Origin of the sequence: Pseudomonas sp. NFACC51 (assembly GCF_900103575.1) — a bacterium.
GTDB lineage: Bacteria > Pseudomonadota > Gammaproteobacteria > Pseudomonadales > Pseudomonadaceae > Aquipseudomonas > Aquipseudomonas fluorescens_Q.
The window spans coordinates 191,174-246,693 of record NZ_FMXH01000009.1 but is presented as its reverse complement, the minus strand read 5'-3'; the positions used below and the strand labels follow the sequence as shown (position 1 = coordinate 246,693).

At 59.6% G+C, this 55,520-nt stretch carries 52 protein-coding genes (1 of these 52 cut by a window edge); 30 read left to right on the top strand and 22 right to left on the bottom strand.

Annotated features, from left to right (window positions below):
• The 3 genes from BLT00_RS19560 to BLT00_RS19550 form a co-directional block, all read right to left on the bottom strand.
• On the bottom strand, positions 1–871 hold the 5' portion of the coding sequence (locus BLT00_RS19560) for a 5-(carboxyamino)imidazole ribonucleotide synthase (protein WP_063323554.1). Its footprint begins 215 nt before the window's first position; only the first 871 of its 1,086 coding nucleotides appear in the window; the start codon lies at positions 869–871; its stop codon lies off the left edge, out of view.
• A gap of 12 nt (positions 872–883) precedes the next feature.
• Positions 884–1,375, bottom strand: a complete 492-nt coding sequence (purE, locus tag BLT00_RS19555) for a 5-(carboxyamino)imidazole ribonucleotide mutase (protein WP_003196369.1) — start codon at positions 1,373–1,375, stop codon at positions 884–886.
• A gap of 526 nt (positions 1,376–1,901) precedes the next feature.
• Positions 1,902–2,819: a LysR substrate-binding domain-containing protein gene (locus tag BLT00_RS19550; RefSeq protein WP_072347566.1), complete on the bottom strand. Its 918-nt coding sequence runs from the start codon at positions 2,817–2,819 to the stop codon at positions 1,902–1,904.
• A gap of 179 nt (positions 2,820–2,998) precedes the next feature.
• Between BLT00_RS19550 and aspA the strand changes: the two genes are divergently transcribed.
• From aspA to BLT00_RS19530, 4 genes are all read left to right on the top strand, one after another.
• Positions 2,999–4,423 carry an aspartate ammonia-lyase gene (gene aspA, locus BLT00_RS19545; RefSeq protein WP_003196363.1) on the top strand — a complete coding sequence of 475 codons (1,425 nt, stop codon included), beginning with the start codon at positions 2,999–3,001 and terminating at the stop codon, positions 4,421–4,423.
• Positions 4,424–4,911: 488 nt separating this feature from the next.
• Positions 4,912–6,363: an alanine/glycine:cation symporter family protein gene (locus tag BLT00_RS19540; protein ID WP_063323556.1), complete on the top strand. Its 1,452-nt coding sequence runs from the start codon at positions 4,912–4,914 to the stop codon at positions 6,361–6,363.
• Between the two features lie 135 nt (positions 6,364–6,498).
• A complete protein-coding gene (locus tag BLT00_RS19535; RefSeq protein ID WP_092148750.1) occupies positions 6,499–7,503 on the top strand; it encodes an asparaginase in 1,005 nt (334 codons plus the stop codon).
• Between the two features lie 187 nt (positions 7,504–7,690).
• Complete coding sequence (locus tag BLT00_RS19530) at positions 7,691–8,683, top strand: AraC family transcriptional regulator (protein WP_092148753.1); 993 nt, start codon at positions 7,691–7,693, stop codon at positions 8,681–8,683.
• A 203-nt stretch (positions 8,684–8,886) separates the two neighbouring features.
• On the opposite strand, the gene BLT00_RS19525 is transcribed toward BLT00_RS19530, so the two are convergent.
• Both BLT00_RS19525 and BLT00_RS19520 read right to left on the bottom strand, forming a co-directional pair.
• Entirely contained in the window at positions 8,887–9,537 is a 651-nt protein-coding gene (locus BLT00_RS19525; RefSeq protein ID WP_092148756.1) for an HAD family hydrolase, read from the bottom strand.
• A gap of 88 nt (positions 9,538–9,625) precedes the next feature.
• Entirely contained in the window at positions 9,626–10,171 is a 546-nt protein-coding gene (locus tag BLT00_RS19520) for a gamma carbonic anhydrase family protein (protein ID WP_092148759.1), read from the bottom strand.
• Between the two features lie 99 nt (positions 10,172–10,270).
• Here BLT00_RS19520 and prlC point away from each other — a divergent pair, with 99 nt between their 5' ends.
• From prlC to BLT00_RS19505, 3 genes are all read left to right on the top strand, one after another.
• Positions 10,271–12,322: an oligopeptidase A gene (gene prlC / locus BLT00_RS19515; protein WP_092148956.1), complete on the top strand. Its 2,052-nt coding sequence runs from the start codon at positions 10,271–10,273 to the stop codon at positions 12,320–12,322.
• Complete coding sequence (locus BLT00_RS19510) at positions 12,319–12,597, top strand: YheV family putative zinc ribbon protein (protein WP_092148762.1); 279 nt, start codon at positions 12,319–12,321, stop codon at positions 12,595–12,597. Before prlC ends, BLT00_RS19510 begins: the two co-directional genes overlap by 4 nt.
• A gap of 115 nt (positions 12,598–12,712) precedes the next feature.
• Positions 12,713–14,764, top strand: a complete 2,052-nt coding sequence (locus BLT00_RS19505; protein ID WP_092148765.1) for a M3 family metallopeptidase — start codon at positions 12,713–12,715, stop codon at positions 14,762–14,764.
• Here the strand turns inward: BLT00_RS19505 and BLT00_RS19500 are convergent.
• Positions 14,706–15,386 carry a phosphatase domain-containing protein gene (locus BLT00_RS19500; protein WP_092148768.1) on the bottom strand — a complete coding sequence of 227 codons (681 nt, stop codon included), beginning with the start codon at positions 15,384–15,386 and terminating at the stop codon, positions 14,706–14,708. The genes BLT00_RS19505 and BLT00_RS19500 overlap by 59 nt on opposite strands.
• Positions 15,387–15,572: 186 nt before the next feature.
• Between BLT00_RS19500 and BLT00_RS19495 the strand changes: the two genes are divergently transcribed.
• The 3 genes from BLT00_RS19495 to BLT00_RS19485 all read left to right on the top strand — a co-directional run bounded on the left by BLT00_RS19495 (position 15,573) and on the right by BLT00_RS19485 (position 19,171).
• Complete coding sequence (locus BLT00_RS19495; RefSeq protein ID WP_063323563.1) at positions 15,573–16,631, top strand: PA0069 family radical SAM protein; 1,059 nt, start codon at positions 15,573–15,575, stop codon at positions 16,629–16,631.
• A 193-nt stretch (positions 16,632–16,824) separates the two neighbouring features.
• The gene (locus BLT00_RS19490; RefSeq protein WP_063323564.1) at positions 16,825–17,556 is read left to right on the top strand and encodes a carbonic anhydrase; all 732 of its coding nucleotides are present in this window, start codon (positions 16,825–16,827) and stop codon (positions 17,554–17,556) included.
• Positions 17,557–17,644: 88 nt separating this feature from the next.
• The gene (locus tag BLT00_RS19485) at positions 17,645–19,171 is read left to right on the top strand and encodes a SulP family inorganic anion transporter (RefSeq protein WP_063323565.1); all 1,527 of its coding nucleotides are present in this window, start codon (positions 17,645–17,647) and stop codon (positions 19,169–19,171) included.
• 162 nt (positions 19,172–19,333) lie between these two features.
• Here BLT00_RS19485 and BLT00_RS19480 read toward each other — a convergent pair whose 3' ends face one another.
• Positions 19,334–19,984 carry a hypothetical protein gene (locus BLT00_RS19480; protein WP_092148771.1) on the bottom strand — a complete coding sequence of 217 codons (651 nt, stop codon included), beginning with the start codon at positions 19,982–19,984 and terminating at the stop codon, positions 19,334–19,336.
• Between the two features lie 373 nt (positions 19,985–20,357).
• On the opposite strand from BLT00_RS19480, the gene coxB reads away from it, so the two are divergent.
• The 4 genes from coxB (at position 20,358) to BLT00_RS19460 (ending at position 24,741) form a co-directional block, all read left to right on the top strand.
• A complete protein-coding gene (coxB, locus tag BLT00_RS19475; RefSeq protein WP_053126998.1) occupies positions 20,358–21,485 on the top strand; it encodes a cytochrome c oxidase subunit II in 1,128 nt (375 codons plus the stop codon).
• Between the two features lie 82 nt (positions 21,486–21,567).
• Positions 21,568–23,160: a cytochrome c oxidase subunit I gene (gene ctaD / locus BLT00_RS19470; RefSeq protein WP_063323567.1), complete on the top strand. Its 1,593-nt coding sequence runs from the start codon at positions 21,568–21,570 to the stop codon at positions 23,158–23,160.
• 117 nt (positions 23,161–23,277) lie between these two features.
• Positions 23,278–23,829 carry a cytochrome c oxidase assembly protein gene (locus tag BLT00_RS19465; RefSeq protein ID WP_092148774.1) on the top strand — a complete coding sequence of 184 codons (552 nt, stop codon included), beginning with the start codon at positions 23,278–23,280 and terminating at the stop codon, positions 23,827–23,829.
• A gap of 24 nt (positions 23,830–23,853) precedes the next feature.
• Positions 23,854–24,741 carry a cytochrome c oxidase subunit 3 gene (locus tag BLT00_RS19460; RefSeq protein WP_063323569.1) on the top strand — a complete coding sequence of 296 codons (888 nt, stop codon included), beginning with the start codon at positions 23,854–23,856 and terminating at the stop codon, positions 24,739–24,741.
• Between the two features lie 8 nt (positions 24,742–24,749).
• Here the strand turns inward: BLT00_RS19460 and BLT00_RS19455 are convergent, their stop codons facing one another.
• Positions 24,750–24,953, bottom strand: coding sequence for a twin transmembrane helix small protein (locus BLT00_RS19455; RefSeq protein WP_014335867.1), 204 nt, complete (start codon positions 24,951–24,953; stop codon positions 24,750–24,752).
• 70 nt (positions 24,954–25,023) lie between these two features.
• Between BLT00_RS19455 and BLT00_RS19450 the strand changes: the two genes are divergently transcribed.
• The 7 genes from BLT00_RS19450 (at position 25,024) to BLT00_RS19420 (ending at position 31,373) form a co-directional block, all read left to right on the top strand.
• A complete protein-coding gene (locus BLT00_RS19450) occupies positions 25,024–25,761 on the top strand; it encodes an SURF1 family protein (protein WP_092148777.1) in 738 nt (245 codons plus the stop codon).
• A complete protein-coding gene (locus tag BLT00_RS19445) occupies positions 25,727–26,320 on the top strand; it encodes a hypothetical protein (RefSeq protein WP_063325192.1) in 594 nt (197 codons plus the stop codon). Before BLT00_RS19450 ends, BLT00_RS19445 begins: the two co-directional genes overlap by 35 nt.
• Positions 26,321–26,330: 10 nt before the next feature.
• Entirely contained in the window at positions 26,331–27,410 is a 1,080-nt protein-coding gene (locus BLT00_RS19440) for a COX15/CtaA family protein (RefSeq protein ID WP_092148780.1), read from the top strand.
• Positions 27,398–28,297 carry a heme o synthase gene (gene cyoE, locus BLT00_RS19435; RefSeq protein ID WP_092148783.1) on the top strand — a complete coding sequence of 300 codons (900 nt, stop codon included), beginning with the start codon at positions 27,398–27,400 and terminating at the stop codon, positions 28,295–28,297. The genes BLT00_RS19440 and cyoE overlap by 13 nt, the downstream gene beginning before the upstream one ends.
• Complete coding sequence (locus BLT00_RS19430) at positions 28,294–28,929, top strand: SCO family protein (RefSeq protein ID WP_063323573.1); 636 nt, start codon at positions 28,294–28,296, stop codon at positions 28,927–28,929. Before cyoE ends, BLT00_RS19430 begins: the two co-directional genes overlap by 4 nt.
• A gap of 1,107 nt (positions 28,930–30,036) precedes the next feature.
• Entirely contained in the window at positions 30,037–30,399 is a 363-nt protein-coding gene (locus BLT00_RS19425; protein ID WP_092148786.1) for a DUF6124 family protein, read from the top strand.
• A 65-nt stretch (positions 30,400–30,464) separates the two neighbouring features.
• Positions 30,465–31,373 carry a hypothetical protein gene (locus BLT00_RS19420; protein WP_092148789.1) on the top strand — a complete coding sequence of 303 codons (909 nt, stop codon included), beginning with the start codon at positions 30,465–30,467 and terminating at the stop codon, positions 31,371–31,373.
• A gap of 77 nt (positions 31,374–31,450) precedes the next feature.
• Here BLT00_RS19420 and BLT00_RS19415 read toward each other — a convergent pair whose 3' ends face one another.
• Both BLT00_RS19415 and BLT00_RS31915 read right to left on the bottom strand, forming a co-directional pair.
• Entirely contained in the window at positions 31,451–33,700 is a 2,250-nt protein-coding gene (locus tag BLT00_RS19415; protein ID WP_092148792.1) for a KAP family NTPase, read from the bottom strand.
• 127 nt (positions 33,701–33,827) lie between these two features.
• The gene (locus BLT00_RS31915; RefSeq protein ID WP_175456250.1) at positions 33,828–35,915 is read right to left on the bottom strand and encodes an nSTAND1 domain-containing NTPase; all 2,088 of its coding nucleotides are present in this window, start codon (positions 35,913–35,915) and stop codon (positions 33,828–33,830) included.
• Positions 35,916–36,619: 704 nt separating this feature from the next.
• Between BLT00_RS31915 and BLT00_RS19405 the strand changes: the two genes are divergently transcribed.
• Both BLT00_RS19405 and BLT00_RS19400 read left to right on the top strand, forming a co-directional pair.
• Complete coding sequence (locus tag BLT00_RS19405; RefSeq protein WP_092148798.1) at positions 36,620–36,829, top strand: hypothetical protein; 210 nt, start codon at positions 36,620–36,622, stop codon at positions 36,827–36,829.
• Positions 36,826–37,455 (top strand): Fic family protein, encoded by a 630-nt coding sequence (locus BLT00_RS19400; protein ID WP_092148801.1) that lies wholly within the window; start codon positions 36,826–36,828, stop codon positions 37,453–37,455. Before BLT00_RS19405 ends, BLT00_RS19400 begins: the two co-directional genes overlap by 4 nt.
• Positions 37,456–37,573: 118 nt before the next feature.
• Here the strand turns inward: BLT00_RS19400 and BLT00_RS19395 are convergent, their stop codons facing one another.
• Complete coding sequence (locus BLT00_RS19395; RefSeq protein ID WP_092148804.1) at positions 37,574–38,413, bottom strand: SDR family oxidoreductase; 840 nt, start codon at positions 38,411–38,413, stop codon at positions 37,574–37,576.
• An 86-nt stretch (positions 38,414–38,499) separates the two neighbouring features.
• On the opposite strand from BLT00_RS19395, the gene BLT00_RS19390 reads away from it, so the two are divergent.
• From BLT00_RS19390 to BLT00_RS19380, 3 genes are all read left to right on the top strand, one after another.
• A complete protein-coding gene (locus tag BLT00_RS19390; protein WP_256572781.1) occupies positions 38,500–38,910 on the top strand; it encodes a winged helix-turn-helix transcriptional regulator in 411 nt (136 codons plus the stop codon).
• 358 nt (positions 38,911–39,268) lie between these two features.
• The gene (locus BLT00_RS19385; protein WP_092148807.1) at positions 39,269–40,417 is read left to right on the top strand and encodes a helix-turn-helix domain-containing protein; all 1,149 of its coding nucleotides are present in this window, start codon (positions 39,269–39,271) and stop codon (positions 40,415–40,417) included.
• On the top strand, positions 40,404–40,883 hold the full coding sequence (locus tag BLT00_RS19380; RefSeq protein ID WP_092148810.1) for a DUF4411 family protein: 480 nt from the start codon (positions 40,404–40,406) through the stop codon (positions 40,881–40,883). The genes BLT00_RS19385 and BLT00_RS19380 overlap by 14 nt, the downstream gene beginning before the upstream one ends.
• 761 nt (positions 40,884–41,644) lie before the next feature.
• Here the strand turns inward: BLT00_RS19380 and BLT00_RS19370 are convergent.
• From BLT00_RS19370 to BLT00_RS19360, 3 genes are all read right to left on the bottom strand, one after another.
• A complete protein-coding gene (locus tag BLT00_RS19370) occupies positions 41,645–42,586 on the bottom strand; it encodes a lipid II-degrading bacteriocin (RefSeq protein ID WP_092148816.1) in 942 nt (313 codons plus the stop codon).
• Positions 42,587–42,973: 387 nt separating this feature from the next.
• Positions 42,974–43,777, bottom strand: a complete 804-nt coding sequence (locus BLT00_RS19365) for an alpha/beta fold hydrolase (protein WP_092148961.1) — start codon at positions 43,775–43,777, stop codon at positions 42,974–42,976.
• A gap of 148 nt (positions 43,778–43,925) precedes the next feature.
• Complete coding sequence (locus BLT00_RS19360; protein ID WP_092148819.1) at positions 43,926–44,573, bottom strand: ferric reductase-like transmembrane domain-containing protein; 648 nt, start codon at positions 44,571–44,573, stop codon at positions 43,926–43,928.
• 422 nt (positions 44,574–44,995) lie between these two features.
• Here BLT00_RS19360 and BLT00_RS19355 point away from each other — a divergent pair, with 422 nt between their 5' ends.
• A complete protein-coding gene (locus BLT00_RS19355; RefSeq protein WP_092148822.1) occupies positions 44,996–45,691 on the top strand; it encodes a DUF1963 domain-containing protein in 696 nt (231 codons plus the stop codon).
• A 56-nt stretch (positions 45,692–45,747) separates the two neighbouring features.
• Here BLT00_RS19355 and BLT00_RS19350 read toward each other — a convergent pair whose 3' ends face one another.
• The 8 genes from BLT00_RS19350 to def all read right to left on the bottom strand — a co-directional run bounded on the left by BLT00_RS19350 (position 45,748) and on the right by def (position 52,309).
• Positions 45,748–46,041: an antibiotic biosynthesis monooxygenase family protein gene (locus BLT00_RS19350; RefSeq protein ID WP_092148825.1), complete on the bottom strand. Its 294-nt coding sequence runs from the start codon at positions 46,039–46,041 to the stop codon at positions 45,748–45,750.
• A 31-nt stretch (positions 46,042–46,072) separates the two neighbouring features.
• Complete coding sequence (locus BLT00_RS19345; RefSeq protein WP_092148828.1) at positions 46,073–47,047, bottom strand: zinc-dependent alcohol dehydrogenase family protein; 975 nt, start codon at positions 47,045–47,047, stop codon at positions 46,073–46,075.
• 64 nt (positions 47,048–47,111) lie between these two features.
• The gene (locus tag BLT00_RS19340) at positions 47,112–47,414 is read right to left on the bottom strand and encodes an ArsR/SmtB family transcription factor (protein WP_003177098.1); all 303 of its coding nucleotides are present in this window, start codon (positions 47,412–47,414) and stop codon (positions 47,112–47,114) included.
• Positions 47,415–47,628: 214 nt separating this feature from the next.
• The gene (locus BLT00_RS19335) at positions 47,629–47,940 is read right to left on the bottom strand and encodes a tetratricopeptide repeat protein (protein ID WP_092148831.1); all 312 of its coding nucleotides are present in this window, start codon (positions 47,938–47,940) and stop codon (positions 47,629–47,631) included.
• A 127-nt stretch (positions 47,941–48,067) separates the two neighbouring features.
• Entirely contained in the window at positions 48,068–49,441 is a 1,374-nt protein-coding gene (gene trkA / locus BLT00_RS19330; RefSeq protein ID WP_063323586.1) for a Trk system potassium transporter TrkA, read from the bottom strand.
• A gap of 24 nt (positions 49,442–49,465) precedes the next feature.
• A complete protein-coding gene (gene rsmB, locus BLT00_RS19325; RefSeq protein ID WP_092148834.1) occupies positions 49,466–50,776 on the bottom strand; it encodes a 16S rRNA (cytosine(967)-C(5))-methyltransferase RsmB in 1,311 nt (436 codons plus the stop codon).
• Entirely contained in the window at positions 50,773–51,732 is a 960-nt protein-coding gene (gene fmt, locus BLT00_RS19320; RefSeq protein WP_092148837.1) for a methionyl-tRNA formyltransferase, read from the bottom strand. Before fmt ends, rsmB begins: the two co-directional genes overlap by 4 nt.
• A 70-nt stretch (positions 51,733–51,802) precedes the next feature.
• Positions 51,803–52,309 (bottom strand): peptide deformylase, encoded by a 507-nt coding sequence (gene def / locus BLT00_RS19315; protein ID WP_003196300.1) that lies wholly within the window; start codon positions 52,307–52,309, stop codon positions 51,803–51,805.
• Between the two features lie 167 nt (positions 52,310–52,476).
• Between def and BLT00_RS19310 the strand changes: the two genes are divergently transcribed.
• The 3 genes from BLT00_RS19310 to BLT00_RS19300 all read left to right on the top strand — a co-directional run bounded on the left by BLT00_RS19310 (position 52,477) and on the right by BLT00_RS19300 (position 55,296).
• Complete coding sequence (locus BLT00_RS19310; RefSeq protein WP_092148840.1) at positions 52,477–53,502, top strand: LysM peptidoglycan-binding domain-containing protein; 1,026 nt, start codon at positions 52,477–52,479, stop codon at positions 53,500–53,502.
• Between the two features lie 80 nt (positions 53,503–53,582).
• A complete protein-coding gene (dprA, locus tag BLT00_RS19305; RefSeq protein WP_092148842.1) occupies positions 53,583–54,677 on the top strand; it encodes a DNA-processing protein DprA in 1,095 nt (364 codons plus the stop codon).
• Positions 54,678–54,738: 61 nt separating this feature from the next.
• Positions 54,739–55,296, top strand: coding sequence for an L-threonylcarbamoyladenylate synthase type 1 TsaC (locus BLT00_RS19300; RefSeq protein WP_014335849.1), 558 nt, complete (start codon positions 54,739–54,741; stop codon positions 55,294–55,296).
• Positions 55,297–55,520 lie beyond the last annotated feature (224 nt).

Below are 55,520 nucleotides of genomic sequence, written 5' to 3'. Positions count from 1 at the left end.
ACCCCAGTGGCAGCCCGGCCACCGCCCGCAGGTGATTTTCGAACTGACTGCACTCGGCGCCTTCGGTGGTCCAGTGCCCGGAGTTGTGTACCCGAGGGGCGATTTCGTTGGCCTTGAGGCCGCCATCCACTTCAAAGAACTCGAATGCCATCACGCCGACATAATCGAGCTGCTTGAGCACCCGACTGGAATAGTCCTCGGCCAGGGCCTGCAACGGATGGTCGGTGCTGGCGACGGACAGCTTGAGGATGCCGTCCTTGTGAGTGTTGTGCACCAGCGGATAGAAACGGATCTCACCGTCACGGGCACGCACGGCGATCAGCGAGACTTCCCCGGTGAACGGCACGAAGCCTTCCAGCAGGCAGGCCACGCTGCCGAGTTCCGCGAACGTACCGACCACGTCTTCAGGCTTGCGCAGGACTTTCTGACCCTTGCCGTCGTAACCCAGGGTACGGGTCTTGAGCACGGCGGGCAGGCCGATGGCAGCGACGGCGGCGTCCAGGTCGGCCTGGGACTGAATGTCGGCAAAAGCCGGCGTGGGGATGCCCAGGTCCTTGAACATGTTCTTTTCGAACCAGCGGTCACGGGCGATCCGCAAGGCCTCGGCGCTCGGGTAGACCGGGACGAACTGGGACAGGAAGGCCACGGTCTCGGCCGGGACGCTTTCGAACTCGAAGGTCACCAGGTCGACTTCATCGGCCAGTTGGCGCAGGTGATCCTGGTCGCCGTAGTCGGCCCGCAGGTGCTCACCCAACGCGCTAGCACAGGCGTCCGGCGCCGGGTCCAGGAAAGCGAAGTTCATTCCCAGCGGCGTACCTGCCAGGGCCAACATGCGACCCAACTGGCCGCCACCGATTACACCGATCTTCATTCGTCAACAACCTCAGGCAATGCGTGGGTCTGGATTGTCCAGGACGCTGTCTGTCTGCTCAGCGCGGAATTTTTTCAGCACGGTATGAAATTGTGGATGCTTGGCGCCCAAAATGCTCGCCGACAGCAGGGCCGCGTTGATCGCACCAGCCTTGCCGATGGCCAGGGTCGCGACCGGGATGCCGGCTGGCATCTGCACGATCGACAGCAACGAATCGACGCCCGAAAGCATCGAAGACTGGACCGGCACGCCCAACACCGGCAGGTGGGTCTTGGCCGCACACATGCCTGGCAAATGGGCGGCGCCACCGGCACCGGCGATGATCACCTCGATGCCACGCGCCTCGGCCTCTTCGGCGTACTGGAACAGCAGGTCCGGGGTACGGTGGGCGGAGACCACTTTCACCTCGTAAGGGATGCCGAGCTTTTCCAGCATATCGGCGGTGTGGCTAAGGGTGGACCAATCGGACTTGGAGCCCATGATCACGCCAACCAGTGCACTCATCGTCGTGCCTCTTCTCTCTGGGCGCCCGCAGGCGCGTCAAAAAACAACAAGCCACGCAGGAAACCGGCGTGGCTTGTTGTACGAATTATGGCCGGGCGAACCGACCGAAGGCCGGGCAGTATACCGAAAATGGTGCGTTAAACGCACTTTCGCCGACCATCTGTCATTTGCGGTGAAGGGGCGGTTTTATTGACTCTCAGGTCAGCAGAGCAACGACACAAATCCCCTGTGGGAGCGAGCAAGCCCACAGTTTGTTTTGGGTGTTCTCAAGATTTGCATACGCCACAGATCCCTTGTGGCGAGGGAGCTTGCTCCTGCTGGCGTGCGAAGCAGGCCCCGGCGGTTCTTCAGGCCGACCGTATCAGCCGGTTTTGCGACTGCTGCGCAGCCGAGCGGGAGCAAGCTCCCTCGCCACAGGGTAGTTGTCTGGCTTGATTGCGCTGTTGGTTACGGTGGCAAGGGTGGGCCCAAGTGCTGTTGAGTTGAGGTAGCCTCAAGCCCGCACCACAGGGGATCCGCGTTGTCTTCAGGATCCGGCCACACCCTGCGCCACGCCACCTTCGAGCTTGCGCCACAACAACCGCACATTGGCCTTGCGCACCAGGGCGCAGCGGTACAGGCGGATCTCCAGCGGCACGTGCCATTGTGTCCCACCGCAGATCACCAGTTCGCCCCGGGCCAGTTCGGCGCGTACGCTCAGGTGCGGCACCCAGGCGATGCCCAGGCCTTCCAGGGCCATGCTTTTGAGGCTGTCGGCCATGGCCGTCTCGTAGATGGTGGTGAACCGCAACGCCCGCTGGCGCAACAACTGGTTGACCGAGCGCCCGAGGAAGGCCCCGGCGCTGTAGGCCAGCAGCGGCACGCTGGCCTCGCCTTCAAGGTCGAACAGCGGCTTGCCATCGGCACCGGCGGCGCACACCGGCAGCATCTCGGTCTGGCCCAGGTGCAGCGACGGGAAGATTTCCGGGTCCATTTGCATGGCCGAATCCGGATCGTAGAAGGCCAGCATCAGGTCGCAGCCCCCTTCACGCAAGGCATGGACGGCATCGCCGACGTTGGTCGCCACCAGCCGCGTGGCGATGTTCATCCCTTCGTTGCGCAGTTGGGCGATCCAACGCGGGAAGAAGCCCAGCGCCAGGGAGTGGGCGGCGGCCACTTGTATGACTTCGCCCTGCCCGCCCTCCAGGTGATGCAAATGGCGCAACACTTCACCCAGTTGCTCGACCACCGTACGCGCCGTCACCAGGAACAACTGCCCCGCCGCCGTCAGCTCGACGGGCGTGCGCGAACGGTTGACCAGGGTCAGCCCCAGCGCCGCCTCGAGGCTGCGGATTCGCCGGCTGAAGGCCGGTTGCGTCACGAAACGCCGCTCGGCCGCCTGGGAGAAACTGCGAGTAGCGGCCAGGGCACTGAAGTCCTCAAGCCATTTGCTTTCAAGATTCATCACGCCTCCCTTAAACGCACCAAAACAGGTCACACGTTCGTCGCACCGCCGACGTCACACCGACATTATGCCGAATATGCATAGGCCAGTGCTTAACAGCATTGGCCCTATTTTTTTCGAGAGCCTAGGATTCGCAGCGTTCCGGCTCAGACCGGGTCCTTATCGAGATGATTTCCATCATGTCCTCCGCTGCATCATTCCGCACAGAAAAAGACCTGCTTGGCGTACTCGAAGTACCAGCGCAAGCGTATTACGGCATCCAGACCCTGCGAGCGGTAAACAACTTCCGTCTCTCTGGCGTCCCGATCTCGCATTACCCTAAGCTGGTGGTCGGCCTGGCTATGGTCAAACAGGCCGCCGCTGACGCCAACCGCGAACTGGGCCAGCTCAGCGAAGCCAAGCACGCAGCCATCAGTGAAGCCTGTGCACGATTGATCCGCGGCGATTTCCACGAAGAATTCGTGGTGGACATGATCCAGGGCGGCGCCGGCACGTCGACCAACATGAATGCCAACGAAGTCATCGCCAACATCGCACTGGAGGCCATGGGCCACCAGAAAGGCGAGTACCAGTACCTGCACCCCAACAACGACGTGAACATGGCGCAGTCCACCAACGACGCCTACCCGACCGCGATCCGCCTGGGTCTGCTGCTGGGCCACGACGCGTTGCTGGCCAGCCTCGACAGCCTGATCCAGGCGTTCGCGGCCAAAGGTGAAGAATTCAGTCACGTCCTGAAAATGGGCCGCACCCAACTGCAAGACGCCGTGCCGATGACCCTCGGCCAGGAATTCCGCGCCTTCGCCACCACCCTGAGCGAAGACCTGGCACGCCTGAAAACCCTGGCGCCTGAACTGCTCACCGAAGTGAACCTGGGCGGCACCGCCATCGGCACCGGCATCAACGCCGACCCGCGCTACCAGGCCCTGGCCGTGCAGCGCCTGGCAACCATCAGCGGCCAGCCGCTGGTTCCGGCTGCCGACCTGATTGAAGCAACTTCCGACATGGGCGCCTTCGTGCTGTTCTCCGGCATGCTCAAGCGCACCGCGGTCAAGCTGTCGAAGATCTGCAACGACCTGCGCCTGCTGTCCAGCGGCCCGCGCACCGGCATCAACGAAATCAACCTGCCGGCCCGCCAGCCAGGCAGCTCGATCATGCCCGGCAAGGTCAACCCGGTGATCCCGGAAGCGGTCAACCAGGTGGCATTCCAGATCATCGGCAACGACCTGGCCCTGACCATCGCGGCCGAAGGCGGCCAACTGCAACTGAACGTGATGGAGCCGCTGATCGCCTTCAAGATCTTCGACTCGATCCGCCTGCTGCAACGGGCCATGGACATGCTGCGCGAGCACTGCATCGTCGGCATCACCGCCAACGAAGCGCGCTGCCGTGAACTGGTCGAGCATTCGATCGGCCTGGTCACCGCCCTGAACCCGTACATCGGCTATGAAAACGCCACCCGCATCGCCCGTGTTGCCCTGGAAAGTGGCCGCGGCGTGCTGGAACTGGTGCGCGAAGAAGGCTTGCTCGACGACGCCATGCTCGACGACATCCTGCGCCCGGAAAACATGATTGCTCCGCGTCTGGTCCCGCTCAAAGCGTGATCGACACGACCACCGCTCACCAGGTCGAGGGACTAGACACCTCTCACCTTTTGAGGGCTTGGGGATCTTCCCCAAGCCCTTTTTTTAATTGATAGCAGCAAAGGATGACTGAACCTGTGGGAAGGAACCTACTCGCGATAAACGACGACGCGCTGCCCGTTGTAAACCGCGTCGCCAGCCAACGCGAGCAGGCTCGTTCCCACAAGAACCTGACCGAAAGGCCAGGTGTTTCAAAGGGTTCGTTTCGTCGGACGCACCACAACTGTGCAGACGGGCACCGCACTGATAGGTATAGTGCCGCCCCTCTTCGCATGAGCGGTCGTCTGCAGCGAGATCCTTAAACATGCGAAAACCGAACTAATAACAAACCCGCGAAAATGGACCGGGACGAAACATCGCCTCACCTGTTGTGCCGCGCGCCGACCGATGTAACGCGATATTTCCAAATGGCCAGCATTTGCTTAAACAAAAAACAGCGAGGAATACTCATGCTTGAAGTCATCAACGACTTCCTCTCAGGGAAAGTGCTGATCGTGCTCATTGTCGGGCTCGGAAGCTACTTCACGATCCGCTCGCGTTTCGTCCAGTTCCGTCATTTCTTTCATATGTTCACGGTGTTCCGTGACAGCCTGAAAAGCAGCACTGACCAGCTCAGTTCCTTCCAGGCCCTGATGCTCAGCCTGGCCGGTCGTGTCGGCGCGGGCAACATCGCCGGTGTCGGTATCGCCGTAACCCTCGGCGGTCCTGGTGCGGTGTTCTGGATGTGGGTGACCGCGCTGGTCGGCATGTCCAGCAGCTTCTTCGAATGCTCCCTCGGCCAGCTCTACAAGCGCTGCGACTCCGAAGGCCAGTTCCGCGGCGGCCCGTCCTATTACATCCAGCACGGCCTGCAGAAGCGCTGGTTGGGCATGATCATGGCGTTCCTGCTGCTGGTTACCTTCGGCTTCGCCTTCAACGGCCTGCAAGCCCATGCCGTCACCCATTCGCTGAACAACGCCTTCGGCTTCGACACCACCTACACCGGCCTGGGCCTGGCGGTGCTGCTGGGCCTGGTGTTCATTGGCGGGATCAAGCGTATCGCCAAGGTCGCCGACCTGCTGGTACCGGTCAAGACCCTGGCGTACATCGCCGTGACCATCTACGTGATCGTGCTGCAATTCGACCACGTACCGGCCATGCTGGCGACTATCGTCAAGAGCGCCTTCGGCCTGGACCAGGCCTTTGGCGGCCTGATCGGCAGTGCCATCGTCATGGGCGTCAAGCGTGGCGTGTTCGCCAACGAAGCCGGCCTGGGCAGTGCGCCTAACGTCGCTGCTGTCGCGTCGGTCGAACACCCGGTTGCCCAGGGTGTGGTACAGGCGTTCAGCGTGTTCCTGGACACCTTCGTGATCTGCACCTGCACCGCGCTGCTGATCCTGCTGTCGGGCTTCTACACCCCAGGTTTCGAAGGCGATGGCATTGCCCTGACCCAGAACTCCCTGGCGGCCGTCGTGGGTGACTGGGGCCGGATGTTCATCTCTGTAGCCCTGGCGCTGTTCGTCTTCACCTCGATCCTCTACAACTACTATCTGGGCGAGAACAACCTGCGCTTCATGCTGGGTGAAAACCGCAAGGCCCTGATCGCCTACCGCGCACTGGTCCTGGTCCTGATTTTCTGGGGCGCCATCGAAAACCTCAGCACCGTGTTCGCCTTCGCCGACATCACCATGACCCTGCTGGCGTTCGTGAACCTGATCGCGCTGTTCCTGCTGTTCAAGGTCGGCATGCGCATCCTGCGTGACTACGATGACCAGCGTTCGGCCGGCATCAAGACTCCTGTGTTCGATTCCAGCAAGTTCCCGGACCTGGATCTGGACCGCAAGGCTTGGCCTGCCAGCCCCTCGGCGCCGGTTGCCAAACCTGACGCCGCTGTTGCTGGCGCGACCGCAGCGCAACGCTGATCGGTAAAAGCTGTTTGTAAAAACCGGACGCATCCCCTGCGTCCGGCGTGACACAGCCTAAGGTCGGCGTCATGCTCGACCTTATGTTGTGGCAGCTAACCCACGCTGCCGTTTTCGTCCTCGGAGAACAACCCCATGAATGGCTCGACCTACCCTGCCGCCCAGCACGTCATGGTGCTCTACACCGGCGGCACCATCGGCATGCAAGCCAGCGCCCACGGCCTGGCCCCGGCATCCGGTTTCGAAGCGCGGATGCGCGATTACCTGCACAGCCAACCTGAACTCGTCGTCCCGCAATGGCGCTTCCGGGAAATGTCGCCGCTGATCGATAGCGCCAACATGACACCGGCCTACTGGCAGCAACTGCGCGAAGCGGTGGTCGATGCCGTGGATGTGCAGGGCTGCGACAGCGTACTGATCCTGCATGGCACCGACACCCTGGCCTACAGCGCCGCGGCGATGAGTTTCCAACTGCTGGGCCTGCATGCGCGGGTCTGCTTCACCGGCTCCATGCTGCCTGCCGGCGTGACCGACAGTGACGCCTGGGAAAACCTCAGCGGTGCGCTGGTCGCTCTCGGCCAAGGCCTGGCGCCGGGTGTGCATCTGTACTTCCATGGTGAACTGCTGGCGCCAACCCGTTGCGCGAAAGTGCGCAGCTTTGGTCGTCACCCGTTCAAGCGCCTCGAACGCCAGGGCGGCGGCCTCAAAGCCTCCTCGCTGCCGGCGCAGCTGAATTACAACCAGCCCAAGCAACTGGCGAACATCGCGGCGCTACCGCTGTTTCCCGGCATCAGCGCCGAGATCCTGGACGGCCTGCTGGGCAGCGGCATCCAGGGCCTGGTGCTGGAATGCTACGGCAGCGGCACCGGGCCGAGCGACAACCCGGCCTTCCTCGCCAGCCTCGAGCGGGCGCGGGACAGCGGTGTGGTCATCGTGGCGGTGACCCAATGCCATGAAGGGGGCGTCGAGCTGGACGTTTACGAGGCTGGCAGTCGCTTGCGTGGCGTTGGCGTACTGTCCGGCGGCGGCATGACCCGTGAAGCCGCGTTCGGCAAGTTGCAGGCATTGATTGGCGCCGGTCTGCCCGTGGAAGAGGTGCGACGGTTGGTTGAGCTGGACCTGTGTGGCGAACTCGCCTGACCCAGGCTCCGCACTAACCTGTGGCGAGGGAGCTTGCTCCCGCTGGAGCGCGAAGCGCTCCCAATGATCAGCGGTCGCTGCGCGCCCGAGCGGGAGCAAGCTCCCTCGCCACAACTGCAGTGTCATAGCACAAAGCGTCCGGCACATAACTTGCTCCGTTTCCAGCTTCCCCAGGCTGGAAACGGACATGCTTCATTCCCACCTCACCACCCTCAACGCCGTCTCACTGGTACTGAGCACCTTTAAAAGCGAAGGCTTGCCCAGTGATGCCTTGTTGGCCGGCAGCGGCATCAGCGCGGCGGACCTGAGCCGGGCCGATACGCGCATCACCACCAACCAGGAGATGCAGGTCTGCGCCAACGCCGTGGCCCTCAAGCGCGACATCGGCCTGGAGCTGGGCCTGCGCATGCACGTTTCGTCGTACGGCATGCTCGGCTATGCGCTGCTGACCAGTGCCACCTTAGGTGACGCCTTGCGCCTGGCACTGCGCTATCCGGCGCTATTGGGAACACTCTTCGAACTGAACCTGGACGATGACGGCCAGTACGTCTGGTTCAGCGCCAGCGATTATCGGGAGAATCCGGCCCTGGCGGTGTTCAATGCCGAGTTCTGCATGGTTTCGCTGAGGGTCATCTGTAACGACCTCCTTGGTCATGCACTGCCCTTGCGTGCGGCACGCTTCGAACATCCGGCGCCCGATTACCAGGCGCGCTACGCCGAGCTCTTCATGTGCCCGGTGCGCTTCGACAGCGTCGATAACGCGTTCGCCTTCGAGCGTCACTGGCTCGACCAACCCTTGCCCCTGGCCGACTCCGTCACCCATCACGCCATGGCCGAACGTTGCCGCCGGCAGAACACCGAATTCACCGGACGCCAGGCCTGGCTGGGACGGATCCGCCAGTTGCTCGACGCCCAACTGAACGCCGCCCCCGGGCTGGAAGGCCTGGCCGAACAAATGAACTGCTCGGCACGCACCTTGCGACGCCACCTCAAGGACCTGGGCTGCAGCTACCAGGAACTGCTGGACGAACTGCGCTTCGAACGGGCCAAGCAGATGCTCTGCGAGGATCAATTGCCGATCTATCGAATCGCCGAACGACTGGGCTTCAGCGAAACCGCCAGCTTCCGCCACGCCTTCGTGCGCTGGAGCGGCGTGGCGCCCAGCCAGTTCAGGCCTTGAACCGTTGCTTTCCAATACTTGGGGGGACCGGGATATGGCTAGTACCTGTGGCGAGGGAGCTTGCTCCCGCTGGACGGCGAAGCCGTCCCAAAGATGGTCAGCGCAGTCCCACGGACAAACCGCATCAGCCGAATTACGACGGCTGCGCCGCCGAGCGGGAGCAAGCTCCCTCGCCACAGATGGGTGTGCGCCTTGAGGCCCAGTCAGCCCCGCAAAAACGCCCGGTGCAATTCATCCACCGTCTGGAAATGATAAGCCGGACTCTCTGCACTCAACTCTTCACGGCTGCCAAACCCGTAACCGACCGCTGCCGCATCCAGGCCATTGCTGCGGGCGCCGATCAGGTCGTGTTTGCGGTCGCCGATCATCAGGGTGCTGGCCGGGTCGAGGCCTTCTTCGGCCAGCAGGTGGGCGATCAGCTCGATTTTGTTGGTGCGGGTGCCGTCCAGTTCACTGCCGTAGATCACCTTGAAGTGCCGGGCGAAGTCGAAGTGGCGGGCGATTTCCCGGGCGAAGACCCAGGGTTTGGAGGTGGCGATGTACAACTGGCGCCCTTGGTCGCCCAGGGTTTCCAGCAGTGGCATCACGCCGTCGAAGACGCGATTTTCGTATAGGCCAGTGACCTTGAAGCGCTCGCGATAGAAATTCACCGCCTCCCAGGCCTTCGCTTCGTCGAAGTCGTAAAACTGCATGAAGGCCTGCAACAGCGGTGGACCGATGAAATGCTCGAGGCGGCTCAGGTCGGGCTCGTCGATGCCCAGCTTGCTCAAGGCGAACTGGATCGAACGGGTGATGCCTTCGCGGGGGTCGGTGAGGGTGCCGTCAAGGTCGAAGAGTACAGTCTGGTAATGCATTGCAGTTCCTGGGAGTAATGGGGCTGCTGCGCAGCCCAGCGGGAGCAAGCTCCCTCGCCACGATGAATAGAAGTGGCAGGCGAACCCGTCAGGCCTGGTCGTAGCCTTCAGCCAGATGCAGGTCCTTGAGCTTCACGTAGTTCGCCGCGCTGTAAGTGAAGAAAGCGCGCTCCTTGTCCGTCAGCGGCCTGGCCTGCTTCACCGGGCTGCCCACATATAAAAAGCCGCTTTCCAGACGTTTGCCCGGCGGCACCAGGCTGCCGGCACCGATGATCACATCATCTTCGACCACCGCGCCGTCCATGACGATGCTGCCCATGCCGATCAGGATCCGGCTGCCCACGGAGCAACCATGGAGCATGACTTTGTGGGCGATGGTCACGTCGTCGCCGATCAGCAACGGGAAGCCCTCGGGATTGAACGGCCCGGCGTGGGTGATGTGCAGCACGCAGCCATCCTGGACGCTGGTACGCGCACCGATACGGATGCGGTGCATGTCGCCGCGAATGACCGTCAGCGGCCAGACGGAGCTGTCTTCGCCGATTTCGACGTCGCCGATCACCACCGCGGTGCTGTCGACAAAAGCGCCACGGGCTAACTGCGGGCTGTGATTCTGGTACGTGCGAAGGGTCACGATAGGCTCTCTCTTTGTTACTGATAGGTGCTGCTAGCTGCGGTGAACGTCGATTGTAATTAAGATGGGCCCATGTTTCTTCCAGCCAAGGTGTCAACCGTGAGCGTGAACAACCCTCTTTTGCAATCCTATGACCTGCCGCCATTCTCGGCGATCCGTGCCGAGCACGTGCAACCGGCCATCGAGCAGATCCTGGCTGACAACCGTGCCGCCATCGCTGAAATTCTCAAGACCCAGGGCAGCCAGCCTACCTGGGCCGGCCTGGTATTGGCGATGGACGAACTCAATGATCGCCTGGGCGCCGCCTGGAGCCCGGTCAGTCATTTGAACGCCGTGCGCAACAGCCCGGAACTGCGCGAAGCCTACGAGGCCTGCCTGCCGGCACTGAGTGCCTACTCCACCGAGCTGGGCCAGAACCGCGAGCTGTTCCAGGCCTTCGAAGCCCTGGCGAGCAGCCCTGAAGCCGCAGGTTTCGACGTGGCGCAGAAAACCATCCTGGAACATTCCCTGCGTGACTTCCGCCTGTCGGGTATCGACCTGCCACCGGAGCAGCAGAAGCGTTACGCCGAGGTGCAGAGCAAACTGTCCGAGCTGGGCAGCCGCTTCTCCAATCAACTGCTGGACGCGACCCAGGCCTGGACCAAGCACGTCACTGACGAAGCCGCCCTCGCTGGCCTGACCGATTCGGCCAAGGCGCAAATGGCCGCCGCTGCCCAGGCCAAGGAGCTGGACGGCTGGCTGATCAACCTGGAATTCCCCAGCTATTACGCAGTGATGACCTACGCCGAAGACCGCGCCCTGCGCGAAGAAGTCTACGCCGCCTACTGCACCCGCGCCTCCGACCAGGGCCCGAACGCCGGCCAGAACGACAACGGCCCGGTGATGGAACAGATCCTCGACCTGCGCCAGGAACTGGCCCAATTGCTCGGCTTCGCCAACTTCGCCGAGTTGAGCCTGGCGACCAAGATGGCCGAGTCCAGCGACCAGGTCCTCAGTTTCCTGCGCGACCTGGCCAAGCGCAGCAAGCCGTTCGCGGCCCTGGACCTGGAACAGCTCAAGGCTTTTGCCGCCGAACAGGGCTGCCCTGACCTGCAAAGCTGGGACAGCGGCTTCTACGGTGAAAAACTGCGCCAGCAGCGTTACAGCGTGGCCCAGGAAGCCCTGCGCGCCTACTTCCCGATCGACAAGGTCCTGAGCGGTCTGTTCGCCATCGTCCAGCGTCTGTACGGCATCGAGATCGCCGAACTGAAAGGCTTCGACAGCTGGCACCCGGACGTGCGCCTGTTCGAAATCAAGGAAAACGGCCAGCACGTCGGCCGCTTCTTCTTCGACCTCTACGCCCGCGCCAACAAGCGTGGCGGCGCCTGGATGGATGGCGCCCGCGACCGTCGTCGCACCTTCGAAGGCGTCCTGCAGAGCCCGGTGGCCAACCTGGTGTGCAACTTCACCCCGGCCGACAGTGGCAAACCGGCGCTGTTGACCCACGATGAAGTCACCACCCTGTTCCACGAGTTCGGCCACGGCCTGCACCATTTGCTGACCCGCGTCGAACATGCCGGCGTGTCCGGCATCAACGGCGTGGCCTGGGATGCGGTGGAGTTGCCAAGCCAGTTCATGGAGAACTGGTGCTGGGAACCCGAAGGCCTGGCGCTGATTTCCGGCCACTACGAAACCGGCGAACCGTTGCCCCAGGACCTGCTGGAAAAAATGCTCGCGGCAAAAAACTTCCAGTCCGGCCTGATGATGGTTCGCCAACTGGAGTTCTCGCTGTTCGACTTCGAGCTGCACGCCACTCACGGTGACGGCCGCAGCGTGGCGCAAGTGCTCGAAGGCGTGCGCGACGAGGTGTCGGTCATGCGTCCGCCGGCCTACAACCGTTTCCCCAACAGCTTCGCCCACATCTTCGCTGGCGGTTACGCGGCGGGCTATTACAGCTACAAGTGGGCGGAAGTGCTATCAGCCGACGCGTTCTCCAAGTTCGAAGAGGACGGCGTGCTCAACGCCGACACCGGTCGCGCCTTCCGCGAGGCGATCCTGGCCCGTGGCGGTTCCCAGGAGCCGATGGTGCTGTTCGTCGACTTCCGTGGCCGTGAACCGTCGATTGACGCACTCTTGCGCCACAGCGGCCTGACCGAGGACGCGGCAGCATGAGTGAGGGACCTGTGATTACCAAGCGACGCTTTATCGCCGGGGCGGTCTGCCCGGCCTGCAGCGAGCCGGACAAATTGATGATGTGGAACGAAGACGGCGTACCGCACCGTGAATGTGTGGCCTGCGGTTATTCCGACACACTCAACGAGCAAGGCCTGTCGGTGCCCAAGGAGTTGGGCACCCGCGTGAACACGTCGGTGCTTAAAGCGCCGGACGCCAAGGTCCAGGCGGTGCAGTTTTTCCCCAACCCCAAGTTGAAGAAAAAAACCGACTGACATCTGCGGCATCACCTTCCGGGCCGCCCGGCCCGGAAGCGGTACATATATACCGCAGGGCTTACGGCCTTCCTGCCCAGACTTGTTCATCAAGTCCACTGACAGGAAGGCTTCCATGCCCCACGCTGACAACCCGCTGTTGCAGGCCTACGACCTGCCCCCTTTCGACCGAATCAAAGCCAGGCATTTCTCACCGGCCCTTGACCGGATCCTGGCCGAGAGCCGTGCCCAGGTCGCCCATATCATCAAGACCCAGGCAGCGTTTCCCACCTGGGATGACCTGGTGCTGGCCATGGATGAAATCCACACGCGATTGGAAGGTTTCGACGCCCTACTGGACCTTCTGGCCTCGGCCCGAAGCGGGGACGCATGGACGCAGGCTTCATTGGACTGCACGGCGCGGCTGCATGATTTCCAGCGCTGGCTGAGGCAGCATCCGGAACTGTTCCAACTCTATCAGCGCCTGGCAGACAGCCAGATCGCCCAGCATTTCGAACCGGCGCGCACACGCGTCCTGGAAAAAATCCTCCGACAATTTCGCCAGAACGGTCTGGCGCGCACGTCGCGACCCGACCTGGACGCCTTGAAGCGCCGCATCAAAGGGGCTCAACAACTGTTTCTGGAGAACCTGCACAAGGCCAATAACGCCTGGAGCAAAACCTTCGACGATGAAAGCGAGTTGAGCGGCCTGCCGTCGGCCTTCAAGCAGCAGATGGCCCGCCAGGCGCGCGAGGCTGGGCACACCGGATGGCGGCTGGTCCTCAGCGACGAGTCATTTGGCATCGTCACGGGCTACGCCGACAACCGCCTTTTGCGCCAAGCACTGTACGTGGCCTACAGCACCCGCGCATCGGACCAGGGGCCCCACGCCGGCCAGTTCGATAACGGCAAGGTTCTCCAACAATTGCTCGATGATCGACACCAGTACGCGACAGCACTCGGCTACGCGAATTTCGCCCAAATGGCGCTCGAGCCAGAACAAGCCGAATCGGCCGAGCAGGTCACGACATTCTTGCGCGGGCAACTCGCCCTGCACCAAAGCGCTTTTGCCAAAGACACCGAACAGCTCAAGGCCTTTGCCCGCCTGCATGGTTTCAGCGAGCTGCAACCTTGGGACTATCCGTACCTGACGGAAAAGCTTCGCCAGCAGGCGGCGGGAACCTCCCGACATGCGCTCAGTGCCTGGTTTCCCTTGGCGTCGACATTTGCACAACTGCTGCTGATCGCAACGGAGCTGTTCGGGGTGGATTTCATCGAGCGTCAGGACGTTGCCACCTGGCATCCGGAGGTGCGGCTTTTCGAAGTTCGTGAATGGGATCAGCTCATCGGCTACCTGTATTTCGATCCGTTCGACGACGCGAACCGCAACGGCTACCCCAATACCACCACCCTGCGAAACCGCTCCATCACCGCCGAAGGCCGGCCTCGGCACCCTGTCGCAATCCTGCATGGCTGGCTGCCGCGCGGCTCGGGTGCCCAGCCAGCCGTGCTCGACCACCTGCAGTTGCGCATTTTGTTTCATGAGTTCGGCCATTGCCTGCATCATCTGCTGACCCGGGCCGAGTACCGCGAGATTTCGGGCATCAGCGATCTATCCCGCGATACGTCCGAGTTTGCCGGCATGCTGTTGGAACAATGGTGCTTCTCCAAGCCATGCCTGGTCCGCGTGTCGAAGCACTACCAAACCGGTGCGGCGATGCCGGAGAAGGTCGCCGATCAACTGCTGACCTTCGCCAATACTCAGGCCAGTTGGGAAACTGCCTTGCTGTTGCGCAATGCGTTATTCGATATGGAGCTGCATCGGACCCACGGCGACGGGCGTAGCGTCCAGCAGGTGTTCGACCAGGTCAACGCGCACACGGGGCATTTGCCCTCGTTCGCGAACGAACGCTGGCCCAATGGCCTGGACTACATGGTGACCGGTTATGCGGCGAAGATTTACGCCTATGCCTGGTCGAAGGAATGGGCCCTCAGCGTGTTCGAGCGGTTCAAGCGCGACGGCCTGTTCAACCCGGCGACAGGCCGGGCGCTGCGCGAAACCGTGTTTGGTCCGGGCGACTCGCGGCCACTGTCCGAATCCATCGCCGCCTTTATCGGCCCATCGCCGGTCAATGCTCCGGCTGCAAAACCTGAGGATCGAGGTGTCGCGCCGTCGTCGTTGAATTGACCCAGCTTTCCAGGGAGCACAGGGCAAACACGCTGGTGCTGCAGTCGCCGTTCGCCAATGCCGTGCGAAGTTTTTCCACATCGGCCTGCATCATGTAGCGAACGCCATCCTTGAAGTGATGGCTGTCACCGAAGCCGCCCTCCGTCATTTCGTTCAGGGCGTCTTCTTTGCTCCAGCCCTGGACCACCACCCGGTACATGGCGGCCACCAGCCCGGTGCGATCCGAGCCGTGCTTGCAGTGCATCAGCACCGGCCCCTTGGCCTCGGCAGCCTGGACGGCGCGCAGGGCCCGGAGAATGTCACTGTCGTCGACATGGTTGGTGCGATAGGGCAACTGCACTTGCTCGATGCCGGGGGTGGACAGCCAGCGCTTATCCGACTCCGGCAGGAAGGTAATGACCGTGCCGATCCTGAGTTTGCCCAGCAGGGGCAAAGCCCCGCCGTCCGGCAAGGAACTGCGGTACAGCGTAGGGGACATCTGGTAAAGGTTGTAGTCCTTTTCCACTGGCCGGGCCCATTCAGCAGGCCTCGTCCCGGCGGCATCATCCGCCTGGACCGGGGATTCGACGAGTCCGACGAGCAAGGCCAGGCAGAGCAGTGAACGGGTACATAACTTGAACATGCAGGAGCGACCAGGAGCGAAAAGGTACGAGACGGCCAGTTTCGGCTCGCTCCGGTTAAAACCCCGTAAGGAGGATGTCAAAGTGTTGTGAATTGCGCACCGGGTGCCCATCGGGCTGCTGAATGGCACTGGCCTAAATGGAAGGCAGCGAATACTGTATGCACATACAGCTATTGGAGTATCGCCATGTCAGCCTCTCTGCCGCCGCGCGGTCGCGGCACCGCTGCCAACCCGCACAATCGCTTTGCCCCGAGCCGCTCGGTGACCGAGGACGACGGCTGGTATCAGGAAGTCCCGCCGACCCAGGGCACCGAAGTGCGCATCGAAATGGCCAAGACCATCATTACCCGCAACACCTCGTCCGATATCCCCTTCGACCGCTCGATCAACCCGTACCGAGGCTGCGAACACGGCTGCATCTACTGCTATGCGCGGCCCAGCCATGCCTATTGGGACATGTCGCCGGGGCTGGATTTCGAAACGAAGCTGATCGCCAAGAGCAATGCCGCCGATGTGCTCGAAGAGCAATTGTCCCGGCGCGGCTATCAATGCGCACCGATCGCGCTGGGATCCAACACCGATCCCTATCAGCCTATCGAGCGTGAACAACGGATCACCCGCCGGATTCTCGAGGTGCTGCTGCGCTATCGGCATCCGGTGACCATCGTCACCAAGGGTTCGCTGATCCTGCGCGACCTGGACCTGCTGACCGAGCTGGCGCAACAACGCCTGGTGCACGTGATGATCAGCCTCACCACCCTGGACGATGAGCTCAAGCGTATTCTCGAACCCCGCGCGGCAGCGCCCAAGGCGCGGCTGCGTGCGATCAAGGTCATGCGCGAGGCGGGTATTGCCGTGGGGGTGCTGTGTGCACCGATGATCCCGATGATCAATGACAGCGAGATCGAGAGCCTGCTGACCGAAGCCCACGCCGCCGGCGCGCAGAATGCCGCCTACGTCATGCTGCGCCTGCCGCTGGAAGTCGCGCCGCTGTTCGAGGATTGGTTGCAGGCGCACTACCCGCAGCGCGCCGCCCATGTGTTGAGCCTGGTCCGCCAGAGCCGCGGCGGCGAGTTGTATGACAGCCGCTTCGGTGCGCGGATGCGCGGTGAAGGCCCGTTCGCCGACCTGCTGGCCCAGCGTTTCGTCAAGGCACTCAAGCGCTTGGGGCTGGAGCGCCGTGACGGATACAATCTGGATTGCGATGCCTTCTGTCCGCCGGGCCGACAGATGTCTTTGATTTGATTAAAGTTGACCTTGGAACGGCTACTGGACATGAACTGCGCCAGTGTTTCGCCACCCCTGTAATCGTTGTCCTAGAGCCTTCGATTTCAGTTTGAGTTAAGTTTCGGCCGCTACCTTGTTCTTCGAGTGACTGACGGGTCGAACATGTCGACCTGGATGTTTTAGCCACTGGTTCCGTCAAAGAGGATGAATCATGAGTGACAAGGATAAACAGCCGTTGGCTGCGTCGGCTTCAGCCCAACCCGAGGCGGAAACCGCCGATGCAGCGCTGCAGCATATTGTTGACGGCTTTTTGCATTTCCATCACGAGATCTTTCCGCAACAGGAAGAGCTCTTCAAGAAACTCGCCACCGCCCAGAAACCCCGGGCGATGTTCATCACCTGCGCCGACTCGCGCATCGTGCCCGAGTTGATCACCCATAGCTCCCCCGGCGACCTGTTCGTGACCCGTAACGTCGGCAACGTCGTTCCACCTTATGGGCAAATGAACGGCGGCGTCTCCACCGCCATCGAATACGCCGTACTGGCCCTCGGCGTGCAGCACATCATTGTCTGCGGCCATTCCGATTGCGGCGCCATGCGTGCCGTGCTCAACCCGGACACCCTGGAAAAAATGCCCACGGTCAAGGCCTGGCTGCGCCACGCCGAAGTGGCCAAGACCATGGTCCACGACAACTGTCCGTGTGGCGACGAAAAACAGACCATGCCGATCCTCACCGAAGAGAACGTGATCGCACAGTTGCAGCATTTGCGAACGCATCCCTCGGTCGCATCGCGCATGGCCAATGGTCAGCTGTTCATCCATGGCTGGGTGTACAACATCGAGACCAGCGAGATCAAAGCCTATGACGCGGACCAGGGACGTTTCCTGCCGCTCGATGGCAGCCATCCGATACCGGTGGCGACGCCCAAAGCGCGCTTCTAACCACTCCTAAACTTGTGTGGTTCAAGCCTTGCCGCCATTTGCGCGGTAGGGCCTTGCCATGCCTGAAGAAAACTTCGGGAGAGTCGCCATGCGTGCTCAATTAAAAGCTGTTCTGCCACGGGAGCTATTGGCTTCGGTGGTGGTGTTTCTGGTGGCGCTGCCCTTGTGCATGGGCATTGCCATCGCGTCCGGCCTGCCACCGGCCAAAGGCCTGATCACCGGCATCATCGGTGGCCTGGTGGTGGGTTTCCTGGCAGGTTCCAAGCTGCAAGTCAGTGGCCCGGCCGCCGGGTTGGCGGTGTTGGTCTTCGAATTGGTGCGCCAGCATGGCGTGGCAATGCTCGGGCCGATCCTGTTGCTGGCCGGTCTGTTGCAATTGTTGGCCGGGCGCTTTCGCCTCGGCTGCTGGTTCCGGGTCACCGCGCCTGCGGTGGTGTACGGGATGCTGGCGGGTATCGGCGTGCTGATCGTATTGTCCCAGGTCCATGTGATGCTCGACGCCGCGCCCAAGCCGTCAGGGCTGGATAACCTCGCGGCGTTCCCGGCGGCGGTGGCCCAGGCCTTGCCGTCCTTCGGCTGGCAGGCCGGCTTGCTTGGTTTGTCGACGATTGCGGTGATGTGGTTGTGGGAGAAGTTTCGCCCTCACAGCCTGCGCTTCATTCCCGGCGCCTTGCTTGGGGTGGGCCTGGCGACCATCGCCAGCCTGCTGCTAGCCTTGCAGGTCAAACGGGTGGAAGTCCCGGAGAACCTCGCCGAAGCCATTGATTGGCTGCGCCCGGCGGACCTGCTGAACCTGGCCGACCCGACGCTGCTGATCGCCGCCTTCGCTGTCGCCTTCATTGCCAGCGCCGAAACCCTGCTGTCGGCAGCCGCCGTGGACCGTATGCACAGCGGTGACCGTGCGGACTTCGACCGCGAACTGTCGGCCCAAGGTATCGGCAACATGCTCTGCGGCCTGCTCGGCGCCCTGCCGATGACTGGGGTGATCGTGCGCAGCTCGGCCAACGTCCAAGCTGGGGCCACCACGAGGATGTCGACGATTTTCCACGGCCTGTGGTTGCTGCTGTTCGTGTTGTTGCTATCCAGCGTGCTGCAAAGCATTCCGGTGGCGAGCCTGGCGGGCGTGCTGGTGTACACCGGTTTCAAACTGGTGGACCTCAAGGCGTTTCGCGGCCTGGGCCGTTATGGCCGGATGCCGATGTTCGTTTACGCCGCGACGGCGTTGGCGATCATCTTCACCGACCTGCTGACTGGTGTGCTGATCGGCTTCGGCCTGACCCTGGCGAAACTGGCCTGGAAAGCCTCGCGCCTGAAAATCAGCCTGATCGACCTGCCCCAGGAAGGCGAAATGGAACTGCGACTGGTCGGAGCGGCGACCTTCCTCAAGGTGCCGGCGCTGACCCAGGTGCTGGGCAGCATACCGACAGGCGCGACCGTGCATGTGCCGCTCAATAACCTGAGCTACATCGATCACTCGTGCCTGGAGCTACTGGAAGAATGGGGCCGGGCGAATGCCAGCAAGGGTTCGAAGCTGCTGATCGAATCCCGCGGGCTCAAGCGCAGGTTGGAGGGGCGGTTGCGCACGACCGTGGGGGTTGGCGCGGCTTCTGCCTGACGCTCCCACAGGCAACCGCTCACTCAAGGTTTGCTTGATTCATTGTGGCGAGGGAGCTTGCTCCCGCTGGACTGCGCAGCAGGCCCATTTTTGTGAGTGCTTCGCACTCACGCGGGAGCAAGCTCCCTCGCCACGGGGGCCGCTATTTTCTTGAGTGGCCCATCAAGCCGCCGGCTGATCCAGCTCCAGCCCAACACCCAGACGACGGGACATGCACGGCCAGCGCTTCCAGGCCGCGCCGGTTTGCGGGCTGCTGAGCTTCTCGCGGTAGGTTTCTACCGACTCCAATGCAAACGTCTCGTCGTTGAGCATCTCATCGAACGTGTGATGGACCACTTCATCGAGTTGGTTGGCAAATGCCTCACCGATCAATTGGTGAGCGATCAGATTGGCGACCGTCATGTCCAAGGGGATCAATGGCTGGCCGAAATGCTTGATGTACAGGTCGTTGACCTCTTCGACGAACCGATGTGCCAGGTAGGCTTCGTCCAGAAGGCTGTCGAGCCCGACATGCCCGGCCATGATGGTCGGCGGCTGGAGGAAGTACTGTTCGGCAATCTTCAATACCGGTTTGATCTGCGACTCGATACCCGCCTCCCTGGCGACGTCATTGGCTGCATCCAGCAGGTCGGGTACTTCCTCAATGTAAGCGGCGACAAAACGCGCCAGGACGTCGTTGGCGTCCGCGTCCGGCAATTGAATGGCTCGGTGCAGGTTCGGCAGTTGGGCCGTCAACTGACGAGTCAAGAGGCCGGTTTCGGCCTCGTGTTGTTGGGCTTTTTGGATCTGCTCGCGCAATGCGGCGGTGTTCATGACAACTCCAGGAAACAAAGGCAATGAAATAGGGAAGACATAACTTAGCTGGCGCAAAAACACTCCTAAGACCTATTTTTCATAACTGTCGCTTCCTTGCTACGTCGCAGTTATATCGATTTGCCATCACTCAGGTTCGCATCCTTCTCCATTCGTGGGCTCTAGCGCAAGCCCCGGCTGTTTCAAACGATTTACGCCATCGCGTTGCGAGGTTGCAGGTGCTGTCTATACTCGGTTTGGAATGGAGTTAGCTGATGACACCCGATTGCATGTGCAGCAAGGCGCGGCGAGTCAATTAAGCAGTCTGAATAGCCGATCCCTTGCCGCAGGCTTTACGCCTACGGGATAACAAGAACGATAAGGGGAACCCGCAATGACGCGACATCCACACGTATGGATGGGCCTCCTGTTGTGGTCGATTTTCAGCCAGGCGCAAGCGGCCTGGACTGTGAATATGGCGCCTGGAGCGACACAGATCAGCAACGCAGTGTTCGACCTGCACATGACCATTTTCTGGATCTGTGTGGTCATCGGCATCATCGTCTTCGGCGCCATGTTCTGGTCGATGATGATGCACCGCCGCTCAACCGGCCAAAACGCCGCGCATTTCCACGAAAACACCCGCGTCGAAATCCTCTGGACCATCGTACCCTTCGTGATCCTGGTGCTGATGGCGATTCCTGCCACCGCCACCCTGATCAAGATGTACGACTCCAGTGAATCGGACATCGATATCCAGGTCACCGGCTATCAATGGAAGTGGCACTACAAGTACCTGGGCCAGGACGTCGAGTTCTTCAGCAACCTGGCCACCCCCGCCGAACAGATCCATAACCAGAGCGCCAAGGGCGAGCACTACCTGTTGGAGGTCGACAAGCCGCTGGTGCTGCCGGTCGATGCCAAGGTGCGCTTTTTGGTGACCTCCGCCGACGTGATCCACTCCTGGTGGGTGCCGGCCTTCGCGGTCAAGCGCGATGCGATCCCCGGGTTCGTCAACGAAGCCTGGACCCGCGTCGACAAGCCTGGGCTGTACCGCGGCCAGTGCGCCGAGTTGTGCGGCAAGGACCACGGTTTCATGCCGATCGTGGTGGAGGTCAAGAGCAAGCCCGACTACGAAAAATGGCTGGGCGAACGCAAGGCCGAAGCCGCGCAGCTTAAAGAATTGACCAGTAAGGAATGGACGCGCGAAGAACTCGTTGAGCGCGGCGACAAGGTCTACCACACCACCTGCGTGGCCTGTCACCAGGCCGAAGGCCAGGGCCTGCCGCCAATGTTCCCAGCACTCAAGGGCTCGAAAATCGCCACCGGGCCGATCAAGGATCACCTGAACATTGTCTTCCACGGCAAACCCGGCACCTCCATGGCCGCGTTCGGCAAACAGTTGTCGGAAGTCGATATCGCCGCGGTCGTGACCTATGAACGCAACGCCTGGGGCAACAACAAGGGCGACATGGTGACGCCCAAAGAAGTGCTGGAACTCAAACAGGCAGAAAGCCAATGAGCCGGCCTGACGTGTGTTCCCGCAACCGGTCGGGGCTCATTGCCCCGCGCCGTCCAGCCCACTCGTTCGAAGGAGACAGGACATGAGTGCTGTGATCGATGACCACGGTCATGCCGGCGCCGACCACGCCCACGGCCCCGCCAAGGGCCTGATGCGCTGGGTGCTGACCACCAACCACAAGGATATCGGCACGCTGTACCTGTGGTTCGCCTTCTCGATGTTCCTGCTGGGCGGCTCGTTCGCCATGGTGATCCGCGCCGAGTTGTTCCAGCCCGGCCTGCAGATCGTGCAGCCGGAATTCTTCAACCAGATGACCACCATGCACGGCCTGGTGATGGTCTTCGGTGCGGTGATGCCGGCGTTCGTCGGCCTTGCCAACTGGATGATCCCGCTGATGATCGGCGCGCCGGACATGGCCCTGCCACGGATGAACAACTTCAGCTTCTGGCTGTTGCCGGCGGCGTTCCTGATGCTGGTGTCGACGCTGTTCACCCCGGGGGGCGGGCCGAACTTCGGCTGGACCTTCTATGCGCCGCTGTCCACTACCTATGCGCCGGAAAGCGTAACGTTCTTCATCTTTGCCATCCACCTGATGGGCATCAGCTCGATCATGGGCGCGATCAACGTGATCGCCACCATCCTCAACCTGCGTGCCCCCGGCATGACCCTGATGAAGATGCCGCTGTTCGTCTGGACCTGGCTGATCACCGCGTTCCTGCTGATCGCGGTGATGCCGGTGCTGGCCGGCTGCGTGACGATGATGCTGATGGACATCCACTTCGGCACCAGCTTCTTCAGTGCCGCCGGTGGCGGTGACCCGGTGCTGTTCCAGCATGTGTTCTGGTTCTTCGGCCACCCCGAGGTATACATCATGATCCTGCCGGCCTTCGGCGCCGTCAGCTCGATCATTCCGGCCTTCTCGCGCAAACCGTTGTTCGGCTACACCTCGATGGTCTATGCCACGGCCGCCATCGCGTTCCTGTCGTTCATCGTCTGGGCGCACCACATGTTCGTGGTCGGCATTCCGCTGGTGGGCGAGCTGTTCTTCATGTACGCGACCCTGCTGATCGCCGTGCCCACCGGGGTGAAGGTGTTCAATTGGGCCAGCACCATGTGGCAAGGCTCTCTGACCTTCGAGACGCCGATGCTGTTTGCCGTCGCGTTCGTGATCCTGTTCTCCATCGGTGGTTTCTCCGGGCTGATGCTGGCCATCGCCCCGGCAGACTTCCAGTACCAGGACACCTACTTCGTGGTCGCGCACTTCCACTACGTGCTGGTGCCCGGCGCCATCTTCGGGATTTTCGCCTCGGCCTACTATTGGCTGCCGAAATGGACCGGCCATATGTACGACGAAACCCTCGGCAAGCTGCACTTCTGGCTGTCGTTCATCGGCATGAACCTGGCGTTCTTCCCGATGCACTTTGTCGGCCTGGCGGGCATGCCCCGGCGGATTCCTGACTACAACCTGCAGTTCGCCGACTTCAACATGGTCTCGTCCATCGGCGCCTTCATGTTCGGCACCACGCAGATCTTCTTCCTGTTCATCGTGATCAAGACCATCCGTGGCGGCGAGCCGGCACCGGCCAAGCCGTGGGATGGGGCCGAAGGGCTGGAGTGGAGCGTGCCGTCGCCGGCGCCGTATCACACCTTTACCACGCCGCCGGAAGTGAAATGAACACGGCAGCTTTTGTGGGAGCGAGCCTGCTCGCGACAGCGGTAGAACAGGCACACCGCTTCGCCTGCATCGCGAGCAGGCTCGCTCCCACAGGGTTCGGTGCAAGGAGCCGCGTCCATGGCTGATTCCATTTCGATGAAGAAACTGGTCACCCGCCTGTTGCTGGTGGTGGTGGCCATGTTCGTCTTCGGGTTTGCCCTGGTGCCGATCTACGACGTGATGTGCAAGGCGTTCGGCATCAACGGCAAGACCGCCGGGCAATACGAAGGCGAGCAGACCGTCGATGAGTCACGCCAGGTTCGCGTGCAGTTCCTGTCGACCAATTCGGTGGACATGCCCTGGGACTTCTACCCCAAGGGCGATCAGTTGGTGGTCCAGCCGGGGGCGGTGAACGAAATGGTGTTCGTCGCCCACAACCCCACCGACCGGCCGATGAGCGCCCAGGCGGTTCCGAGCATCGCGCCGAGCAACGCGGCGGCGTATTTCCACAAGACCGAGTGTTTTTGTTTTACCCAGCAAGTGCTGCAACCCGGCGAACGCATCGAAATGCCCATGCGCTTCATCGTCGACCGGGACATGCCCAAGGAAGTGAAGCACCTGACGCTGTCCTACACGCTGTTCGATATCACCGCTCGTCATCCACCGGTGGCTGTAAACACTGACCGATAGCGTGCCCGATAAGGAGAACAATAAATGGCAACTCACGAACACTATTACGTTCCGGCCCAGAGCAAATGGCCGATCATCGCCACGGTCGGGATGTTCGTCACGGTGTATGGCCTGGCCACCTGGTTCAACGACCTGAAGGCCGCCCGGCCGGATTCCCACGGGCCGCTGATCTTTTTCGTCGGTGGCCTGCTGCTGGCCTACATGCTGTTCGGCTGGTTCGGCGCGGTGATCAAGGAAAGCCGCGCCGGGCTCTACAGCGCCCAGCTCGACCGCTCGTTCCGCTGGGGCATGAGCTGGTTCATCTTTTCCGAAGTGATGTTCTTCATCGCGTTCTTCGGCGCCCTGTTCTATGTGCGCATGATCTCCGCGCCCGGCCTGGCGGGTGAAGGCACCAAGGGCCTGTCACACATGCTCTGGCCGAGCTTCGAGTTCGCCTGGCCGCTGCTCAACAACCCCGATCCGAAACTCTTCCCGGCGCCCAAGGACGTCATCAGCCCCTGGGGCTTGCCGCTGCTCAACACGGTGCTGCTGGTCAGCTCCAGCGTCACCGTCACCATCGCCCACCATGCCTTGAAAAAAGGCCATCGTGGCGCGCTGAAACTCTGGCTGGCGATCACCGTGCTGCTGGGTTGCGCCTTCCTGGGCTTCCAGGCCGAGGAATACATCCACGCTTATAAAGAGCTGGGCCTGACCCTGGGTTCCGGCGTCTACGGCGCGACCTTCTTCATGCTCACCGGTTTCCACGGCGCCCACGTCACCATCGGCACGATCATCCTGTTCGTCATGCTGATGCGCATCATGCGCGGGCACTTCGACAATGAGCACCAGTTCGGCTTCGAGGCGGCGAGCTGGTATTGGCACTTCGTCGATGTGGTGTGGATCGGCTTGTTCGTCTTCGTCTACGTGCTCTGAAACCAACGTTACCAGGGTGCGTGGGAGACCAACTGGCCGCTGAAAAAGCCCCAGGCGATCAAGCCGACGGTGGCGGCGGCCAGGCTGACCCGAATCGCCAGGGCGATGACCAGGCGATTGGAACTGCTGTCGTCCTTGACCAGAAAAAACAGACCACTGAACAGGCTGGCAATCGTGGCAATCAGCATCAGGACGATGGCTGCTTTTAGCATTAGGGACACTCCGGGGGGACGCGATGTACGTGAGTATAGCTATCCCGTTCGACGGCTTTCGGACGGCACCATGAAAGGCTTCCGGCCGGGCATCGTGCCGTCTTTGGTGGTGGCCGTGCTGGTGCCGGTGATGGTGTGCCTGGGGTTCTGGCAATTGAGCCGGGGCGAACAGAAGCGTGTGCTCATGGACACTTACGCCGAGCGCCGCGTGGCGCCGCCGATGGACAGCACCGAGCTGGCGCACACCACCGACCCGGCCTTTCGAGCGGTCATACTGCAGGGCCAGTTCGACGCCGAGCACAGCATCCTGCTGGATAACCGCCAACACGACGGCAAGGTCGGCGTGGAGTTGCTGCAACCGTTCCTCGACCACCGGACCGGGCTCTGGCTGCTGGTCAATCGCGGTTGGCTGCCCTGGCCGGACCGGCGTACCCCGCCGGTCTTCGACACGCCAGAACAATCCGTCAGCCTCCAGGCCTGGGTCTATGTCGCACCGGGCGCGACGTTCCAGCTTCACCCCGACCCGACGGGCGCCCCCTGGCCGCGCCTGGTCACCGCCATCGAGCCGGACAAGCTCTGGGCCGACCTGGGCCGCAACGGCTTCGCCTATGAAATGCGCCAACAAAACGGCCCCGGCGCCTACCGGACCGATTGGCCGGTGGTGGCCATGGGCCCGGAAAAACACCTCGGTTATGCCGTGCAGTGGTTCGCCATGGCGGCGGCGCTGTTCGGCCTTTTTCTTTATCTCGGATGGCACAACGCAGGGAGACACCATGGGAAGCACCATGAATCCAACCAACACGTCTGAGGCGCCCGCGGCACACAACCGTCGCAAGGGCCGCGTGCAATTGCTGCTGATCGTGCTCGGGGTGATCGGCCCGATGATCCTGGCCACCGGCATGTACAAGTTCCAGTTCTGGGTGCCCGACAGCCGCAGCTACCACGGCGAACTGATCGGCACCGGCCAGACCCGCGCCGAGATCGGGGTACAGGCCGATGAGCAACGCTGGCAGATTTTGGTCACGGCGCCACAGGAATGCTCGGTGGATTGCCGGCAACTGGTGTACCTGGCCCGACAAGTCCAGATCGGCCTGGGCCGCGAAGCCTCTCGCGCCAGCCATGCCCTGGCGGTGGCGCAACCATTGGACGCCGAGTACGACGCCCAACTGCAGCGCGAATACCCGCAATTGCAACGCTACCCACTGGACCTGCCGGCCTATCAGAAAGGCGCCCAGGGCTCCGGCGGCGCCCAACTATGGATCATCGACCCCCACAGCAACCTGGTGCTGCGCTACGACGCTCGGGTCAAGGGCAAGGACCTGCTCAACGACCTGCGCCACTTGCTGAAACTGTCGAACATCGGATGAGGACATCGACATGGCCAAACCAGGATTTCGCCTCGCGCTGTTTGCCACGCTGCTGGCATTGATCGTCGTCCTGCTGGGCGCCTACACCCGGCTGACCCACGCCGGCCTCGGTTGCCCCGACTGGCCCGGTTGCTACGGGTTCATCAGCGTGCCCAAGAGCGAAGCCCAACTGGCCCATGCCGAGTTGCACTTTCCCGACACCCCGGTGGAAGCCCACAAGGGTTGGAACGAGATGGTCCATCGCTACTTCGCCGGGGGCCTGGGCTTGATGATCGTAGCGTTGGCGGCACGGTCCTGGATGAACCGCCACCGTCCGGGCCAGCCATTGAAGTTGCCACTGTTCCTGCTGGCCGTGGTCTTTGCGCAAGCGGCGTTCGGCATGTGGACCGTGACCCTGAAACTCTGGCCACAAGTGGTCACCGGGCATTTGCTGGGCGGCTTCGCGACGTTGAGCCTGCTGTTTCTGCTGACCTTGAGATTGTCCGGCGTGCTGCCGGCGCTGACCGTGCCCAAACGCCTGCAACACTGGGCCACCGCCGGGCTGCTGCTGGTGATCGGCCAGATCGCCCTCGGCGGCTGGGTCAGCTCCAACTACGCCGCCGTGGCCTGCATCGATTTCCCCACCTGCCACGGCCAATGGCTGCCACCGGCCGATTTTGCCAACGGCTTTCACCTGACCCAGCACATCGGCCCGAACTACCTGGGCGGGCAACTGGACAGCGACGCCCGCACCGCCATCCACCTGACCCACCGCATCGGCGCCTTGCTGGTGACCGTGGTGCTGCTGGGGCTGGCCTGGCAATTGAAAACCGTCGGCATGACCCGCCTGGCCGGGCTGGTGCTGACGGCACTGGCGGCGCAAATCACCCTGGGCATCAGCAACGTGCTGTTCCACCTGCCGCTGCCGGTGGCCGTGGCCCACAACGCCGGGGGCGCCGCGCTGCTGCTGACCCTGGTGCTGGTCAATTATCACGCCCGCACCAGCCTGGTCCGGGTCAAGCATCAAGTCCCGCTGCGCTGGCGGTTCAACCCGCATAAACACAGCGCCAGCCCCATAACTATAAAAGGAGAGATGCCATGGCAACCTTGACCGGTGAACGCCACAGCCAAGCGATCTGGCGCGATTACCTGGAGCTGACCAAGCCCAAAGTGGTGGTGCTGATGCTGATCACCTCACTGGTGGGCATGTTCCTCGCCACCCGCGCCGGCGTACCGTGGACGGTGCTGGTATTCGGCAACCTGGGCATCGCCCTGTGTGCCGGCGGCGCGGCGGCGGTCAACCATGTGGTGGACCGGCGCATCGACGCAGTCATGGCCCGCACCCATAAACGCCCCTTGGCCGAAGGGCGGATTTCCCCAGCCGCCGCCCTGACCTTCGCCCTGGCCCTGGCCGTGATCGGCCAGGCCTTGCTGCTGGCCTTCACCAACCCGCTGACCGCCTGGCTGACCCTCGCCTCACTGCTCGGTTATGCGGTGGTCTACACCGGCTTCCTCAAGCGGGCCACGCCACAGAACATCGTCATTGGCGGCCTCGCCGGCGCAGCGCCACCGCTGCTGGGCTGGGTGGCGGCCACCGGGCATGTCAGCGCCGAACCGCTGCTGCTGGTGCTGATCATCTTCGCCTGGACCCCACCGCACTTCTGGGCCCTGGCGATCCACCGCAAAGAGGAATACGCCAAGGCCGACATCCCCATGCTGCCAGTGACCCACGGCGAGCACTACACCAAGGTCCATATCCTGCTGTACACCCTGATACTGTTGGCGGTGAGCCTGATGCCGTTCGTGATCCAGATGAGCGGCATGCTCTACCTGATTTGCGCGCTGGTGCTCGGCGCCCGGTTCCTGCAATGGGCCGTGGTGTTGTACCGTGGCAGTCGGCCGCACGCGGCGATCAATACGTTCAAGTACTCTATTTATTACTTGTTCCTGCTGTTCATCGCCCTGCTTGTAGATCATTACTTACTGTTGAGCCTATGACTCGAACCCAGAAAACCGTCTTCATCCTCGTGGCCGTGATCGCACTGATCCTCGGCCTGACCATCAATAAGGTGCTGTCGGGCAAAGGCCAGGGCGACCCGACCGCGCTGATCGACGCTGGCATCATCCTGCTGCCCCAGAGCCGCAACCTGCCGGACGTGAAAATGACCGACCAGGACGGCCAGCCCGTGGCGATGGACGGGTTGAAAGACAAATGGAGCCTGCTGTTCTTCGGCTACACCTTCTGCCCGGACATCTGCCCCACAACCCTGGCCCAACTGCGCCAGATCAAGAGCGAGCTGCCGAAAGAGGCTGTGGATAAGTTGCAGATCGTACTGGTCAGCGTCGACCCGAACCGCGACACGCCCAAGCAGCTGAAGCAGTATCTGGGGTACTTTGATCCGCAGTTCATAGGGTTGACGGCTTCGTCGGTTGAAGACCTGCAAAAACTGGCGAATGCGGTGAGCATTCCGTTTATTCCGGCGGATACCAGTAAACCTAACTACACGGTTGATCACAGCGGCAACCTGGCGGTGATTGGGCCGGACGGTACTCAGCGTGGGTTTATTCGTGCGCCGTTGAATAATCAGAAACTGGTGGCGCAGTTGCCGGAGATGCTGAAGCGCAAATAACCTCCGAGGGGCACACCGCTCAGCTAAGCCATCCCGATTCCTTGTGGTGAGGAAGTCCCTTGTGGCAATGAAATCCATTGTGGCGAGGGAGCTTGCTCCCGCTGGGCTGCACAGCAGCCCCCCCAAAAGGCTGAACACGATCAACATGGCACAACGCGATGGACGGGGTCAGGGCGAACTTCTTCCTTCCCCCAAATTTTTTGAACGGCCGACCATCCACCATGCGTAAGGTTGGGCTTTCATTGGTCTATGCGCAGAGAGCGCTTCATCGGGCAAAGGCGTTGGGCCGTACTCAGGAGACTGCCGATCATTGGATGCAGCTTTGCCTAGAGTGAAAACAAAAAAACCGCCCATGTGGCGGTTTTTTTATATCGACAGAACTCAGGTTCTGACACCAGCCATTAGGCCAACGGGTTCAAGCTCCTTACCTTTGACGAGGCTGACCGACAAGAACTGGCGCTCGATGCTAGACGGGCAACCAGCCAGACGGCGGGCCTCTGCCTGGTACCGGGCTGCAAGCAACGGCTTTGGAGTACGCGTTGAAGTTTTCATGGAAAACTCGGCAATGAATATGGTGGGTGCTGAAAAACAATAGGGCTCACGGGCCAAGTCGCACAATCAGGCTGGGTCCGGTTTAGTTGTAGGCAAAGTCGCAGGGGCATGTGCGTGGGCGTTTGTTCCTGTTGCCACTCTCTGTGGGAGCCTGCTCGCGATGAAAACGACGCGATTCCAGAGAAAACGAGCCACCTGTATCGCCGGCAATCCTTGGTCCTACAGACCTTGCTACGCACTTCCTCCAAGCCACGCATCCTTGCGCCTTTGCCTACAACTACGCCAGAATCCGCCCGCTTGTGCGCCTTGTCCCTGGGTTCTATTGTTTTCCTGCCACTGCCCATCAGTGGTCGGGTTTAGTAGCCCAGGAAATACACGGCGGTTGCACAGGTCTCATCAGTCGGGCATTTGCCTGCACTCGATGGTAGCTGTGCGCATGGCGCCCTCGGGCGCGCCGGGCTTTGTGTATTTCACCGGTCTACTAACTTGCGCACAGCTGCCACCATTTCGTTTAGTAGCGAGGCGGTTGCGGCCCTACTAAATGGAAATATTCAAATGTTCAAAGCAACTCCAAATCCCCCAGATGCAGACCCCACCCCACAATCCGCAAAATCCAAAGCCAAGCAGCAAGACGAAACCACCAAACGCGTGCTCGATCACTACTTGCTACCGAAATCGGAAAAATCTCAAGACGACCCCAAACCGGGGCAGCTATTCACCGTCGTGAAAGGCCTCGATAACGAATGCCTGCTCGCCAACCTCAGTGAAACGCTGGCTTCAGCCGATGCCATGGCTGCTGATCTGGCGTTCGACCTGAAAGGCTCGCGGCGTCATTTGGCGCTGGGGATTCAGCAGTTGATTGAGCTGAGCTCGTTGTTGGCGAATCAGGTATTGGATAATGTGGAGCCGGGGCGGTAGGTAGGCTGTTCCCAACGGAAAAACCCGGCGTTCTGCGTCGGGTTTTGGTTAGAGTATCGAATCAAATGAAAAAAGAACTGGTCAACGGGTACTGTATTTACAAAGACGCTCAAAGTAATGACTTAAGCCTGGAGCACGTCATTCCGCTTTCACTGGGCGGCCATGACAGCTTCAGCATTTCCGCCGACAGATCACTAAATAATGGCGTTGCTTCAAAGGTCGACAGTGCTATTTCCAACGATTTCACAATTCTCTTTGATCGTAGAGATTTGAACACCACGGGGCACAGCGGCAAACCTCCTGAGCCTAAGGCAAAAAATTCGAATTTCAATGATAGGAAGGTACAAGTCACTTTCGGGAAAAGCGGCTTAAAGGTTTTTGACGTCCGTGACCGTAGAGATTTAGAACCGTATGAGTTCGCGGGCCAAAGTCTAAAAGTTGGAGGCATCAGACTCGGCTTGGATGACCCGATTCGGTTTGTCGCAAAAGTCGCGCTCAGCGCTGGCTATTTCGCATACGGGGATGCCTTTAGGCATCAAGTCGATCATAGCCAAGCCCGATCAATAATGATGTGTTGCGACCTTAGAAGTATCAACTCCGACATACGGTGTCTGGATCGGTGGCAATCGATAGACGACACGAAACACCAGATAATGTGGCTGATCGCTGCCCAGCACCGAGAATCCTGCGTCATGCTGATCCCAGGCTACGATTGCTTCTGCGTTGCAGTTGGGGTTCTCGGTCACTTCATGGGATTCATAAATATCCCCGCATCAGGGCATCACCTAGTGAATGAGGGCGAATACCGGTTGGGGCATGTGATCACCATTCGAAATGGCGAACTCCTCCGGCGTTCTTTCCACCAAACCGTGGAGGATCTTCAGAGAGACATCGAGTCTGGAAATGACAGCATTACGACAGCATTAGATCGAATGACCGCTAGAACTGTTCGAAAGGGGACGGATTTATCTTAAGTAAATCCATCCCCTTTGCTCCACAACTGGGGATGCCACTCGCAGCAGAAACGTCTGCGCCAGTGAAAACAACATGGTCAGCGGCCCGTAGGCAGTTCAAAACCGTTTCGAGCATCACTGACTATGTCCTTGAGGGGTGTCGTTTCTTCGTCTTCGTCGAAATCGTCTCTCAGCGCTCCTGCTGAATGGATGTCACGACCTGCGAGAGCGGCGCGGAGTCGGCGCACAGCGGCGGCTAGCCATTCTGATTCTGGCATACGACTCTCTCGCAGAAGTGCATTGGCCTTTTTCAAGACAGTGTCTGCCTCAACCATCAGATCGAGGGTGCTATGTTCGCAAATAATGCCAGGTGGCATCATCAGCGCTGCGAATGAGATGATTGCCTCCATGCTATCCATCTGCGACGTAAAATCTTCCCTGAGCTTCGAATCCCAGTGACTGGCGTTCACCAGGCAGAAGATCACTTCCGTGTCAGGGAGCTTTTTCAGGGCTGTTCCATTCGCCACAGCATTGCGGTAACGAGGCAGCTCCAAATCGCGTAGCGCTATAGTCTCTGACTCTTCAAAAATGTAATCGTCTTTACGTTGACTACCATGGGAAGTAAGTCCGTGAGCGAAGAGATGCTTTCTCAGTAACCAAGGGACGATCAGGAGGTCTCCCCCTTCGATTAATGCATTAACGATGCGCCTGAAACGCCTGGATCCTTCAGCACCGTGTCGTGCATTCCGCCAAAGAATGGCGCCAGCATCGTCCACCAGATTTCGCTCTACCTCTTCTTCCGTAATCCAATCATTTTCCCGAACGAGAACTCGGCCAAGCGCTACCCAGAAGATACAATCACTCGACTCAGGAAAGCTTGCTGAAAAATCTCCCATTCGATCCAACAAAGGCCCAATCTGTCCGGTTCTTTTCAGTGGCCTCAGTTGTGCGTCCAACTCATCCAAGGTCGTGAGAGCCCACAGCTTTTCGATATCGGCTCTCGAGAAATGCCCCGGAGGATTCCCGAGATAAAGCAGCCGGATGAGATTTCGACGCTTGGCAAGCCGGTAGCCATCAAACAATTCCACAGAGCGTTGGCGCCCTGGGTTGAACCGAGTAAAGAGCAATTGCAAGATTTCAAGATGGCTTGACGCAGAAGCCCCCAGAACATCGACCAACGTGCTGTCTTCGCCGTTTGCCACGGCTAGACGACGCTGGCGCTGCCGGGCGAGCATTTCTTCAACGCTTGGGTCATCTACAAGCTGGCCTACATTGTCAGCAATAAGCCCACGGAGGCTTGGTGCCTTGGCAACCAACCAACTGTACGCCAGCACGTCGAACGGACAGATCTCACCATGTACGATTTCCTCCAGCACGGCAAACGCCCCAATCAGTCGTTTGATCTCTCGAGGTGTACGGATGACCCTAAGGAGCTGATTAAGGATCTCCGTTTGGTAAGCCATGGTATCGACAGGCATAGCCACGTCGTTACTCCGCATAGCATGAAGCAGCAGGTCGCGGGCGTCGTCTATAAACAAGGGGCGCAACGGGATGGGAAGCTGGATGATTTTCTCAAGATAGCTTTCGCCAGTTTTTTGCCTCTCTTCGGGGGTGTTGCCTTTTCCCAGAGCCTGAGTCACGCGGCTGGGGTCGTAGGCTACAAGGTAGGAAATGCCCTTGATGTCCCCTACTGCTTTTACGAGCTGAGCAACAGCGCGGACCTCCTCATCCTCGACCCGATCCAATTCGTCTATCAGTACCACAACAGCAATGTTGGCCTCTGCTAGCTTAGCCTCGAGGTTTTTCCGCTCTTGGCTCGCCAATAGTTCCTTAGGCTTGTTCAAGAGCCGGACAAGTTTTAGCAGCCATTTAGTAATTGTCGATGCCGCGCCGGCACCAACCACTGCGTCAATAACGCCTCCGGTTGTAGCGCCCACTAACTCGATGGAGGCCTTGTACCGCGCCAATTGACCTAACAGCTTTCGTGCCTTCTCACCGGCGGTGTAACCAAGTGCCTCGCGCAAAGCATTGAAATACGCCTCCACTACCTCATCTCGGCCTTTGAACAGCCAAGGGTTCAACGTCGCTACGGCGACGTGTTTCATCTGCTTGAGCTCGTGCTCGAGCAGATTCAAAACGCTGGACTTACCCAATCCCCACTCGCCTGTGAGACCTACCACGAAACCAGTCGCACGTCGTGAATCCACGTCACCAGTGCTCGTGTTGTAGTCGGTATGAACGAGCGTCTTGACCAAGCTGGATATAAACGGGCCCCGTCCCAAGGCGTCTGATTCGGGGTGTGAGATAGCGCGGTCTTGCCGCTCAATGTGATTGATACATTCCAACATCGGATCAATTCTTCCTCTGGGGGCCATGTGTACGGGCGGGGGCTTTGTCCCATTGTGCAGTCCGAGGAGCTGGAACAATTTCGAACACACAGATAATGCTCCCCTCTATTCCTTAAACGCCAACTTGTTACGCAGAAAGCATTTCCCTAACCATCCTAAAACGCTCATAGACGTTGTGATAACCTTTCTGCTCGATCATTGTCCTAAGCATGTGATCGTTATTGTGCCGAACGAGATGGGCATCCGCGAATGATGCCTTGACGGTGAGCAGCCGCTCTTCCTTAGTTAAACTTTCTCCTGTCCAATCTATTTGCTCGTAGAATTTGTCCAGCAAAATTTCGTAATCTCCCCAGTTCAAAGAATCAAGGACCGCACCTATCCCTGCCAGATCGCCCAAGTCTAGAAGGTCTTGACGTGAGAGAGCTCTATTTTTTGCGTCTGAAGGGATTGCGTTAACCGCACAACTTACAGCTTCAAATGGAAGCCTATCTTTCTCTAAATCAACTTTTAGGCGAATACGCACGGCCACCTCTATTGATTCAATGGCATCCTTCAACTGGCGCTTCTGCTCCACGTATTCACTAGCAGCAGGTTTCTGCAACGCCTCACGAATTAAAGAAAGAGATACTTCTGGAAGTTCATTGTGAAACTCAATAAGTCCGTACCGTTGTAAATGGTAAGCGAAGGTCTCCCTGAACTCATCGTCCCCCCAAATTTCTGCATAGGCCTGCGCTCCTCCCATCGCAATATCCCGAAGCAATCGCTCTTCATCCGGTGCCACCTTACCCAAATGCTCTAGAAACCAAGCCACCTGATTGAAAAGATCTCTCTTACGCCGCTCAAACGCCCTATCGATATCTCTCTTTTCAATTTGTTTTTTTGATGAGCGGTCAGGAAATAGATCATGAACTGCAGTTCCGAGTCTTCGTAACAAAAGTGGATGCCCACCTACTAATTCGTAAACTTTATCAAGCGCCTCTGATTCAAAAAGCAGTCCCATACGAACGCCTAGGCCAGTCAGTAAAGAGTTAGCTTCGGGCTGAGTCATTGGGCCTAGGTACATACGTTGCATTTCATACAAGGGATTTGGCTGATCCTCTAACGCCCCCTGCTCTACGCCCGAAGGGTTTACGCCACCAAGCAGATATACGAGCTCCGCAGGCGAATCGAGACCCCGTTTTATTGACTGGAGTGTATTCCAGAATGAAAAAAAATCAGTTCGCCAAAAACCGTCTTTTGCTAAATGCGGGTAAAGATAATCGCACTCGTCAAGAATAAAGACTAACCGCACTGACTCTTTTCCTGTCGCGGTCTTTAGGGCCCTCGCAGATTTCAAAAGTGACGCAATATCTTTTTCAAATGCATCTGCAAGCAGCCGCTCATCGCTCGTTCGCTTGGATATAAGGCTATTCAACTTCTCCGCTTTAGCATGTATTTTTGAGCCTAAGTCTCTTGCTAATTGCTGGAGTTTAGACTGCCATGTTTGGACTAATGTCTGTGCCAAATGCCACCATCGCCCCGCTGTGAGTGATGTAGTATTACCCCGCAGAAATGCCGTGGCGGTTATGGCCGAATCGTCATCAATGAGAAGATCTTCTAATCGCCCTAACAGCGAACTTTTTCCTATCTTTCTAAGACCAAAAACTGCAACAGGTGATCCGTTTAGGACCTTGGCAAGCAACTCATTTACAACTAGCTGACGGCCAAAAAATTCACTTGGGTCACGAACTGGCTCCGCTTCTGCAAAAAAGTCGCGGCGCCATAAGGAAGTGCTCAAGAGTGAATACAAGCGCTCTTTGGCTGAAGGCGCGACTTCTAATCCTTGCATCCGTATTAAAACAATAGTCGATCTGTTTCTTTGTGCCCATGCGGCGCAAAAAGCATCGGCAATTGGAGCATCTGAGGCGACCAATCTGACAGTGCTATCGAGTCGCTCAATAAGATTTACCGGTGGAGAGAGATTTAAAGTCCTTTGATGAAAATCGGACGAATAGCCGTTGCCGATGACAAAACACTCTTGTCGAAGTCCAAAATGATTGGCTACCTCGGCAGTTGGCTTGACAATAGCTAGCCAGACGTTCAAAGAACTTTCGCGGAACCAAGTTATTTGAAAACCCTCTGACAGCAACTCGAGGACTGGCGTTGCGCCATCTCTAGTTAAATCTTGAGCAGCATCAAACGCGGGCCTTGCATCCCTATGAAAATTGATCGCCACAGATCCCTCCATTTTCAGATGTCGTTCAAGAACAGTTCAGAATCATGGCTCTGCGCCATTACTTCTGTTTAGGCATAACACGTCCTTTAACTAAATGGCAAGCCCTAGCTAAAATTTGTAGGATACTGGGGTCAGCTTAGAGCTGGTAAATGCTCTTTTTCTGTTTTTTAATTTCAGCCAAAAAAACATAAAAGAGGACACATTTATTTTTAGCGAGAAAACGGGGACAGACCACGATTATGAGACGGACCGAAGTACTCAAATGTGGTCCATCCCTAATTTCTTCCGTTGGATTTCGATTTCTCTGACCGCAAAAGGCGGAAGCTCGCAATTCTGCATTGCTAAAGCTACTGCCTATCACATAGCCACCTCTGGGCCAAATCCAACTGTGGAATCCAGCCGTAAACTCCAACAGCTCCGGTTGATCTCTCCCCCTTTTGTCCAGTTACTGAACTGTCTCTCAAGGCCCACGAGGGTACCAGTCGAAGGAACGATTCGACGACAGGTACGGCTCGTGCAGCTGGACCTCGTGAGAACAGGCTACACTCACGGCCCACCGACCACTGGATCCCCTTAGCGCCAGCGCGTTGAGCGATGAACGTAAATTTTCTTGCGCTATTCACTGTTGCGGTCGATATATAAAGGGCACACATGGCAGAGGCCGGTGTCAAAATTGAAGGGTCCACCAATGCAAGGGAGAAATCATGGCTAAGAATTTCTTGGATTTGAAGACAGATCCAGGACTGTTATCCGCGCTCCAGGGGGCATCACAGCACAAGCAGACAGCCTCTGAACTGCTGGAGCAGCGAGTCTCATTCGTGTACGGATCTGTAAGCTCGAAAAATGGGGTTACTCGCGAGCAGGTTCGCAAGCTAATCCTTGAGCAGGAAGGAGCCGAAGGGGCTAAACGTTGATCCTCTTCGAGCTGTGCGGTAACACAGAGCAACATCCGATCTACCAGGAGCTGGAAGTTTCCAATGGTAATCGGCAGTACGACTTCCTACGGTCCATAGTCGGCGCTGCACTGGCTGTGGACCGCGCTTTTCTATCGAACCACATCATCAAAGCACTGAATTTTCACGCGATTACTTGCCTGCACACCAACGCCGGTGAGTACCGTCCTTGTCAAGTCGTCGTGGGCAACCACTTGCCTCCCGAGCACTACCGGGTTGAGGCGCTCATGGACGACTTTGTAAACATGGTAAACAGGATTTGGGAGCAGTCCGACCCCGTGACGCTCGCGGCGTACGTGCTGTGGCGGCTTAATCACATTCATCCCTTCATCAATGGCAACGGTCGGACGGCCAGAGCTGCGTGCTATTTCGTACTGTGTGTAAAGGTTGGGGGCTGGCTACCGGGGACTACTATCCTCCCTGAACTGATCTGTCGCGATCGCGACGAGTACGTTGTTGCCCTCCGGCACGTAGATGAGTCTTTGAAGCAAGGCCCTGTCGACTTGACGCCACTGCATACCCTATTGTCCAAGCTCATTACTGAGCAGCTCAGCACACAGCAGGCGCCTGCTGAGGATCAGGTTTAGTTTCGAGATTGATTTCGGAAAAATGTAGCAAAAAAAGGGACACAGTTCAGAAAGACGCTGGTCGACATTAACCCGACTGATCGGATCAACACTCCCCCAGCGGAGCGAGCTTGGCCACTTAACCCAAAGACTCCCCAACCGAAGTAGTCCCCCGCCCAATCAACCGCCCCAACACCCCACTCTCATCAAACAACGCCCCTTTCGCCGCCGCCGCATCTGAATCCGCCAGCAACGCCGCCAACCCCGCCGGCAACCCGACACTGATCAACACCGCCTCAAACTCAGCCTGCGGCAGGTTCTGATAAACCACCGGCTTACCGGTTTTCTGGCTGATTAACGCAGCCAGCTCAGTCAAGGTGTAGCTGCTATCCCCCGCCAGTTCATAGACTTTGCCCGCCTGCCCTTCAGTAGTTAGCACCACCGCCGCGGCTTGGGCGTAGTCGGCACGGGGGGCGGAGCTGATTCGGCCCTCGCCGGCGCTGCCGAGCAGGACGCCATGTTCCACGGCGCTCGGTACGTTCGCCAGGTAGTTTTCGCTGTACCAGCCGTTGCGCAGTAATACGTGGGGCACGCCCGAGGCTTTCAAGGCTGCTTCGGTATCGCGATGTTCAGCGGCCAAGCCCAGGATGGAGGTGTCGGCGTGCAGGACGCTGGTGTAGGCCAGGAGCGTGATACCCGCGGCCTTGGCGGCATCGATCACGGCGCGGTGTTGGGCGGCGCGGCTGCCCAGTTCGTTGGAGGAGATCAACAGCAGTTTATCGACGCCTTTGAGCGCGGCAGTCAATGTGGCCGGTTGGTTGTAGTCGGCGGTGCGTACCACCACGCCCTGGGCGGCCAGGTCCTGGACCTTGCCGGGGTCTCTGACCAGGGCGACGATTTGCTCGGCTGGCACGCGTTCAAGCAGGGACTGGATAACGAGACGGCCCAGTTGGCCGGAGGCTCCGGTGATGGCGATCATGACAAATACCTTGATGGGAAAAGGAGGTGAAGTCATCCTAGGGCCCTAAGTAACTTTTTGTAAGTACGTACATAAAGGTAAGTATCGTGGACATCACCACCGAAATCTCCGAGCCGTTTAGCGCCGCTGTTCGACGCGGCGATGTACTGAGCGCCGATTGCCCTTCTCGGGAGATCCTCAAGCACATGACCAGTCGCTGGGGCGTGCTGGTGCTGGTCATTTTGCTGGGCGGGATGCACCGCTTCAGCGAGCTGCGCCGCAAGATCGGCGGGGTCAGTGAGAAGATGCTGTCGCAGACGTTGCAGGAGCTTGAGGCGGATGGGTTGGTCGACCGCAAGTCGCTGCCGGTGGTGCCACCGCATGTGGAGTACCGCTTGACGCCGTTGGGGCGGGAGGCGGCTGAGCATCTTGAGGTGATGGTGAATTGGATCGAGGAGAAGATTCCGCAGATTATGGCGGTGCGGCGGAGTCGGTTGGGGGGTGAGGCGCAGGAGTGATTGGGGCTGCTCGGCGACAAGAGACAGGTCTATATTCAAGGGGTGTCCCCCTTCAATAACATTCGCGTGGATGCTTGCTCCTGCTTCTCCACCTTCTGAGAGTCAAGCCAGGGCCTGACCATCGCACCTCCAGGCCACATATCCTTGCGCCTTTGCCTACAACCGCACCAGAATCCGCCGGCTTTTCAGCCTTGCCCTCGGGCTCTATCGTTTCCTTAACACTGGCCGAGCCGGCATCGATGACACTCAGGCATGCTAGCTCCCCTCGGGAAAGTCATAGGCCCGGCCGCATCAAACTTTCGGCAGCTAGCTTTGGTGGCTCATGTTCACCGGTACACACCGTCTATATACTCAAATCATGGAACGTATCCAATCAATCAATCTCGCGCGGATAGACTGGTGTTGTACCGATCACGGTATGACGCGGGACGAGCTCGCCCGTGAGATCGGTATAGCACCTGCCAGCTTTGAAAAAGTGATGGCCGGCGAGACAGGGCTGACCTTCAACCAGCTGCGTAAGCTGGCGGCCGTTTTCGGGCGAGGTACCTTGTTTTTCATGGAGCCAGGGCCGGTCAACGAGGCAAAGGTGCACTCGCCGCAGTTCCGCACCTTGAGCAATCAGAAACCGGAACTTTCGCACCGCCTGAAGCTGCTGGTTGAGCGAGTGGAGCGTCAGCGCGCAGTGTTCCTTGCACTGCGTGAGGAGCTTGAACCGACGGAGGTCGTGCGCTTCTCGCCGCCCGACCTCGCAGGCCTGAGCATCCCCGATGCGGCCAGCCGTGTGCGTGAATGGCTGGGGCTGGCGAACCGTAACAATTTCGACAGTTATCGTAAGGCCATCGAAGCGCGCGGCCTGTTGGTCTTCCGCAGCAATGGCTACAACGGTAAATGGCAGATTGCGAAGGAAAGCCCGATCCTCGGTTTTTCACTCTACGACCCTGAATGCCCGGTAATCGTCATCAAGAAGCAGGATGCAGATACCCGCCAAAGCTTCACGTTGATGCATGAGTTAGGGCACCTACTTATTCATCGGGCAAGCTCAATTGACGATGAAGAGGATTTGTATTCGGCGGACGATGAAGAGCAAGAGGCGAATGCCTTTGCCGGCCATCTGTTGGTCCCCGATCAGTTTCTATTAAGCATTCATGACAATGAGCGCCCTGTTGAGGCGGCCGAATTTGATGGCTGGCTGGAACCACAACGCAGGGCGTGGGGTGTGAGCGGCGAGATGATCCTACGGCGTCTGATGGATGCCGGACGTTTGCCAAGCGAAGCCTATGCCGCATACCGACGGTGGAACAAGCAACGAGTGATGCCTGAAAAAGAGGGTGGCAGCCGAGAGCACCGCAATCGCGAACCCCGGCACATTTTTGGCGATGGTTACGTGCGTACAGTGCTGGAAGCCATGAACGCTCGTCGTATCACTCTCGCCAAGGCAAGCAGCTATCTCGACAACCTTAAGATCTCGGACCTGCACAAGCTGGAACGCTTCTATGCAGGTGTTTGATGCCTCATCCATGCTCTACGCATGGGATAACTACCCTATCGCGCAGTTTCCGGGTCTTTGGGCATGGATGACGGATCGAGTGGCGCAAGGTGTGATTCGGATGTCCGAGGTTGCCGCCGAAGAAGTTGGACACAAAGCACCGGAGTGCGTGACCTGGCTGAAGGAGGCAGGTCTGCAAACGATGCCCGTGACAGAGGCGATCCTGTTGGAAGCCTTTCGTATCAAGGGATTGCTTGAGGTCGAAGAAGACAAATACGGCGCAGGGGTCGATGAAAACGATCTATATATCATTGCCACCGCGAAGCTACATTTCTGTGAGTTGGTCACGGATGAGGCGTTTCAGCCTTCTGCGAACAAGCACAAACGCAATTGGAAGATTCCCGCTGTTTGCAATATGGAAAGTGTGCAAACCCCCTGGATCAGCTTCCTTGACTACATCAAGCGATCACAAGCGGTTTTCGGGTAATGTCTTTAACTCATTTGAAATGTGACAGATTTATTTCCTGATATTCAAACGGGAGCAAGCTCCCTCGCCACGGGGAGTCGGGGCGGCATCTTGTCGTAGACGTCGACGACATTGCTGTTGACTTCATAGTAAGCGCTTTTCGCCTCGCCAAAATACAGGTTGCGCTCGCTGTCCGTGAGGGTGATCTGCGAGACGTTGACCGATGGACCGCAAACAACTAAAAATGGACGGACGGCCTGTTCTGTATATATAAAAATCCCCCTTTCGTATTTTTCGCCTTTAGCGTTTTCCCCTAATGACCAGGGCCTTTATTTACAATACCATAAAGCTGTAGCTGATAATAAGTATAAAAACAGGAAGCCATTAGAAATATCAAGAAAGTTGGCAAATGGGTGGGGTGTAACCAGTAGATTAGATTATCAAACAACAGGACTGCCGTTACGACAGTGGCGAAGACGCTTGCGAATTTTGCAGGAAGGGTGCGGGCCATGTTGCTAGATTTTCTTAACCTATAGGGTCGCTGCAGCACTAGAACTAGCAGCGATAGGAATAGTGTGCCAATAATTGCCGTGAATGGGATAGCGATAGTGTCATGCTCGACCGCATACAAGTCGCTCTCAAAGTTAGAGCATAAATTGTAGCCACCGATTATTGGCGTAGCTGAAAGACTTGCCAAGTAAAAAAACAAAGAATGACTTATCTTCATGTTTTTTGTCCTTGCGCCATGGCAACAGTGTTGCCCACTGCCATGGCACTACTGTTTAGAAGTTAGGAGTCTGAAAGCCCTTTCCTATCAAGTGAATTTTATGCTCGCCAGAAATATTTATTTCGTACCCGGTCCCTGGTAGGGCTCTGCCAGCCGTAGTTAGTTGCTCAAGCGCGAGCGGTCTATCGCTTTTATCGAAGTCATAAAAGTCATGGTAGGCTTTGACTGCTCCCAGAAACTGCCAAGATGTATCTTGGTGGCGAGTGAAATCACCCTCAACATGGAGCGTGATTCGCCCAAGGTAAGCACCGCTGATAAGACTGTCCCTGCCGGTGTCGTAAGCCACCTTTGGGTCCACCAAATGATACGTACCCGGTGATTTAGTGCTCTCGATAGTCTGCTTCAACAATGAGAGCTTGTGCTCTCTTATTTGTAAACCAATAGTATTTATATCGACCTCAAGCTTCTCTCCCTTCCCCCATAAATAGTGCGCAAGTGCTTTAACCGGGCTGAATGTACCTCCAGATAATTTGGGCGTTTCCAATTTGAATGTTGTACTGCGGGCGTATTTTGAGTGAGCGATGGCGATAATAGCTTCCCTCGACGTAAAGCCGCTTCTCTCAAGCGCATCAGCCAAACTAAAGCAAATAGCTTTATTTTTGAAAAATACGTCATTTATACGCCAGTAGGGAGCTACCCAACCGCGTTCCCGCTCGACAATTTGCCATATGTCTTTTATTGCGCCATAAGCGTTTCTATGATTTATAGCTTTGTCGAGAATTTTAAGATTGAAAGTGAAGTCATCCAGCCCGGTTTGAGTTCGTATAAGATCAGCTATGTAAAAATCATCATCTTCTGTGAGTACGTCCGGCTGAGGCGGTGGGAATATATAAGTACCATCAATGATGATACCGTCCGAGGACCAATATCCTCCTATAGAGCCACGCCACGTGCCATTCACCAGCGTCGGGGGTAAATCAATTCCGTTCTGCTTCATAAATTCAAGTCCTTTTGATCGTAACGCTAAATGTGCTGTGGCCAGAACGGCTTGTCTGGATTTCTAATTAAGCACGCAGATGTAGGAGGCTCAATACCTCAATGACAGCTTGGGAGATGGACTACAGGGCTTTCGGAATAGGGGGACAAATTATGTGTCGAGAGCGACGTTTCGCTAAATCCCCTCGCCACAGGGGGTTGTATATTGGCTGGCATTGGGGACATGGTGGGCTTTTTATGAGTGCTTTGCACTCAAGCGGGAGCAAGCTCCCTCGCCACGGGGTTAATCATGTCCCCCGGTCCAGACAGGTTGTCGTCAGAAGAAGCTCAACCCCACATGCAACAGCTTCTCGACGGCGCGAATGTGCTTTTCACCCGGTTAGCGCGATCAGCCTTTGGAACTGGCCTGCGCCGCTTCAATGATCAGCTCCGCCACTTTCCCCGGATTGGACGTCATCACCACATGGGAGGCGCCTTGGACGGTGACGGTCTTTTTCGAGCCCGCGCGTTCGGCCATGAACTTCAGGGCGGCCTCGGGGATGTTTTTGTCCGCCGAACCGTAGATGAACCAGGACGGCAGTTTTTTCCAGGCCGGTTCTCCCGACGCTTCCTTCAATGCAGCCTCGCTGATGGGACGTTGGGTGGCGGCCATCAGTGCGGACTCGGCAGCGGGAACGTCGGCGGCAAACTGTTGGCCGAATTTGTCCTGCTGGATGTAAAGGTCCTTATTGCCGTCGTCCAACTGCACCGGCGCGGCCAGGGTCGGCCCAAGGGTGCCGCCAGGGCAGCGCCCGGACAGTTCGATGGCGGTTTCGCCTTTGTCCGGCGCGAACGCCGCCACGTAGACCAGCGCCTTGACCCGGGGGTTGTCGTGCACCGCGTTGGTGATCACGGCTCCGCCGTAGGAATGCCCCACCAGGATCACCGGGCCGGCGGTGTGCTCGACGATGTCAGCGACATAATCGGCGTCCTGCTTCACGCCGCGCAGCGGGTTAGCCGCTGCCACCACCGGGTAGCCCTGGTTCAGCAACCGGGTGGCAACGCCATTCCAACTGGACGATTCGGCGAAGGCGCCATGCACCAGCACGACGGTGGGCTTGGCGGCGTCGGGTTGCGCGGCGGCGCTATGGAGTGATGTCAGGGCCAGTGCAGCGGTGAAGGTGACGGCCAAGAGCGATTTGATAGTGCGCATGATCATTCCTTTTCTTTGATGGGTATGCCGTGCTTATGTGCCGTCCTGGCCGACACATGAGCGGGTGCGATGGGCTTACTTGCTCAGGAAGTGGTTGAGGCGGTCCTTGTGGGTGTCGGTATGCCGTGCGGCGCGCCTGGATAGACGATCAAGAGGCGACCGCTGCCCGGCGCATCGACGCTTGCCTGGCTTGGCTGCGTTTGTTGGCCATGGCCAGCTTGCCCACCAGTCGGATCGCCACGGCGGCGCAGATGAGGCCGAAAGGCAGCACGTACCAGTCGCTCATCGGGATACGTTTGAAGTTGGAGAGGGCAAATACAGCGGCGATGACCCACATGCCGGTGACATGCAATGCCTTCCAAGCCTTGGGGCCCAGCAGTCGGGCGGGCCCTTTGAATGAGGTGAGGGCCATCAGCAGGATGAAGGCGTAGGCGGTCCCGCCCGGGATGTTGTTGGCAACGGTGCGGGCCGGCCAGAACTCGGTGTTGAGCTGCCCATAGGCGTAGATCAGCACGGCATGCACCAGGTGGGAGAAGGCAAAGGCGAGGCCGATGAAGCGTCTCTCGCGGACCAGTGCCTTGGCGAGCGGTGACGGCACCAGTACGGCAAAGGCCGACGCGGTGAACGCGATCAGAAACAGTGCGAAGGAGGAGCGGGCGGTGGCACGGATGGCGCTGCGCAGGCCCTCGACAAGGTCGGGTTGTACCGCGACAGCCGCGATGCTCATCGCCACCACCAAGGCGGCGATCAGGCCGAACAGCTGCCAGCCCTGAGGGCGGTAGGATTGGGTATTCATGGCAAGGTCTCCTTACGTCAGGGCTCGCCATTCGGGGTCCGATGGCGATTCGATGGGGAGCATTCTTGCAAGGGGATGTATACCGGCTATGTTCGAGAACCGGCGTTTATGCGTTGTTTTGAGTCTGCGAAGGCGCTGGATACAGTGGCTTACAAATGCAGGCCATGGATCGGAACGGTAGCGGCTGCAGTTGATGTGCAGCCAGCGCGAAAAATGGGGACAGCTTTATTTTCAGTCAGTAAATTCCTCCCCTTTTTCCATCGTTGTGCCTTGGCCTACAACTAAACCCGAATCCGCCGGCTTGTCCGCCTTGCCTTCGAATTATATCGTCCGCTTACCAACGCCGAGCCGGTATCGATGGCACTCGGATACTGCAAGTCTGCGGCCCTTACATCTGTAGCAAAAGGAAGATCTACATCGCCATGGACATTCAGGAAATCAAGCAACGTCTGGCCCGCCCCGCCGTGAAACTTGTTGCCGGCGGTTTTCGTCCTGCCGGGACCGATGAAGAGAGCTGGCTGGGCAGCATCTTCCTGTTCCGGCCTGATGAAGAGGTGCCCACCAACCAGGCGGGGCAACCGTTGCTCCCCTATGCGCAGTTTTACCTGCCTGCCCTACCCGTCCATAGCCCGCTGCTGGCGGGGGTTCGTGTATTGACGGTGTTCATTTCAGACCCGCTTCCCGAGCATTTTGAGCCTATGGGGAATAATTGGGTCATCCGCGAATATGGACCGGATGATGTGTTGGTGCGCAAGTCTTTGCCGGTGGCAGATACATTCCTCAAACCCTTCCCACTGAGAGCGCAAGCGGTGCCGGAGGACTTTCCACTGTGGGATGGCGGGGGTGTCCCGGAGGACCTCGAGCAAGCAATCCTCACGCTGGAACGCGCGGGCAAGATACAGAGCTATTACGACTTGGTTACCCACACCTACGAACACAAGTTCGGCGGTTACCCTTCGTTTTGCCAGTCGGGTGTTGATCCGGGTGAAGGCTTCGAGTTTGTGTTCCAGATCTCATCGGACGCGAAGATCAATCTGAATGTGGTCGACAGTGGGAGCCTGATGTTCTGGAAGCACAACGAAACTGGGGAGTGGGCGCTTTATTACGATTTTTACTAAAAAATAGGGGGACAAAATAGGGGGACGGATTTATTTTCTGCCCCCCTTCGTCAGCCCTAAAAGCTGCCCCCTTCAACATGGTAAACCCTCGGCTCCTCCGAAAAATATTCTTCCAACCCCATCATGAACAGTCGATGGTCTTCACTCGCTTCGAAGCCCGGAGAGTGGTCTTCCAGCGATTGCCACCGCACGATCAGGTTGAACTGCTCGGGGGTTTCGATCCCTTGCGCCAGCATGTGGCCGCCGTAACCCTTGGCCCGTGTGAGCAATGGAGCGACCTCGGCAAATGCACGTCGAAACGTTTCGATGCGTTCTTTGTAAACAGGAAGCACAGCGATTTCGTAAACCATGACGCACCTCTGAATTGGTTAAAGTCCGCACTTACGGAATGAGCGATGGCTCGACGGCAATCGCGATTTTTCCTCGAAGACCGTTGTTGGGGCTTTCCAACCGGGCATGGGCCAGGGGAATGTCGGCCAGCGAATAGACGGCGCCGACGTGGGGGCGCAGCTGACCGCGGGCTATCAATGCGCTCAGCTCATCGAGCTTGCCGCGGTTTTGCCGGGTGAACACAAAGTGATAGCTCGCGTTCTTGCCCCAGGCCTGGACGAGGTTTTGTGGCTGGGCGATGTCCACGATCGAGACGACGCGGCCCAGTTGCGCGAGGACGTCGGGGCTGCGGGACAGTGTGTTGCCGCCGATGGTGTCGAATACGACATCCACGCCGTGGCCAGCGCTTTCCCGGAGGACAGCGTCGACATAATCTTCTTTCTCGTAGTCGATGATCACGTCGGCACCCAAGTTGCGGGCGAACTCAGCGTTTGCTTCGCGCACAGTGGTGAACACCCGGGCGCCCATGGCTTTCGCCACTTGGATCGCGACATGTCCGACACCTCCAGCGCCGCCATGGACAAGAATGCTCTCCCCGACCCTGAGCGCCGCGCGCACCACCAGCGCTTCCCACACCGTCCCGCCCACCAGGGTCAGGCTTGCGGCCTCAAGATGGCTCAGCTCGGGCGGTTTCTTCCCGACAATGCTCTCGGCCGCGACGTGGTACTCGGCATAGCTGCCTGACCCTTCAAATATTTGCGGGGTGTACCAGACTTCGTCTCCAGGCGCAAAGGTGGTCACACCGGGCCCAACGGCTTCGACCACGCCGGATACGTCGTGGCCGGTGATGGCCGGCAGTGGCACCAGGTCGGGATAGTCGCCGCGTCGAACCTGGTAATCCAGCGGGTTGACGGAAGTGGCGTGTACGCGGACCAGGACTTGTCCCGCTTGCGGAACGGGTTTGGGCACGTCGCGGAGTTCGAACGATTCAGGACCGCCGAATGATTTAAGCATCATCGCTTTCATAGTAAATCCTCGTATCGATAAAAAGGGATATCGGAATATCTCGATATCTTGTGGTAAAAAAACGCTACAGGTCTTTGCCAATGATCTCGGCGAGAGCACTGATGGTGGCTTCATTGCGTTTGTAATAGGTCCACTGGCCGATGCGCCTGACTTCGACCAGGCCCACCCGTTGCAACGTGGCCAGATAACCGGACACCGTTGACTGCGACAGGCCGATCCCTTCCTGGATACTGCTGACGCAGACGCCGACCGTGTGAACGTCACCCTCATCCTGCGGGGGGAAGTTCTTTGCCGGATCCTTCAAACCTTTCAGGATTTGGAGACGTGTCGGGTTTGAGAGGGCTTTGAATATTTCGAGTAGGTCCATGCGGCGAGGATATCGAGATTTTTCGATATGTCAATACGTGAATTGGGATAGCTCATGAGCTGGGGTTTTGAGGCTGCTTCAGCCTGGCGGGGATGAATCCCCTCACCACAGGGAGTTGTCTGTCGCTTGCTTGGGGGGCTGGTATTGAATATGAGTGCTTCGCACTCAAGCGGGAGCAAGCTCCCTCGCCACAAAAAGCTGTTTTTGTGTGGATTCAGGGATGGCGATCCAGTTTCTTGAGGAACACAGCCATCTCTTTCTCGGCCTGTTTGTCGCCGTGGGCGCGGGCGGCTTCGAGGCCTTGTTCCCAGGCTTGGCGGGCGGCCGGTAGGTCGCCTTGGCCTTGGTGGGCCTTGCCCAGTAGTTTCCAGGCGGCTGAGTATTTGGGGTCGAGTTCGACGCAGCGTTGGAAGTGTTCGGCGGCGCGGGTGAATTCGCCGAGGTCGAGGTAGCCTTTGCCTAGGCCGAAGCGCAGCAGAGAGTTATCCACACCCTTGGCGAGCATTTTTTCCAGGGAATCGAGCATTTGAAACTCCTGCGTTCTGTTCCTGTGGCGAGGGAGCTTGCTCCCGCTCGGGTGCGAAGCAGCCGCCAAGAGAGGGCCTGCTTCGCAGGCCAGCGGGAGCAAGCTCCCTCGCCACAGGGCCGTGTGTTCAGAAGAAGCTCAACCCCACATGGAACAGCTTCTCGACGTCGCGAATGTGCTTCTTGTCCACCAGGAAGAGGATGACATGGTCGCCGGTCTGGATCGTGGTGTCGTCGTGGGCGATCAGGACTTCTTCGTCGCGGATGATCGCGCCGATGGTGGTGCCGGGCGGCAGGCCGATGTCGCGAATGGCTTTGCCGATGACTTTGCTGGATTTGGCATCGCCGTGGGCAATCGCCTCGATGGCTTCGGCCGCGCCGCGGCGCAGGGAGTGGACGCTGACGATGTCGCCGCGGCGCACGTGGGCCAGCAAGGTGCCAATGGTTGCCAGTTGCGGGCTGATGGCGATGTCGATGTCGCCGCCCTGGATCAGGTCGACGTAGGCCGGGTTGTTGATGATGGTCATCACTTTCCTGGCCCCCAGGCGCTTGGCCAATAGCGACGACATGATGTTGGCTTCGTCGTCGTTGGTCAGGGCCAGGAAGATGTCGGCGTCGGCGATGTTTTCTTCCAGCAGCAGGTCGCGGTCCGAGGCACTGCCCTGCAACACCACGGTGCTGTCGAGGGTGTCGGAGAGGTAGCGGCAGCGCGCCGGGTTCATCTCGATGATCTTGACCTGGTAGCGGCTTTCGATGGCTTCGGCCAGGCGCTCGCCGATCTGTCCGCCGCCAGCGATGACGATGCGCTTGTAGTTCTCATCGAGACGGCGCATTTCGCTCATCACGGCGCGAATATTCGCTTTGGCGGCGATGAAAAACACTTCGTCGTCGGCTTCGATCACCGTATCGCCCTGGGGCAGGATCGGCCGGTCCCGGCGGAAAATCGCCGCGACCCGCGTATCCACATTCGGCATGTGCTCGCGCAACTGGCGCAGTTGCTGGCCCACCAGCGGCCCGCCGTAGTAGGCCTTGACCGCCACCAGTTGGGCCTTGCCTTCGGCAAAGTCGATCACCTGCAGGGCGCCGGGGTGCTCGATCAAACGCTTGATATAGTTGGTCACCACCTGCTCGGGGCTGATCAGCACATCCACCGGGATCGCTTCGTTGTCGAACAGGTCGGCGCGGGTCAGGTAGGCCGCTTCGCGCACCCGGGCGATCTTGGTCGGGGTGTGGAACAGGGTGTGGGCAACCTGGCAGGCGACCATGTTGGTTTCGTCGCTGTTGGTCACGGCCACGAGCATGTCGGCATCGTCGGCGCCGGCCTGGCGCAGCACCGTCGGCAACGACCCGCGGCCCTGCACGGTGCGGATGTCGAGTCGGTCGCCCAAGTCGCGCAGGCGTTCACCGTTGGTGTCGACCACGGTGATGTCGTTGGCCTCGCTGGCCAGATGTTCCGCCAGCGAACCGCCGACTTGTCCTGCGCCGAGGATGATGATTTTCATCCAGTCACTCCTATCGAATCGGTCTTAACCGCGCGCGGCGGCGATCTTGATCAGCTTGGCGTAGTAGAACCCGTCGTGCCCACCTTCCTGGGCCAGCAACTGGCGGCCATGGGGCTGCTTGAGGCCGGCCTGGCTGGCGATGTCCAGTTCCCGGGCGCCCGGGGTGCGGGCGAGGAAGGCCTCGATCACTTCGGTGTTCTCGGTCGGCAAGGTCGAGCAGGTGGCGTAGAGCAACATGCCGCCGACTTCCAGGGTTGGCCACAGGGCATCGAGCAGTTCGCCCTGCAACGTGGCCAGTGCGGCGATGTCGTCCGGCTGACGGGTGAGCTTGATGTCCGGGTGGCGACGGATCACCCCGGTGGCCGAGCACGGCGCGTCCAGCAGGATGCGTTGGAACGGCTTGCCGTCCCACCAGGTCGCGGTGTCGCGGCCGTCGGCGGCGATCAGCTCGGCCTCCAGGCCCAGGCGTTCGAGGTTTTCCTTCACGCGCACCAGGCGCTTGGCTTCCAGGTCCACCGCCACCACGCCGGCCAGCTTCGGCTCGGCTTCGAGGATGTGGCAGGTTTTGCCGCCCGGCGCGCAGCAGGCGTCCAGCACCCGTTGGCCGGGCGCCAGTTCCAGCAGGTCGGCGGCCAGTTGTGCGGCTTCGTCCTGGACGCTGATCCAGCCTTCGGCGAAGCCTGGCAGGGCACGCACATCAACCGGGGTTTCCAGCACGATACCGTCGCGGCTGTACTGGCACGGGATGGCCGGGATACCCGCCTCGCCCAGCAACGCCAGGTAGGCATCGCGGGTATGGTGGCGACGATTGACCCGCAGGATCATCGGCGGATGGGCGTTATTGGCCGCGCAAATGGCTTCCCACTGCTCGGGCCAGAAGGCCTTCAGGGATTTCTGCAACCAGCGCGGGTGGGCGGTGCGCACCACCGGGTCGTGTTCCAGTTCGGCCAGCAGGGCTTCGCTTTCCCGCTGGGCGCGGCGCAGCACGGCATTGAGCAGGGCCTTGGCCCAGGGCTTTTTCAGCTTGTCGGCGCAGCCCACGGTTTCGCCGATGGCGGCGTGAGCGGGAACGCGGGTGTAGAACAACTGATAAAGCCCCACCAACAGCAGCGCTTCGACGTCGGCATCGGCCGCTTTGAAGGGCTTCTGCAACAGCTTGGCCGCCAGGGCCGACAACCGTGGCTGCCAACGGGCGGTGCCGAACGCCAGGTCTTGGGTGAAACCGCGATCACGGTCTTCCACCTTGTCCAGTTGGGTCGGCAGGGAACTGTTGAGGGAGGCTTTGCCGCTGAGGACGGCGGCAAGTGCCTTGGCGGCGGCCAGACGCGGGTTCATGAGGCGTCCGTCGCTTGGCCGAGCACAGTGCCGACGGCAAATTTCTCACGGCGACTGTTGAACAGGTCGCTGAAGTTCAGCGCCTTGCCACCGGGCAGTTGCAGACGCGTCAGGCACAGCGCTTGTTCACCGCAGGCGACGACGAGGCCGTCCTTGCTGGCACCGAGGATTTCACCGGGTGTGCCCTGCCCTTCGGCGTAACTGGACGCCAGCACTTTCAGGGCTTCGCCGTTCAAGGTGCTGTGGCAGATCGGCCAAGGGTTGAAAGCCCGCACCAGGCGCTCCAGCTCAACGGCTGGACGGCTCCAGTCGATGCGAGCTTCGTCCTTGTTCAGTTTGTGCGCGTAGGTGGCGAGGCTGTCGTTCTGCACTTCACCTTCCAACGTGCCGGCAGCCAGGCCGGCGATGGCCTCGACCACCGCCGGCGGGCCAATGAGCGCGAGGCGGTCGTGCAGGCTGCCGCCGGTGTCTTCGGCACTGATGGGGGTACTGACCTTGAGCAGCATCGGCCCGGTGTCCAGGCCGGCTTCCATGCGCATCACAGTCACGCCGCTCTCGGCATCGCCCGCTTCCACGGCGCGCTGGATCGGCGCGGCACCGCGCCAGCGCGGCAGCAGCGAGGCGTGGCTGTTGATGCAACCCAGGCGCGGGATATCCAGCACCACTTGGGGCAGGATCAGGCCGTAAGCGACCACCACCATCAAGTCCGGCTTCAGTGCCGCCAGCTCGGCCTGGGCATGCGCATCGCGCAGGGTCGGCGGCTGCAACACCTGGAGGCCGTTTTCCAACGCAAGTTGCTTGACCGGGCTGGGCATCAGTTTTTGTCCGCGACCGGCCGGCCGGTCCGGCTGGGTGTAGACCGCGACGATTTCGTGGGGGCTGGCCAGCAGGGCCTTGAGGTGTTCGGCGGCAAATTCGGGAGTGCCGGCAAAGACGATGCGCAGTGGCTCAGTCATGGGTAGCTCTCAATTACAAAGCAGTCGCAAAAAGAAAAAGGCTTGCCGCGGCAAGCCTTTGAAGGGGGCATCAAGCATTCTGGCGATGAAGTTTTTCCAGTTTTTTCTTGATCCGGTCACGCTTGAGGGTAGACAGGTAATCGACGAACAACTTGCCGTTGAGGTGGTCACACTCGTGCTGGATGCACACGGCCAACAAGCCTTCGGCGATCAGTTCGTAAGGCTGGCCGTCACGGTCCAGGGCCTTGATCTTGACCTTCTGTGGGCGGTCGACGTTTTCGTAGAAGCCCGGCACCGAGAGGCAGCCTTCCTGGTACTGGTCCATCTCGTCGGTCAGGGTTTCGAACTCGGGGTTGATGAACACCCGCGGCTCGCTGCGGTCTTCGGAGAGGTCCATCACGACGATACGCTTGTGCACGTTGACCTGGGTCGCGGCGAGGCCGATGCCTGGCGCTTCATACATTGTTTCAAACATGTCATCGACCAACTGACGCACTTCGTCGTCCACTACGGCCACGGGTTTGGCGATAGTGCGCAGGCGCGGGTCCGGAAATTCGAGAATGTTCAAAATGGCCATAAGCTTGATAAATGCACGTGTGAGGTAAAGTCGGGTGGCTGGCCTGGCGTGTCTTGGGATGCAGGCTACCGTTGTAAAACGTTGCTTCGGAGACACAACCTCTCAAGAAGCGAGCCACGGGGGCTCTGGCGTTTTACGCGAACGCACATAATAAAGGGATTCACCGCATGAGGAAATCACTACTCGCCCTGCTGCTCCTGGCCTCGGCCGGTATCGCGCACGGGCAAGTGCAACTTCGGGAAGGTTTTCCCCAGCAATACACGGTGGTGACGGGGGACACACTGTGGGACATTTCCGGCAAGTACCTGCGCGAGCCGTGGAAATGGCCGGAACTCTGGCAGGCCAACCCGCAGATCGAAAACCCCAACCTGATTTATCCGGGCGACACCCTGTCGCTGGTCTACGTCAACGGCCAGCCGCGCCTGACCCTCAATCGCGGCACCTCGCGCGGCACCATCAAGCTGTCGCCGCGCATTCGCAGCTCGCCAGTGGCCGACGCCATCCCGAGCATTCCGCTACAAGCCATCAACAGTTTCCTGCTGAGCAACCGCATCGTCGACACGCCTGAGGATTTCAACAAGGCCCCCTATATCGTCGCCGGCAATGCCGAACGGGTGCTCAGTGGCATGGGGGATAGGGTCTTCGCCCGTGGCTCGTTCGATGCGAACCAGACGGCGTACGGCATCTTTCGCCAGGGCAAGGTCTACACCGATCCCGAGACCAAGGAGTTCCTGGGGATCAACGCCGACGACATCGGCGGCGGCGAAGTGGTGGCCAGCGAAGGCGATGTCACCACCCTGGCCCTGCAACGCACCACCCAGGAAGTGCGCCTGGGTGATCGTTTGTTCAGCGGCGAAGAGCGCTCGATCAATTCGACCTTCATGCCCAGCGCGCCGACATCGGACATCCACGGGTTGATCCTGGACGTGCCGCGAGGCGTGACCCAGATCGGCGCGCTGGACGTGGTCACCCTGAACAAGGGCCGGCGCGACGGGCTGACCGAAGGCAATGTGCTGGCGGTGATGAAGACGGGTGAAACCGTACGCGACCGCATCACGGGCGAACGGGTGAAGATCCCCGATGAGCGGGCCGGCCTGCTAATGGTTTTCCGCACCTACGACAAACTCAGCTATGGCCTGGTGCTGTACGCATCGCGCTCGTTGGCGGTGCTCGACAAGGTCCGTAATCCGTAACGGGTCTCACAAGTTACCAACAGAGTTATCCACAGCTTGTTCCGGTTTGTACGGGACTTATAACGGTCAAGGATGATCGCATGTCATTACCTGAATCTACGCCGGTTTCCCCTGCGGAACTGGAGGCCCGGCTACGCCTTCACCGCTTGCCGGAGCTGGGACCCAAACGTTTCATGACGCTGATGGAGGCCTTCGGCTCGGCCTCCAAGGCCATCAGTGCGCCAGCCAGCGCCTGGCGCGCGCTGGGCTTGCCGCTGGCCTGTGTCGAGGCGCGGCGCAACCCGGATGTGCGGGACGGCGCCGCCCATGCATTGGCCTGGCTGGAGCGTGCGGGCCAGCATTTACTGATGTGGGACCAACCCGACTACCCGGCGCTGTTGGCGCAGATCAGCGACGCGCCGCCGCTGCTGTTCGTCGCGGGCGACACCTCGATCCTGGAAAAACCTCAACTGGGGATGGTCGGCAGTCGGCGGGCATCACGCCCCGGCATGGACACCGCGGCGGCGTTTTCCCGAAGCCTGGCCGGGGCCGGTTTTGTCATCACCAGCGGCCTGGCCCTGGGCATCGATGCGGCGGCCCATCAGGCGGCGTTGGATGTTGGCGGGCGCACCGTCGGCGTGTTGGGCACCGGTCTGGAAAATTTTTATCCACAGCGCAATCGTCGGCTGGCGGACGCGATGATTGCCCAGGGCAGCGCGGTGTTGTCGGAGTTCCCGTTGGACGCACCGCCCCACGCCAGCAACTTTCCGCGCCGTAACCGGATCATCAGCGGCTTGTCCCTGGGCGTGCTGGTGGTGGAGGCCAGTGTCGCCAGCGGTTCACTGATCACCGCGCGACTGGCGGCGGAACAGGGCCGCGAGGTGTACGCCATTCCTGGATCGATCCATCACCCCGGGGCCCGGGGCTGCCATCAACTGATCCGCGACGGTGCGGCGCTGGTGGAAACCGTCGAGCACATCCTCGAAGCGCTGCGCGGTTGGCAGCGGTTGCCGCCGGCCTCGGAGCCCGTGCCCGTGACCCATCCGCTGCTGCGCCTGCTGCATGCCGCGCCGCTGAGCAGTGAGGCGCTGGCCGAGGCCAGTGGCTGGGGCTTGCCCAAAGTGCTGGCGGCGTTGACCGAACTGGAGATGGACGGACGCGCCATCTGTGACAACGGCCGCTGGTTTGCGCGCTAGGTTTTATGGGGAAGATCGGTAAACTGCCCACAGCCTTATTTGCGTTGCGGGAGAATCTTTCATGGTCAACAGTTGGCGTGTGCAACAAGCCGCGCGAGAAATTCGCGCCGGGGCGGTGATTGCCTATCCAACCGAAGCGGTCTGGGGCCTGGGTTGTGACCCATGGAACGAAGAGGCGGTGGAACGCCTGCTGGCGATCAAGTCGCGGCTGCCCGATAAAGGCCTGATCCTGGTGGCTGACAACATCCACCAGTTCGACTTCCTGTTCGAAGACTTCCCCGAAACCTGGATGGACCGCATGGCCAGCACCTGGCCGGGGCCCAATACCTGGCTGGTGCCGCACCAGAACCTGCTGCCGGAATGGATCACCGGGGTACACGACACCGTCGCCCTGCGGGTCAGCGACCATCCCACCGTGCGCGATTTGTGCTCGTTGGTCGGCCCGCTGGTGTCCACCTCGGCCAACCCCCAGGGTCGCCCGGCGGCGCGTACGCGGATTCGGGTCGAGCAGTACTTTCGTGGGCAGATCGACCTGGTGCTTGGCGGCAACCTCGGTGGACGCAAGAACCCCAGCGTGATTCGCGACCTGGCGACCGGCAAGGTCGTGCGCCCGGACTAGGTCTTTGTGGCGAGGGAGCTTGCTCCCGCTCGGGCGCGAAGCGGCCGCAAAATTGGGCCCGCTGCGCGGTCCAGCGGGAGCAAGCTCCCTCGCCACAAAAGCTGTTGGATCGTTCCCACGCTCCTGCGTGGGAATGCCACCAGGGACGCTCCGCGTTCCGCTTCTGGGAGGTGACGCAGAGCGTCACGGGATGCATTCCCACGCGGAGCGAGGGAACGATCAAA

What these genes read in the sequence shown, in the direction of transcription:
- BLT00_RS19350 (WP_092148825.1), bottom strand. Translation starts at nt 46,041, where the DNA reads ATGGTTTACGAAATCGCTGTGCTTCCTGTTTACAAAGAACGCATCGAA.
- BLT00_RS19405 (WP_092148798.1), top strand. Translation starts at nt 36,620, where the DNA reads ATGGCTAAGAATTTCTTGGATTTGAAGACAGATCCAGGACTGTTATCC.
- coxB (WP_053126998.1), top strand. Translation starts at nt 20,358, where the DNA reads ATGACGCGACATCCACACGTATGGATGGGCCTCCTGTTGTGGTCGATT.
- BLT00_RS19535 (WP_092148750.1), top strand. Translation starts at nt 6,499, where the DNA reads ATGAATGGCTCGACCTACCCTGCCGCCCAGCACGTCATGGTGCTCTAC.
- BLT00_RS19340 (WP_003177098.1), bottom strand. Translation starts at nt 47,414, where the DNA reads ATGGACCTACTCGAAATATTCAAAGCCCTCTCAAACCCGACACGTCTC.
- BLT00_RS19425 (WP_092148786.1), top strand. Translation starts at nt 30,037, where the DNA reads ATGTTCAAAGCAACTCCAAATCCCCCAGATGCAGACCCCACCCCACAA.
- BLT00_RS19335 (WP_092148831.1), bottom strand. Translation starts at nt 47,940, where the DNA reads ATGCTCGATTCCCTGGAAAAAATGCTCGCCAAGGGTGTGGATAACTCT.
- BLT00_RS19455 (WP_014335867.1), bottom strand. Translation starts at nt 24,953, where the DNA reads ATGCTAAAAGCAGCCATCGTCCTGATGCTGATTGCCACGATTGCCAGC.
- BLT00_RS19445 (WP_063325192.1), top strand. Translation starts at nt 25,727, where the DNA reads ATGGGAAGCACCATGAATCCAACCAACACGTCTGAGGCGCCCGCGGCA.
- BLT00_RS19540 (WP_063323556.1), top strand. Translation starts at nt 4,912, where the DNA reads ATGCTTGAAGTCATCAACGACTTCCTCTCAGGGAAAGTGCTGATCGTG.
- dprA (WP_092148842.1), top strand. Translation starts at nt 53,583, where the DNA reads ATGTCATTACCTGAATCTACGCCGGTTTCCCCTGCGGAACTGGAGGCC.
- BLT00_RS19480 (WP_092148771.1), bottom strand. Translation starts at nt 19,984, where the DNA reads ATGAACACCGCCGCATTGCGCGAGCAGATCCAAAAAGCCCAACAACAC.
- BLT00_RS19385 (WP_092148807.1), top strand. Translation starts at nt 39,269, where the DNA reads ATGGAACGTATCCAATCAATCAATCTCGCGCGGATAGACTGGTGTTGT.
- rsmB (WP_092148834.1), bottom strand. Translation starts at nt 50,776, where the DNA reads ATGAACCCGCGTCTGGCCGCCGCCAAGGCACTTGCCGCCGTCCTCAGC.
- BLT00_RS19380 (WP_092148810.1), top strand. Translation starts at nt 40,404, where the DNA reads ATGCAGGTGTTTGATGCCTCATCCATGCTCTACGCATGGGATAACTAC.
- BLT00_RS19505 (WP_092148765.1), top strand. Translation starts at nt 12,713, where the DNA reads ATGCCCCACGCTGACAACCCGCTGTTGCAGGCCTACGACCTGCCCCCT.
- BLT00_RS19460 (WP_063323569.1), top strand. Translation starts at nt 23,854, where the DNA reads ATGGCAACTCACGAACACTATTACGTTCCGGCCCAGAGCAAATGGCCG.
- BLT00_RS19395 (WP_092148804.1), bottom strand. Translation starts at nt 38,413, where the DNA reads ATGATCGCCATCACCGGAGCCTCCGGCCAACTGGGCCGTCTCGTTATC.
- BLT00_RS19500 (WP_092148768.1), bottom strand. Translation starts at nt 15,386, where the DNA reads ATGTTCAAGTTATGTACCCGTTCACTGCTCTGCCTGGCCTTGCTCGTC.
- ctaD (WP_063323567.1), top strand. Translation starts at nt 21,568, where the DNA reads ATGAGTGCTGTGATCGATGACCACGGTCATGCCGGCGCCGACCACGCC.
- BLT00_RS19525 (WP_092148756.1), bottom strand. Translation starts at nt 9,537, where the DNA reads ATGCATTACCAGACTGTACTCTTCGACCTTGACGGCACCCTCACCGAC.
- BLT00_RS19550 (WP_072347566.1), bottom strand. Translation starts at nt 2,819, where the DNA reads ATGAATCTTGAAAGCAAATGGCTTGAGGACTTCAGTGCCCTGGCCGCT.
- BLT00_RS19360 (WP_092148819.1), bottom strand. Translation starts at nt 44,573, where the DNA reads ATGAATACCCAATCCTACCGCCCTCAGGGCTGGCAGCTGTTCGGCCTG.
- BLT00_RS19485 (WP_063323565.1), top strand. Translation starts at nt 17,645, where the DNA reads ATGCGTGCTCAATTAAAAGCTGTTCTGCCACGGGAGCTATTGGCTTCG.
- fmt (WP_092148837.1), bottom strand. Translation starts at nt 51,732, where the DNA reads ATGACTGAGCCACTGCGCATCGTCTTTGCCGGCACTCCCGAATTTGCC.
- BLT00_RS19490 (WP_063323564.1), top strand. Translation starts at nt 16,825, where the DNA reads ATGAGTGACAAGGATAAACAGCCGTTGGCTGCGTCGGCTTCAGCCCAA.
- BLT00_RS19355 (WP_092148822.1), top strand. Translation starts at nt 44,996, where the DNA reads ATGGACATTCAGGAAATCAAGCAACGTCTGGCCCGCCCCGCCGTGAAA.
- cyoE (WP_092148783.1), top strand. Translation starts at nt 27,398, where the DNA reads ATGGCAACCTTGACCGGTGAACGCCACAGCCAAGCGATCTGGCGCGAT.
- BLT00_RS19495 (WP_063323563.1), top strand. Translation starts at nt 15,573, where the DNA reads ATGTCAGCCTCTCTGCCGCCGCGCGGTCGCGGCACCGCTGCCAACCCG.
- BLT00_RS19300 (WP_014335849.1), top strand. Translation starts at nt 54,739, where the DNA reads ATGGTCAACAGTTGGCGTGTGCAACAAGCCGCGCGAGAAATTCGCGCC.
- BLT00_RS19510 (WP_092148762.1), top strand. Translation starts at nt 12,319, where the DNA reads ATGAGTGAGGGACCTGTGATTACCAAGCGACGCTTTATCGCCGGGGCG.
- BLT00_RS19310 (WP_092148840.1), top strand. Translation starts at nt 52,477, where the DNA reads ATGAGGAAATCACTACTCGCCCTGCTGCTCCTGGCCTCGGCCGGTATC.
- aspA (WP_003196363.1), top strand. Translation starts at nt 2,999, where the DNA reads ATGTCCTCCGCTGCATCATTCCGCACAGAAAAAGACCTGCTTGGCGTA.
- trkA (WP_063323586.1), bottom strand. Translation starts at nt 49,441, where the DNA reads ATGAAAATCATCATCCTCGGCGCAGGACAAGTCGGCGGTTCGCTGGCG.
- BLT00_RS19430 (WP_063323573.1), top strand. Translation starts at nt 28,294, where the DNA reads ATGACTCGAACCCAGAAAACCGTCTTCATCCTCGTGGCCGTGATCGCA.
- BLT00_RS19365 (WP_092148961.1), bottom strand. Translation starts at nt 43,777, where the DNA reads ATGCGCACTATCAAATCGCTCTTGGCCGTCACCTTCACCGCTGCACTG.
- def (WP_003196300.1), bottom strand. Translation starts at nt 52,309, where the DNA reads ATGGCCATTTTGAACATTCTCGAATTTCCGGACCCGCGCCTGCGCACT.
- BLT00_RS19370 (WP_092148816.1), bottom strand. Translation starts at nt 42,586, where the DNA reads ATGAAGCAGAACGGAATTGATTTACCCCCGACGCTGGTGAATGGCACG.
- BLT00_RS19465 (WP_092148774.1), top strand. Translation starts at nt 23,278, where the DNA reads ATGGCTGATTCCATTTCGATGAAGAAACTGGTCACCCGCCTGTTGCTG.
- purE (WP_003196369.1), bottom strand. Translation starts at nt 1,375, where the DNA reads ATGAGTGCACTGGTTGGCGTGATCATGGGCTCCAAGTCCGATTGGTCC.
- BLT00_RS19440 (WP_092148780.1), top strand. Translation starts at nt 26,331, where the DNA reads ATGGCCAAACCAGGATTTCGCCTCGCGCTGTTTGCCACGCTGCTGGCA.
- BLT00_RS19415 (WP_092148792.1), bottom strand. Translation starts at nt 33,700, where the DNA reads ATGTTGGAATGTATCAATCACATTGAGCGGCAAGACCGCGCTATCTCA.
- BLT00_RS19450 (WP_092148777.1), top strand. Translation starts at nt 25,024, where the DNA reads ATGAAAGGCTTCCGGCCGGGCATCGTGCCGTCTTTGGTGGTGGCCGTG.
- BLT00_RS19345 (WP_092148828.1), bottom strand. Translation starts at nt 47,047, where the DNA reads ATGAAAGCGATGATGCTTAAATCATTCGGCGGTCCTGAATCGTTCGAA.
- BLT00_RS19420 (WP_092148789.1), top strand. Translation starts at nt 30,465, where the DNA reads ATGAAAAAAGAACTGGTCAACGGGTACTGTATTTACAAAGACGCTCAA.
- BLT00_RS19530 (WP_092148753.1), top strand. Translation starts at nt 7,691, where the DNA reads ATGCTTCATTCCCACCTCACCACCCTCAACGCCGTCTCACTGGTACTG.